At 46.3% G+C, this 56,996-nt stretch carries 57 protein-coding genes, 1 tRNA gene, 1 pseudogene and 1 riboswitch (1 of these 60 only partly in view); of the genes and pseudogenes, 15 read left to right on the forward strand and 44 right to left on the reverse strand.

Annotated elements, in window-relative coordinates:
• Positions 1–7 precede the first annotated feature (7 nt).
• From miaB to H9X84_RS02635, 18 genes are all read right to left on the reverse strand, one after another.
• A complete protein-coding gene (gene miaB, locus H9X84_RS02550; RefSeq protein WP_205132753.1) occupies positions 8–1,441 on the reverse strand; it encodes a tRNA (N6-isopentenyl adenosine(37)-C2)-methylthiotransferase MiaB in 1,434 nt (477 codons plus the stop codon).
• Positions 1,442–1,541: 100 nt separating this feature from the next.
• Positions 1,542–2,030 (reverse strand): prolyl-tRNA synthetase associated domain-containing protein, encoded by a 489-nt coding sequence (locus H9X84_RS02555; protein WP_205132754.1) that lies wholly within the window; start codon positions 2,028–2,030, stop codon positions 1,542–1,544.
• A 409-nt stretch (positions 2,031–2,439) separates the two neighbouring features.
• Positions 2,440–3,456: a PTS transporter subunit IIC gene (locus H9X84_RS02560; RefSeq protein WP_205132831.1), complete on the reverse strand. Its 1,017-nt coding sequence runs from the start codon at positions 3,454–3,456 to the stop codon at positions 2,440–2,442.
• Positions 3,457–3,616: 160 nt separating this feature from the next.
• A complete protein-coding gene (locus tag H9X84_RS02565) occupies positions 3,617–4,132 on the reverse strand; it encodes a transcription repressor NadR (RefSeq protein WP_205132755.1) in 516 nt (171 codons plus the stop codon).
• A 12-nt stretch (positions 4,133–4,144) separates the two neighbouring features.
• Positions 4,145–4,855: an SDR family NAD(P)-dependent oxidoreductase gene (locus H9X84_RS02570; protein ID WP_205132756.1), complete on the reverse strand. Its 711-nt coding sequence runs from the start codon at positions 4,853–4,855 to the stop codon at positions 4,145–4,147.
• A 57-nt stretch (positions 4,856–4,912) separates the two neighbouring features.
• On the reverse strand, positions 4,913–5,335 hold the full coding sequence (locus H9X84_RS02575; protein WP_205132757.1) for a stage V sporulation protein AB: 423 nt from the start codon (positions 5,333–5,335) through the stop codon (positions 4,913–4,915).
• On the reverse strand, positions 5,332–5,955 hold the full coding sequence (locus H9X84_RS02580) for a stage V sporulation protein AA (RefSeq protein WP_205132758.1): 624 nt from the start codon (positions 5,953–5,955) through the stop codon (positions 5,332–5,334). The genes H9X84_RS02575 and H9X84_RS02580 overlap by 4 nt, the downstream gene beginning before the upstream one ends.
• 99 nt (positions 5,956–6,054) lie before the next feature.
• Positions 6,055–6,513: a hypothetical protein gene (locus H9X84_RS02585; protein WP_205132759.1), complete on the reverse strand. Its 459-nt coding sequence runs from the start codon at positions 6,511–6,513 to the stop codon at positions 6,055–6,057.
• Entirely contained in the window at positions 6,510–7,850 is a 1,341-nt protein-coding gene (locus tag H9X84_RS02590) for a replication-associated recombination protein A (RefSeq protein WP_205132760.1), read from the reverse strand. Before H9X84_RS02590 ends, H9X84_RS02585 begins: the two co-directional genes overlap by 4 nt.
• A 16-nt stretch (positions 7,851–7,866) precedes the next feature.
• Positions 7,867–8,898 carry a tRNA preQ1(34) S-adenosylmethionine ribosyltransferase-isomerase QueA gene (gene queA / locus H9X84_RS02595; protein ID WP_205132761.1) on the reverse strand — a complete coding sequence of 344 codons (1,032 nt, stop codon included), beginning with the start codon at positions 8,896–8,898 and terminating at the stop codon, positions 7,867–7,869.
• A 9-nt stretch (positions 8,899–8,907) separates the two neighbouring features.
• The gene (locus tag H9X84_RS02600; RefSeq protein ID WP_205132762.1) at positions 8,908–9,177 is read right to left on the reverse strand and encodes a hypothetical protein; all 270 of its coding nucleotides are present in this window, start codon (positions 9,175–9,177) and stop codon (positions 8,908–8,910) included.
• An 18-nt stretch (positions 9,178–9,195) separates the two neighbouring features.
• Positions 9,196–9,498 (reverse strand): hypothetical protein, encoded by a 303-nt coding sequence (locus H9X84_RS02605; protein ID WP_205132763.1) that lies wholly within the window; start codon positions 9,496–9,498, stop codon positions 9,196–9,198.
• Complete coding sequence (locus tag H9X84_RS02610; protein WP_205132764.1) at positions 9,488–9,754, reverse strand: hypothetical protein; 267 nt, start codon at positions 9,752–9,754, stop codon at positions 9,488–9,490. Before H9X84_RS02610 ends, H9X84_RS02605 begins: the two co-directional genes overlap by 11 nt.
• A 2-nt stretch (positions 9,755–9,756) precedes the next feature.
• Positions 9,757–11,367 (reverse strand): SpoIID/LytB domain-containing protein, encoded by a 1,611-nt coding sequence (locus H9X84_RS02615; protein WP_205132765.1) that lies wholly within the window; start codon positions 11,365–11,367, stop codon positions 9,757–9,759.
• 184 nt (positions 11,368–11,551) lie between these two features.
• Positions 11,552–12,829 carry a serine dehydratase subunit alpha family protein gene (locus tag H9X84_RS02620; RefSeq protein WP_205132766.1) on the reverse strand — a complete coding sequence of 426 codons (1,278 nt, stop codon included), beginning with the start codon at positions 12,827–12,829 and terminating at the stop codon, positions 11,552–11,554.
• A gap of 293 nt (positions 12,830–13,122) precedes the next feature.
• The gene (locus tag H9X84_RS02625; protein ID WP_205132767.1) at positions 13,123–14,547 is read right to left on the reverse strand and encodes a sigma-54 interaction domain-containing protein; all 1,425 of its coding nucleotides are present in this window, start codon (positions 14,545–14,547) and stop codon (positions 13,123–13,125) included.
• A gap of 30 nt (positions 14,548–14,577) precedes the next feature.
• Positions 14,578–15,681, reverse strand: a complete 1,104-nt coding sequence (locus H9X84_RS02630) for an iron-containing alcohol dehydrogenase family protein (RefSeq protein ID WP_205132768.1) — start codon at positions 15,679–15,681, stop codon at positions 14,578–14,580.
• 19 nt (positions 15,682–15,700) lie between these two features.
• Positions 15,701–15,955: a hypothetical protein gene (locus H9X84_RS02635; protein ID WP_205132769.1), complete on the reverse strand. Its 255-nt coding sequence runs from the start codon at positions 15,953–15,955 to the stop codon at positions 15,701–15,703.
• 158 nt (positions 15,956–16,113) lie between these two features.
• Between H9X84_RS02635 and H9X84_RS02640 the strand changes: the two genes are divergently transcribed.
• Entirely contained in the window at positions 16,114–16,893 is a 780-nt protein-coding gene (locus H9X84_RS02640; RefSeq protein ID WP_205132770.1) for a 3'-5' exonuclease, read from the forward strand.
• Positions 16,894–16,943: 50 nt separating this feature from the next.
• Here the strand turns inward: H9X84_RS02640 and holA are convergent, their stop codons facing one another.
• Genes holA through H9X84_RS02670 form a run of 6 tightly spaced genes read right to left on the reverse strand, consistent with a single transcriptional unit; the run spans position 16,944 to position 23,758 of the window.
• Positions 16,944–17,948, reverse strand: a complete 1,005-nt coding sequence (gene holA / locus H9X84_RS02645) for a DNA polymerase III subunit delta (RefSeq protein WP_205132771.1) — start codon at positions 17,946–17,948, stop codon at positions 16,944–16,946.
• Positions 17,905–20,268: a DNA internalization-related competence protein ComEC/Rec2 gene (locus H9X84_RS02650; protein ID WP_205132772.1), complete on the reverse strand. Its 2,364-nt coding sequence runs from the start codon at positions 20,266–20,268 to the stop codon at positions 17,905–17,907. Before H9X84_RS02650 ends, holA begins: the two co-directional genes overlap by 44 nt.
• Positions 20,265–21,224 (reverse strand): GerMN domain-containing protein, encoded by a 960-nt coding sequence (locus H9X84_RS02655; RefSeq protein WP_205132773.1) that lies wholly within the window; start codon positions 21,222–21,224, stop codon positions 20,265–20,267. Before H9X84_RS02655 ends, H9X84_RS02650 begins: the two co-directional genes overlap by 4 nt.
• A 34-nt stretch (positions 21,225–21,258) precedes the next feature.
• A complete protein-coding gene (locus H9X84_RS02660) occupies positions 21,259–22,701 on the reverse strand; it encodes a sensor histidine kinase (RefSeq protein WP_205132774.1) in 1,443 nt (480 codons plus the stop codon).
• Positions 22,682–23,371 (reverse strand): response regulator transcription factor, encoded by a 690-nt coding sequence (locus H9X84_RS02665; protein WP_205132775.1) that lies wholly within the window; start codon positions 23,369–23,371, stop codon positions 22,682–22,684. Before H9X84_RS02665 ends, H9X84_RS02660 begins: the two co-directional genes overlap by 20 nt.
• Before the next feature lie 18 nt (positions 23,372–23,389).
• The gene (locus H9X84_RS02670) at positions 23,390–23,758 is read right to left on the reverse strand and encodes a ComEA family DNA-binding protein (protein ID WP_205132776.1); all 369 of its coding nucleotides are present in this window, start codon (positions 23,756–23,758) and stop codon (positions 23,390–23,392) included.
• Positions 23,759–23,990: 232 nt separating this feature from the next.
• On the opposite strand from H9X84_RS02670, the gene H9X84_RS02675 reads away from it, so the two are divergent.
• Positions 23,991–25,409 carry a D-alanyl-D-alanine carboxypeptidase family protein gene (locus tag H9X84_RS02675; RefSeq protein WP_205132777.1) on the forward strand — a complete coding sequence of 473 codons (1,419 nt, stop codon included), beginning with the start codon at positions 23,991–23,993 and terminating at the stop codon, positions 25,407–25,409.
• A gap of 43 nt (positions 25,410–25,452) precedes the next feature.
• Here the strand turns inward: H9X84_RS02675 and H9X84_RS02680 are convergent, their stop codons facing one another.
• The 3 genes from H9X84_RS02680 to sigG all read right to left on the reverse strand — a co-directional run bounded on the left by H9X84_RS02680 (position 25,453) and on the right by sigG (position 27,499).
• The gene (locus H9X84_RS02680) at positions 25,453–26,052 is read right to left on the reverse strand and encodes a DUF5662 family protein (protein ID WP_205132778.1); all 600 of its coding nucleotides are present in this window, start codon (positions 26,050–26,052) and stop codon (positions 25,453–25,455) included.
• Between the two features lie 61 nt (positions 26,053–26,113).
• The gene (locus H9X84_RS02685; RefSeq protein WP_205132779.1) at positions 26,114–26,656 is read right to left on the reverse strand and encodes a hydrolase; all 543 of its coding nucleotides are present in this window, start codon (positions 26,654–26,656) and stop codon (positions 26,114–26,116) included.
• Positions 26,657–26,722: 66 nt separating this feature from the next.
• Positions 26,723–27,499, reverse strand: coding sequence for an RNA polymerase sporulation sigma factor SigG (gene sigG / locus H9X84_RS02690; protein WP_243423491.1), 777 nt, complete (start codon positions 27,497–27,499; stop codon positions 26,723–26,725).
• 155 nt (positions 27,500–27,654) lie between these two features.
• Between sigG and H9X84_RS02695 the strand changes: the two genes are divergently transcribed.
• Positions 27,655–27,822, forward strand: a complete 168-nt coding sequence (locus H9X84_RS02695) for a hypothetical protein (protein ID WP_205132781.1) — start codon at positions 27,655–27,657, stop codon at positions 27,820–27,822.
• Positions 27,823–27,859: 37 nt separating this feature from the next.
• Here H9X84_RS02695 and sigE read toward each other — a convergent pair whose 3' ends face one another.
• From sigE to H9X84_RS02720, 5 genes are all read right to left on the reverse strand, one after another.
• Entirely contained in the window at positions 27,860–28,591 is a 732-nt protein-coding gene (gene sigE / locus H9X84_RS02700) for an RNA polymerase sporulation sigma factor SigE (protein ID WP_205132782.1), read from the reverse strand.
• Entirely contained in the window at positions 28,588–29,457 is an 870-nt protein-coding gene (locus tag H9X84_RS02705) for a sigma-E processing peptidase SpoIIGA (RefSeq protein ID WP_205132783.1), read from the reverse strand. The genes sigE and H9X84_RS02705 overlap by 4 nt, the downstream gene beginning before the upstream one ends.
• A gap of 111 nt (positions 29,458–29,568) precedes the next feature.
• Entirely contained in the window at positions 29,569–30,354 is a 786-nt protein-coding gene (locus H9X84_RS02710) for a nitroreductase family protein (protein ID WP_205132784.1), read from the reverse strand.
• A 12-nt stretch (positions 30,355–30,366) separates the two neighbouring features.
• Positions 30,367–30,906, reverse strand: coding sequence for a putative ABC transporter permease (locus H9X84_RS02715; protein WP_205132785.1), 540 nt, complete (start codon positions 30,904–30,906; stop codon positions 30,367–30,369).
• A 618-nt stretch (positions 30,907–31,524) separates the two neighbouring features.
• On the reverse strand, positions 31,525–31,878 hold the full coding sequence (locus H9X84_RS02720; RefSeq protein WP_205132786.1) for a hypothetical protein: 354 nt from the start codon (positions 31,876–31,878) through the stop codon (positions 31,525–31,527).
• A gap of 112 nt (positions 31,879–31,990) precedes the next feature.
• On the opposite strand from H9X84_RS02720, the gene H9X84_RS02725 reads away from it, so the two are divergent.
• Entirely contained in the window at positions 31,991–32,485 is a 495-nt protein-coding gene (locus tag H9X84_RS02725) for a hypothetical protein (RefSeq protein ID WP_205132787.1), read from the forward strand.
• Between the two features lie 148 nt (positions 32,486–32,633).
• Here the strand turns inward: H9X84_RS02725 and H9X84_RS02730 are convergent, their stop codons facing one another.
• From H9X84_RS02730 to H9X84_RS02740, 3 genes are all read right to left on the reverse strand, one after another.
• Positions 32,634–33,488 carry a GDSL-type esterase/lipase family protein gene (locus H9X84_RS02730; protein ID WP_205132788.1) on the reverse strand — a complete coding sequence of 285 codons (855 nt, stop codon included), beginning with the start codon at positions 33,486–33,488 and terminating at the stop codon, positions 32,634–32,636.
• A 23-nt stretch (positions 33,489–33,511) separates the two neighbouring features.
• On the reverse strand, positions 33,512–34,843 hold the full coding sequence (locus tag H9X84_RS02735) for an MBOAT family O-acyltransferase (RefSeq protein WP_205132789.1): 1,332 nt from the start codon (positions 34,841–34,843) through the stop codon (positions 33,512–33,514).
• A gap of 289 nt (positions 34,844–35,132) precedes the next feature.
• Positions 35,133–36,002 (reverse strand): DMT family transporter, encoded by an 870-nt coding sequence (locus H9X84_RS02740; protein ID WP_205132790.1) that lies wholly within the window; start codon positions 36,000–36,002, stop codon positions 35,133–35,135.
• Between the two features lie 152 nt (positions 36,003–36,154).
• Here H9X84_RS02740 and H9X84_RS02745 point away from each other — a divergent pair.
• The 3 genes from H9X84_RS02745 to hydF all read left to right on the forward strand — a co-directional run bounded on the left by H9X84_RS02745 (position 36,155) and on the right by hydF (position 38,080).
• A tRNA-Thr gene (locus H9X84_RS02745) sits at positions 36,155–36,227 on the forward strand.
• Between the two features lie 284 nt (positions 36,228–36,511).
• Positions 36,512–36,766 (forward strand): TM1266 family iron-only hydrogenase system putative regulator, encoded by a 255-nt coding sequence (locus H9X84_RS02750; RefSeq protein WP_205132791.1) that lies wholly within the window; start codon positions 36,512–36,514, stop codon positions 36,764–36,766.
• A 117-nt stretch (positions 36,767–36,883) separates the two neighbouring features.
• Positions 36,884–38,080 (forward strand): [FeFe] hydrogenase H-cluster maturation GTPase HydF, encoded by a 1,197-nt coding sequence (gene hydF / locus H9X84_RS02755; RefSeq protein WP_205132792.1) that lies wholly within the window; start codon positions 36,884–36,886, stop codon positions 38,078–38,080.
• Positions 38,081–38,240: 160 nt separating this feature from the next.
• Here the strand turns inward: hydF and H9X84_RS02760 are convergent, their stop codons facing one another.
• Positions 38,241–38,402 (reverse strand): hypothetical protein, encoded by a 162-nt coding sequence (locus H9X84_RS02760; RefSeq protein ID WP_205132793.1) that lies wholly within the window; start codon positions 38,400–38,402, stop codon positions 38,241–38,243.
• 483 nt (positions 38,403–38,885) lie between these two features.
• Here H9X84_RS02760 and H9X84_RS02765 point away from each other — a divergent pair, with 483 nt between their 5' ends.
• The 6 genes and pseudogenes from H9X84_RS02765 (at position 38,886) to H9X84_RS02790 (ending at position 45,375) form a co-directional block, all read left to right on the forward strand.
• On the forward strand, positions 38,886–39,431 hold the full coding sequence (locus H9X84_RS02765) for a hypothetical protein (RefSeq protein WP_205132794.1): 546 nt from the start codon (positions 38,886–38,888) through the stop codon (positions 39,429–39,431).
• A gap of 26 nt (positions 39,432–39,457) precedes the next feature.
• Positions 39,458–40,339 carry a dockerin type I domain-containing protein gene (locus H9X84_RS02770; protein ID WP_205132795.1) on the forward strand — a complete coding sequence of 294 codons (882 nt, stop codon included), beginning with the start codon at positions 39,458–39,460 and terminating at the stop codon, positions 40,337–40,339.
• Positions 40,340–40,350: 11 nt separating this feature from the next.
• Entirely contained in the window at positions 40,351–40,614 is a 264-nt protein-coding gene (locus H9X84_RS02775; protein ID WP_205132796.1) for a hypothetical protein, read from the forward strand.
• Positions 40,615–40,641: 27 nt separating this feature from the next.
• Positions 40,642–40,791, forward strand: a pseudogene (locus H9X84_RS13445) (fibronectin type III domain-containing protein); the annotation flags it as partial.
• Between the two features lie 87 nt (positions 40,792–40,878).
• Positions 40,879–43,974, forward strand: a complete 3,096-nt coding sequence (locus H9X84_RS02785; protein ID WP_205132797.1) for a M60 family metallopeptidase — start codon at positions 40,879–40,881, stop codon at positions 43,972–43,974.
• Between the two features lie 18 nt (positions 43,975–43,992).
• Complete coding sequence (locus H9X84_RS02790) at positions 43,993–45,375, forward strand: S-layer homology domain-containing protein (RefSeq protein ID WP_205132798.1); 1,383 nt, start codon at positions 43,993–43,995, stop codon at positions 45,373–45,375.
• 52 nt (positions 45,376–45,427) lie between these two features.
• On the opposite strand, the gene H9X84_RS02795 is transcribed toward H9X84_RS02790, so the two are convergent.
• On the reverse strand, positions 45,428–46,036 hold the full coding sequence (locus tag H9X84_RS02795) for a hypothetical protein (RefSeq protein WP_205132799.1): 609 nt from the start codon (positions 46,034–46,036) through the stop codon (positions 45,428–45,430).
• Between the two features lie 164 nt (positions 46,037–46,200).
• Between H9X84_RS02795 and H9X84_RS02800 the strand changes: the two genes are divergently transcribed.
• Positions 46,201–46,365 (forward strand): hypothetical protein, encoded by a 165-nt coding sequence (locus tag H9X84_RS02800; RefSeq protein WP_205132800.1) that lies wholly within the window; start codon positions 46,201–46,203, stop codon positions 46,363–46,365.
• A gap of 100 nt (positions 46,366–46,465) precedes the next feature.
• On the opposite strand, the gene H9X84_RS02805 is transcribed toward H9X84_RS02800, so the two are convergent.
• On the reverse strand, positions 46,466–47,866 hold the full coding sequence (locus tag H9X84_RS02805; RefSeq protein ID WP_205132801.1) for an MATE family efflux transporter: 1,401 nt from the start codon (positions 47,864–47,866) through the stop codon (positions 46,466–46,468).
• A 248-nt stretch (positions 47,867–48,114) separates the two neighbouring features.
• On the opposite strand from H9X84_RS02805, the gene H9X84_RS02810 reads away from it, so the two are divergent.
• On the forward strand, positions 48,115–49,461 hold the full coding sequence (locus H9X84_RS02810; protein ID WP_205132802.1) for an MATE family efflux transporter: 1,347 nt from the start codon (positions 48,115–48,117) through the stop codon (positions 49,459–49,461).
• Between the two features lie 56 nt (positions 49,462–49,517).
• Here the strand turns inward: H9X84_RS02810 and H9X84_RS02815 are convergent, their stop codons facing one another.
• The 6 genes from H9X84_RS02815 to scfB all read right to left on the reverse strand — a co-directional run.
• A complete protein-coding gene (locus tag H9X84_RS02815; protein ID WP_205132803.1) occupies positions 49,518–50,381 on the reverse strand; it encodes an undecaprenyl-diphosphate phosphatase in 864 nt (287 codons plus the stop codon).
• 94 nt (positions 50,382–50,475) lie between these two features.
• Positions 50,476–51,402, reverse strand: coding sequence for a tRNA dihydrouridine synthase (locus H9X84_RS02820; RefSeq protein ID WP_205132804.1), 927 nt, complete (start codon positions 51,400–51,402; stop codon positions 50,476–50,478).
• A 41-nt stretch (positions 51,403–51,443) separates the two neighbouring features.
• On the reverse strand, positions 51,444–52,691 hold the full coding sequence (locus tag H9X84_RS02825; RefSeq protein WP_205132805.1) for a chloride channel protein: 1,248 nt from the start codon (positions 52,689–52,691) through the stop codon (positions 51,444–51,446).
• Between the two features lie 44 nt (positions 52,692–52,735).
• Positions 52,736–52,810: riboswitch (Fluoride riboswitch) on the reverse strand.
• Between the two features lie 30 nt (positions 52,811–52,840).
• Positions 52,841–53,764 (reverse strand): carbon-nitrogen hydrolase family protein, encoded by a 924-nt coding sequence (locus H9X84_RS02830; protein ID WP_205132806.1) that lies wholly within the window; start codon positions 53,762–53,764, stop codon positions 52,841–52,843.
• Positions 53,765–53,864: 100 nt separating this feature from the next.
• A complete protein-coding gene (locus H9X84_RS02835; RefSeq protein WP_205132807.1) occupies positions 53,865–55,421 on the reverse strand; it encodes an S-layer homology domain-containing protein in 1,557 nt (518 codons plus the stop codon).
• 280 nt (positions 55,422–55,701) lie between these two features.
• Positions 55,702–56,996, reverse strand: partial view of a thioether cross-link-forming SCIFF peptide maturase gene (scfB, locus tag H9X84_RS02840; protein WP_205132808.1) — the 3' portion only. The gene runs 85 nt beyond the window's last position; the window shows 1,295 of its 1,380 coding nt (coding positions 86–1,380); the start codon falls outside the window, past its right edge — the gene reads right to left on this strand; the stop codon is at positions 55,702–55,704.

Raw genomic sequence — 56,996 nt, forward strand, 5'->3', positions numbered from 1 at the left:
TGTCACCTTAAACCCTTTCTCCAATAAAATAAAATGTTTTGTTTTCTATAATTTTTACGGGAACCATCTGCCCGATAAGGCTCTTGTCCCCGGCAAAATGCACCAGTCCGTTTTCTTCGGTACGTCCTGTCAGAATATGCTCATCCTGCTTGTTTACTTCCTCTGCCAGCACCAGTACGGTTCTGCCGACCTGTTCCTCGCTTACCTCATGCACGATGGGGTTAAGCACATGCAGCATACGATCGAAACGATCTTTTACCACATCTTCCGGTACCTGATTTTCCATAGTTGCAGCCGGTGTTCCGGTACGTTTGGAATATATAAAGGTAAAGGCTGTGCAGTAGCGCACCTTCCGGATTACATCCAGTGTTTCCTGGAAATCTTCCTCCGTCTCTCCGGGGAACCCAACGATGATATCTGTACTGAGCGTGATGCCCGGCATAGCCTCTTTCACCTTCCGCACCAGTTCCAGATAATCTTCCTTGGTGTATTTCCGGTTCATCCGGCGCAGAATTTCTGTGCTGCCGGACTGGAAGGGAAGATGGAGGTTCTTGCAGACCTTGTCACATTCCTTCATGGCCTGAATCAGTTCATCGGACATATCCTTAGGATGAGATGTCATAAAACGGATTCTTTCGATGCCGTCGATCTCATTGACCATACGAAGCAGCTGGGCAAAAGAGACAGGATGCTCCAAAGTCTTGCCATAGGAATTTACATTCTGTCCCAGCAGCATGACCTCTTTTACACCATCCGCTGCTAAAGCTCTGATTTCCTGAAGGATATCCTCCGGCTCTCTGCTTCTTTCACGTCCCCGTACATAAGGTACAATGCAGTAGGAACAGAAATTGTTGCAGCCGAACATGATGTTTACGGAAGCCTTATAAGGGAAATGACGGATGCTGGGCAGATCCTCCACGATCTCCTCCTGCTGCTGCCAGATGTCAAAAATGGTACTGCCGCTTTCCTGTCTTGCCAGAATCAGTTCCGGCAGCTTGTATAGGTTGAATGTGCCGAATACCAGATCTACGTGACGGTATTTTTTCCGGATGGTTTCCAGCACTGTATCCTGCTGCATCATGCAGCCGCACAATGCCACAATGGCGTTTGGGTTTTTGCTTTCTTTGTAATGTTTCAGCCATCCCAGTTTACCATATACTTTCAGTTCTGCGTTTTCTCTGACACAGCAGGTATTGTATATGATAAAATCGGCATCCGTTTCTTCTTCAGTGCGGATATAGCCCATCTCATCCAGCATACCTTCCAGCTTTTCGCTATCGTGGGCGTTCATCTGACATCCCATTGCCAGACTGTAAAATTTCTTTTGTTCTCCTGTTTTTTTGAAATATTCGTCGTTTTGCTGACGAATCTGTCGGATATATTCCATCTGCCTTGCCAGTTCCGCTTCTGCGGGTATAGCAACGGTTCTCTGTTTTTCCATGTGATTTCCTTTCCTATTGTTATGATTATACTGCCGTTAAGCCGTATCAACAAATTATACCATATCTTGCGATACTGCTCAATGGTTTCTTGCAGTTGTTTTACAGAGAAAGGAAACGAACCTCATTGCCGTGTTCCCGAACGATCTTTTCCAGGTCAGAAAAAGCGAGAAAAACAGAGGCAGTGTTGTCATTGGGATGTACGCCAATGGTACCGGCAGTGCGGAAATCCTCATCAAAAATCACTTCCACTGCACGATTTTCGTCATTCAGTATCCCCAGAGGTGTAACAGAGCCCTTTTTAAGACCAAGATATTTTTCCAGACGTTCCTCTGATGCAAAAGACAGTCTTCCAGCGCCGATCATTTCTCCAAGAGATTTTAGATCTGCCCGCTTGTCTTCTCGGATCACCACCAGAAAATGACGCTTTCCCTTTGCATCCCGCAGAAAAAGATTTTTCGCGATATCCTCTTCTTTTTCCAGACCCAGTGCCATCATTTCCTCAATGGTATATACAGGCGCGTGGTCGAACCAGGTATGTTCAACGCCTTTTTCTTTTAAAAACTGCTTGATTTCTTCTTTTTGATACATATGCTTCCCGCCTTTCTTGCTTCATTATATCCGCAGTACGCAAAAAAGTAAATCATTCCTTGATTTTCCGGGAAATGTTTACAAATTGTTCATACTCTCTCCATAGGATATTCACACAAGTATTATATGATATAAGTGTCCAAAGCAAGGGCAAAGCAGTTAAGACATAGTAATACATACCCTCCCCTTTAAAGAAAATCCTACTTCCAAAAGAATGTAGGATTTTCGACGTTTTTGTGAGAATATTCTTGACAGGGTTTTCGCTTACGGATACTCTAGAATCAGGAGAGGAACGCAAGCTCGTTGCGGACGTCTGCCGGGAGCGTTATGGCATCCGGCACTTGCTCACTCTGTTTTGCTTAAATTTTGTAAAAGAAAGGAAGTCCTTTTCGGACTTCCTTTCTTCGTTCTATAAAATATCCAGTTTCATATCTCCGAATTTGATATATCCTTTTTTCCGCATCCATTCGGAAAAAATCAGTGTCAGTACAGCGGGCAGTATAAAATGCAGCAGCAAAATCTGGAACAGGAGCACTCCCGCCCCCCGGTCTGCCGCCATGGTCTGCCATGTCATGATTTGTCCCACAAGACCGCTGGTGCCCATACCACCGCCGGCGGGGTTATTTTCCATATGAAATACTACCGTGGCCACAGGACCAAGAATAGCGGAAGCCAGTGTAGGCGGTATCCATATTTTGGGGTTCTTTACGATATTGGAAATCTGCAGCATGGAGGTACCGATGCCCTGAGCCAGAAGGCCGTCCCATTTGTTTTCCCGTAAGCTGGCAACAGCAAAGCCAATCATCTGAGCGGAACATCCTACGGTTGCCGCTCCGGCAGGCAGCCCTGACAGCCCCAGAATAATGGAAAGCGCCGCGGAACTGATGGGCAGAGTCAGGGCCATGCCCATGACTACGGAAATAACGATACCCATAAGAAAAGGCTGCAGCTGTGTAGCTACATTGATGGCATTACCCAGCCACTGCATCCCCGCGGACAGAGGCGGCCCTAAAATAATGCCGGCCAGACCGCCGGCGAATATGGTTACCGCCGGCGTTACGATAATATCTACTTTCGTTTTGCCGGAAACAAGATGTCCCAGCTCTGCGCCGACAAGTACAGCTAAAAAGGACCCAAGGGGATCACCGGAACCGGTCAATAAAACGGCGCCGCTTTCCTGAAGGAGCGTTCCGCTGGCCGCAGCCGCCGCGTTGGCGCCGATAAATCCGGTCACTGCGGAAGAAAAAACGACCATTCTGGGCATTTCCATAACATAGGCTATGCCGACACCAATGGCTGGCCCTGTACAGAATGTTGCTAGCGTTCCGATCAGCAGAATAAAATCTCCCGCTACGCCGCCAACCAATCCGCCGATCTGTTTCAAAATCAGCCCAACGATCAATGTACAGAACAACCCCAGAGCCATTCCGTTCAGTCCCTGGATCAGATACCGGTGTACCAGCCGTTGCAGCAATGTTTTTTCTTTCAAAAAAATACCTCCTAACGCAAACTGTATATACACATATATTTACATCAGGAAATATCGTATCATATTCTTGAATTGGAAGCAAGTTCTTTTTCCGTTTTCATTGGGAAAGAAGAAACCCTGTTTTTTTCAATGCGGTGCAGATTTCATCCAGTGTAGTTTCTTCCTCTGCGGCGATCAAATGGGTATGTACCCCTTTTGTCAGCTCTAACAGCGGCATGCAGCCGGTTTCTTCTGTTTTATGCAGAAAGTCCATGATGTCTTTTCTGCTTTTGATATTCAGAGATTCGCCGACAGTTCCATAGATGGGATGGTTGACATGGGTCTGAAGAATATTTCCACCCAGATCTACAATAATCTGCAATTCTTTTTCGATTTCTTCTTTGCTGTGACAGACCTGAATCTCCCGTTTTTTTAAATTATCTGTATTTTTTTCCAAAAGATATCCTCTGGCGGTAGGGATGATTTTCATTCCTTCTGCTTTGATGATGCCCATATCCTTTACGATGACCTGACGTGTGACGCCAAAGGTATCCGCCAGCGTTTTTCCGCTCAAGGGCTGGGTACTGTTTTCCAGCATTTCTTTTATTTTTTGCCGTCGTTCTTCGCTTTTCATACCCTGCCCCCTTTATTCCACATAAAACATCCGTTTTGTCATGCCGCCATCCACCAGAATGTTGGCTCCATTGATAAAGTCACTTTCCTTTGCCGCTAAGAACAAACAGACACGCAGAACATCCTCCGGCTTTCCGACTCTGCCGGAAGGATGCTGCCGATGATCCGCTTCTGTCAAAGCATCATAGTCTCCTGTCTCAATCCAGCCGGGGCTGATGGCATTTACTGTAATCGGCGTATCCATCAGCGAAACACAAAGGCTGTTGGTGAGAGAGACGATACCGCCTTTTGACGCACCGTAGGCTTCCCAGTGGGCCTCGTTCTGGTGCCAGCGGGTTGAGGCAAAATTGATGATTCTGCCATAACTTTCCCCTTGATTTGCCGCGATAAAATACTTAGCACATAAAAAGCTGCCCCGCAGATTGGTATGGATCACACGATCAAACTCTTCCGCGGAAATCTCCCAAACAGGCTTTTGGAATTTGCTGATAGCGGCGTTATTTATTAAAATATGGATTGGTCCATACATTTTTCGTATCTTTTCATACAGCGTGGAAATCTCTCTTTCGTTCTGCAAATCCGCTTGCAGAAAAACGATTTGTTTTGAATGAAATTCCGCCGGATTAAGGTCAGTTGCTATGACAAAATATCCGGCTCTGGCAAAGCCTTCTGCCAACGTGCGTCCAATACCACCGGATGCACCGGTTATCAATACTCGTTCCATAAAAACTCCCCCTCTTTGATGATTGTTTTTATTATATAACGAAATAAGGCGTCTGCGCTACAAAATATAAAATCCGTCTATAAAAAAATACAGCACGGTTCCGGCTACCTTTCCTAAAGCAAAGGCCAGTAGAAGCCAGCGAAGACCCTGGGTCAGACGTGTGCGCCGCATCAAAATAGGCATGACGTTTAAAACTTCCGCCAGAGCGACGGCAAGCACGCCCACAAAAATACCGCAGAGCAAACCATAAATCCCTGTCAGAAAATTGCCCAAAGGAATCCGCAGGCGTGGATAAAAGGTCAGGCAGGCAAAAATGCCGCCCAAAAACATAGCATCCTCATACCGCGGGATAAAGCGTTCCGTTTTGGTTCTCTGGGCCATTCTGGGAACAATGCCGATGGCCGCCAGAAAGGTCACTGTTCCCGCGGCAACCATTGCGCCGGAGGAAAAGCCCAATATTACAGACAAAAATGTCCTCATTTTCCGCTCTCCTTTTTCTTTTCCTTGCTCAGCTGTTCAATGAGACTGTTGACGGTTTCGTTTTCATAGGTTGTCATTTCTACTTCGATAGGAGTTGGGTCTTTGGAAATTGCGGCAATGGAAAAATGATTAAAAAAGAGAAGAATTCCGGCGAGGAGTCCGACGGAATACGGAAGAATCAAAATTAAGGGCAGGTCCTGATTTTCGCCATAAAACATGTAGTAATAATTCCGAAAAATCAGCGGTAGCTGCGTATCGGAATGAAAGCACATGATCGTTGTTGCAGCGCCGCAGAACAATACCGCGCATACAAAAAGCACTTTGCCGAAAACAAAGATCGGATGTTCCTTTTTCGGCTCCGGGAGATATTCCAGCAGAATATCTTCCGCCCCCAGGTTTGAAACAGTGGCTTCGGGACAGGCGGAAGAAATGATTTGAATGAGTTCCAGAACAGAAAGAAGATATCTTTTTTCTTCGTCTTTTTGTATCTGGAATACCGGCAGACTTTCTATTTTCTGCTGAATTTCCTTTCCGGCATATACCTCCGCCACATCCCGCAGAAGTACCAGCCGATTTCGTACAATCTGAATTTTTTGCGACGGTTTGATATAAATATCCATAGCATCTACCTCCCTTATGGTTCCAGTATGCCGCGGATGATTTCTCCTTATACAAAAAACAGACATAACATTCTGTTGTGATGTTATGTCTGTTTCTATTTACCGTTCTGTATACAGCCCAAGTTCGGCCAGATAATTAAATACTTCTCCGCAGTTCTCTACGGCATAGGTATCGTTTGTAGTTTGAAGAATTCCCTCGTTTGTAGCCTCTCCCTGATCGTATACTGTCAATTTTGCCTCAAAGGAGGTATCCGCGCCTGTGATCTTTACAGTCAGCGCAGGAAGTTCCGGCATTTCCTGGGGAGCGCCTTCTCCTTCGGTTACCGTTGAAAGAATGAGAGCTGTCAGCTGATCTTTGCTGCTGTCTTCCAATATAAATTTATTTCCGGCAGAATCAGCCGCTTCTACCGTATAAGCCTGCGATCCGCTTTCTGCCAGTGTCCGCAGCTGCTCCATATCCCTGGAGAAATTTTGTGGTTTCGAAAGCTGATATACGGCAGCAATCACAATAACGATCACAATTACGCCAATGATGGCTTTCCATCCCTTTTTTTTCATGATCGATCTCTCCTTTCCGCTTGATCTTTCAACCGTTTCATATGCTCTTTCATTCGGTGTTCTACGCCATTATCCGTCATTTGATAATATACCGTACCCACCAGCTCATCGGGAAGATACTGCTGCTTCACATAATGGTTAGGGAAATCATGCGCATACAGATAGCCTGTGGCGTTTCCCAATTCCTTGGCGCCGCTGTAATGCCCATCCCTCAAATGCGGCGGAACGCCCTGGATCTGTATGTTTCGTACATCGGACAATGCCCGGTCAATGGCGAGATAAGCCGCGTTGCTTTTCGGTGCGCAGGCCACATAGCTGACTGCCTGCGCCAGCGGAATTCTGCCCTCCGGCATACCTACAAACTGCACTGCCTGCGCCGCTGCTACGGCCACCTGCAAAGCGTGAGGATCGGCATTTCCTACATCCTCAGAAGCGCAGATCACTACTCGGCGGGCAATAAATTTCGGATCTTCTCCCGCATAGATCATTTTCGCCAGATAATAAAGCGCCGCGTCCGGGTCTGATCCGCGCATGCTTTTGATAAAAGCGGAAATGGTATCATAGTGATTATCCCCATCCTTATCATACTGCAAGGCTCTGCGCTGAATACAGTCTTCCGCCGTATGCAGATCAATAAAAATCCTTCCGTCTGTTCCAGGTTCCGTAGTCAAAACAGCCAGTTCCAACGCGTTTAAAGCCGTTCTGGCATCTCCGTTGGCCGTGTCCGCCAAAAAGTCAATAGCCTCATCTGTAATATGCGCATTGTATGTTCCCATACCCTTTTCCTTATCCTGAATAGCTCGCTCCAGAAGGATACGGATATCCGCCTGTTTTAAGGGCTCCAGAGCGAAAATGACGGAACGGGAAACCAGCGCTCGATTTACTTCAAAGTAAGGATTTTCCGTTGTAGCCCCAATAAGAATCAGAGTACCGTCTTCTACATGCGGCAGGAGGGTATCCTGCTGTGTTTTGTTGAAACGGTGGATCTCGTCGATAAATAAAATGGTGCGTTTTCCATACATCCCGAGACGGTCTTTGGCATCGGCAACTGTGTCTTTAATATCCTTAATTCCAGCTGTGGTGGCGTTGATCTGCACAAATTCGCTTTTTGTCGTATTGGCGATGATTCTGGCCAGTGTGGTCTTTCCTGTTCCCGGAGGACCATAGAAGATCAGGGAGCCAAGCCGGTCTCCCTGGATAGCACGATAAAGCAGCCGATCCTTCCCTATAATATGCTGCTGGCCGACAAATTCGTCCAGAGTGACCGGCCGCATTCTGGCAGCCAGAGGTGCGTCGGAAGCCGCTTTTTTTGCTCTGTTATATTCAAATAAGTCCATGTAGAACTCACCTCTTTTACTTTGTCAGGAAAAGGCAGGCGTCCCCAAAGGAGAAGAAACGATATCTTTCTTTTACCGCTTCCTTGTAGGCGCGCATAACAAGGTCTTTTCCCATAAGAGCGGAAACCAGCATTATCAATGTTGATTCCGGCAGATGGAAGTTTGTAATCAGACAGTCAATGGCTTTAAACTGGTAGCCGGGATAAATAAAAATCTTTGTCCAGCCGCTGCCGGCGTGAACGATTCCTTTTTCATCCGTAACGGATTCCAGCGTCCGGGTACTGGTAGTTCCCACGGCAATCAGTCTGCCGCCGTTGGCTCTGGTACGGTTCATGATCTGCGCCTGATCTTCTTCTACTACGTAATATTCAGAGTGCATTTCATGATCCAGAATATCATCTGCCTTTACGGGACGGAAGGTTCCTAATCCTACATGAAGGGTGACATGGGCGATTTCCACACCCATTTGTTTGATTTCCTCCAATAATTCCGGTGTAAAATGCAGACCGGCTGTTGGTGCCGCCGCGGAGCCGTCATGTTTGGCGTAAACTGTCTGATAACGCTCTTTATCCTCCAGCTTATGAGTAATATAGGGAGGCAAAGGCATTTCTCCCAGTTCGTCCAGAATGGATTCAAATACGCCTTCGTATTCGAAACGGATGATACGGTTTCCGCCTTCAATGGTTTCCAGGACTTCCGCCACCAGCTTTCCGTCGCCGAAGGAGATCCGGTCGCCGGGTCTGGCTTTTTTCCCGGGTCGAACCAATACTTCCCATGTATGGATATCCTTTCGTACCAGAAGAAGCACTTCAATATGCGCGCCGGTCCCTACCCGCTCCCCATACAGTCTTGCAGGCAGTACTCTGGTGTTATTGATAATCAGGCAGTCGCCGGGCCGCAGATATTCCTTGATATCACGAAAATGGCGGTGCTCCAGCATTTCCGTGTCTTTGTGCACCACCATCAAACGGGAAGAGGCTCTGTCCGCCAGGGGTTCCTGCGCGATGAGCTCTTCCGGCAAATCATAATAAAAATCACTTGTTTTCATGTTATTTCCTCATTTTCTTAATAAATAATTCAGCGCATAGTCAATGCCAAAATATTCCAGCATTTTTTTGCGATAGATATAGGTGGCATCGTCAGGCAGAAATTCAAAACCCTCGATGTCATAATCGTGCAGCACATAGTGTTCCTCCATATCCTGAGAAACCGCTGTTACCTCCGGATCTGTATATGGTCTGCGGATATCCGTTACTTCCGCATCCGGGTCGGATACCGCCTGTATGATGCCTGTGATCTGATCGTCACGCAGTCGTTTTACAAACATAGATCTTCCTCCCCCTTTTTAGTGTTCCAGCAGAAACCGGATGGCATATTCGTCACCAAAGTATTCATACATTTTCTTGCGGTAAATGTACTCGGACCCTGCTCCTGCCCGATGAAATCCTTCAATGCGATAATCGTGCAGCCGATAGGTCTCTTCTGTTTCCTGGAATCTTGCTTTGACCTCCGGGATTTTAGAAAAATTCACGCAGTCGTCAAAGCCAGAATCATAGGCACGAACCTGTATGATCTCAACTTTGCCGTCATCTGAGATCAGATCCATAATCTCACGGATCTGCTGTTCCGTCAGTCGTTCAGAATACATTCTTTTCCTCCCTTTCCCACTGTGTGCGTACTGCTTCCCAAAGCTCTTTTTTGCCGCATCCCAGAAGCGCCTGCGCAACCTCTTCCATAGAGGAAACGCAGATACTTCTGCCGCCGCAGCGCAGCCCTTCGTCCAGAAAAAGCCAGATGCCCTCTGCCGAGCGTTCTCCTGCCAAATTCTCCGGGAAGAAGCAGACGCGATTGCCGTCGCTGTCCTGCCAGCCGTGGCAGGACAGCAGATATTCTTTCCAATCCATTGTTATCCCTCGATGGTTACACCTGTATAGTAATGTTTCAAAATATCCTGATAGCTATATCCCTGCTGTGCCATGTACTGAGCACCGTTCTGGCTCAGGCCGACACCATGTCCTTTACCTATGCCTTCAAAAACAAAGGTATCTTTGCTGTTGATGGTGCTGATATCTACGGAATAAACCTGATAATCCCCATTGGATGTGGAAGCGGAAGAAGATGTGCCGCTGCCTTTTACAGAGAGATTTTTCCCATTCAGATCAGACAATGTTCCTTCTGTGACAAGTGTAATGCCGCCGGAAGCCATAGCGCCGGCAAGACCGGATTTTGATGTTGTGCCGCTGACTGTTCCCGTAGAGGATGCAGTACCATAAACGCCGATTTCTCCGCCTTTGCCGTTAATGGTAAACATTTTGCCGGGCAGACTGCCGCAGGCAGAGGAAAAATAAGTCCGGATATTTTCTTTTGTCAATGTAACGGTTCCTTTTGTACCAACGATCTGAAGTTCCTGTATGCGTCCTCCCGTTGACAATTTTGTAATCTTGATATCTCTGGCAGAACCAATATTTTCTCCTTTCGACTGAAGAAGGCTGTTCAGCTGTTCCAGTGTCAGCGTTAATGTCCATGAATTATTCCCATATTCTCCCAGTTCGGGCACAGCACGAAGATACGGTACCACGTTATACCATACATTTTCACTGTTTTCCGTATATCCGCCGGTAGAAGCAGAAAATACCGCCTCGATGGGACTGCCATTATAGCAGATGATTTCCCCCGCCGTTTCATCTACCACCGCGTTGGTCTTTGCTGTTTCTGTGCTGTAACCTTTATATACCTGGCAGGCTGTTGTATCACAAAGCTGATACCCGCTGCCTGTATGGGCACCCAATTTTGTCATGGCGTATGTTCTGGCCGCAAGAGCCTGTGCTTTCAGTGCTTCCTCCTCATAAGAAGAAGGCATTTCCGCCGGCACAACACCGTACAGATATTCCTCAAGACCAACGATATTGACTGCTGTCATTGTGGTGCCGTTGCCCACAAAGGTCAAATATCCACGATAGCGTTTTCCCTGGATAGAGAAGGTATCATCCGCGCCCAGTCCGGCAAAAGCGAAATCAGAATCCGCCGGAACCAGAAGATAATCTTCTTTGGTACTGCTCAAAAGATAGCCGGTGAAGCCGGAAATCCGCTCCGCATCCTCTCTGCTGGCAGATTCCACTTCAGACAAAGAGGCGTTTCTGACATAAACAGACCAATCCTCATCCCCCAGATAAGCGGGAACCGCATCCAGCCCCATCTTTACGAGACTGTCCGCCAGATTTTCCGCCTCGTCCTGATACTCACGCAGATCCAGAAGGATTACTTCCTCTTTTATGGGTTTTACAGTGAAGCTGCCGGTGGATGTAATAGAACCTGCTTCATAAAAACGATCATTTTTCATGGTGCCCACCAGAATTTCTCTGTCTCCAATGGTGGATGAAGCAGCGTTTTTGCATACAGATTCCAGTCCCACACGAATGACGCTGGGCACAGTGTAGGCAAAAGCCGCCTGAGGAATTGACAGGAGCATAACGCCCGCCAATGCGGCCGCGAATATTTTTTTATGTAAAAATTTCATCAGGAAACCTCCGTTTCAATCTTTCAAATTTTCTCTGTAAACATAAGTATACCATATTTCTTTCCAATACACTATGAAAATTTCCTAAGATTGTATGAAACTGCTGCTTCCAAAAAACGGCAGGCGATCCAGATGGTTCGCCTGCCGTTTCAGGAAAAATATGTAGAAAAAAATATCAATGAGCTTATTTCTTTGTCTGCATGATTTCGATTACCTTCATATCAACTTCATCCAGACCTTCATGAGACAGTTTTGTCAGGTTTTTTACTGTATCTTCCACAGCTGTGGAGTTGATGCCGTCTGTTGCCTGAATAATGCTGTTGTCCATAGCGTAAAGTGCTGCGTATACAGCCTCACCTGCACAGATAGAAAGTTTCAGAGCGCATCCGCCTTTCGCGCCATCACAGAAGATACCGGCAACGCCGCCCATCATATTCTGTACCGCGCCGCAGATCTGTTCCAGATTGCCGCCCATCATGTAAGTAATCGCGGCAGCAGAGCCGGAACCAGCCAGTGTAGCGCCGCAGATAGGAGAAAGTCTGCCTACGTGTTTCTTCATGTACATAATACAGAGCATGCCGAGCAGTTCCGCACGAAGAAGTGTTTCTTCGGAAACGCCCAGATGTTTTGCTGCTACTGCGGAAGGAAGCATCGTTTCCAGACCCTGATTGCCGCTACCCAGATATGTCATAACGGAGCCGTTGCCGCCGCTCATGCGGAAGTCGCAGGCTGCCGCTGTGGTCAGTTTTATATCTGTTACCATATCATTGGAAAGCTTGCCAGCATCCACCATTTTCTTCAGGCAAGGACCAACACCGATGGCATATTTCTTTTCCAGACCACGTGCTGCGATGGCCAGATTCATTTCGATACCTTCCTTGATGAAGTCCAGATCTTTTACATCTACTTCATTTGCCGCTTTCAGAAAATCTGCGAAGGTGTATTCTGTAATATCAAAATCTCCATGAGATTCTGCAGCTTCTACTTTTACACGTTTGTCCAGTTTTACAACGCCGTCTTTTTCTGCGAATACCATATTGTCATGAGCATCTTCTGTGATGACATGAGCTTTTTCTGTGGCGTTTGTAGCAACACATTCAATATAGAACTGGCTGCTTTTCAGTACCTTTACGGTAACAAATCCCTGCTCTACCAGTTCTTCTCCTTTGGTAACGTGTTCGGGTTTGATATCGGCAAAAATTTCCATGGTATTGCCGGGTTTGCTCAGCAAGCAGCCCAGAACGCAGGACAGTTCAATCCCATTTGTGCCTGTGTTGGGAATCTGTACGCTGTAAGCATTTTTAAAAATGTTAGAGCTGATAACCATATCCAGATGTGTCGCGGGTTTTTCCAGCAGCTCACATGCTCTGGAAACGGTCAGACCGATGGCTACGGGTTCAGTACAACCCATGCTGGGCTGCATTTCACCTTTGATTGCTTCTAACGCTTTTTTGATATCCATAAAAACATTCCTCCTCGTTTGTTCTTTCCATAGATTTGCCTATATAAAGAGCAAGAAACGTGCCAAACAAAAAACAGCCGGTTTCGGCTGTTTTTTTCTGTATTATTTTTCAAATTTGAGAAATATTTTTGTGGAAATCACTCGATTTATAAAATAAATTGAAGTGTATTCACTTTTTTTCATTCTTTGCCTCAAAAACACTTGTTTTTTGGAAAAAATCAGGTTGATGCAGCAAGCGGAAAAATGGAACATACAAAATTCTCATTTTTGAAAACGCTTCTTATTTTTGAGAACTAAAGAAGACTGTATTTTTTTAGTTTCCGGTATAATGTCGCCCGGCTGATCTGCAGCGTTTCCGCCAGAGCATTTTTTTCCTCTAGTGTTGCGGAGGGCTTGATCAGACTGGAAAGCACTCTTTTTTCGTAATCCCCCAGTATTTCGTCCAGAGACCAGTTGGAAAATCCCTTTCGAGAGCGCAGGACGATGTGGTCCGGTAAATCGGAAAGCTCGATGATATTATTCTCCACAATATTGGCCAGATATTCCACAATATTTTTCAGCTCCCGTACGTTGCCCGGCCAGTCGTAGCTCATGAGCGTTTGCAGGGCCTGTGTGGAAACACCGGTAATATTTTTTCCCAGCTTTTGGTTATAGTAAGCGATATAATGGTCGATAAGCGGAGGAAGGTCTTCTTTGCGCATCCGTAACGGAGGCAGCTCGATAGGGATAATGTTCAAGCGGTAGTAAAGATCCTCTCGGAAAGTTCCCTCTGCTACCATCTGCTCAATATTTTTATTTGTGGCGCAGATGACACGGATGTCAATGGGAATAGGCTTTCTGCCGCCGATCCGTTCCACCTGTTTTTCCTGGAGAACACGAAGCAGCTTTGTCTGCACATGCAGAGGCATATCTCCGATCTCGTCCAGAAAAATGGTGCTTTTGTCCGCCAGCTCAAATTTCCCGATGGAACCATGTTTTCTGGCGCCTGTAAATGCCCCCTCTTCATATCCGAACAGTTCGCTTTCCACCAGATTTTCCGGAATAGCGGCACAGTTAATGGAAATCATCAGCTTATCGTGCCGATCGCTAAGATTATGGATCATCTTTGCCATGATCTCCTTGCCTGTCCCGCTTTCTCCCCGCAGAAATACCGTAGAATCCGATTTGGCTACTTTTCTGCCGATCCGCAGCGCCTCCTGCATTTTAGGGCTTTTTCCTACAAAGGACCATGCTTTTTCCGCCGTATGAACCACCTTCAGTTGTTCCTCCAGACGGCTTTTGGCCTGATCTGTATAAAGCTTGCTTTCCAGCAGTACACTCATATACTTTAAAAATTCTTCCAGTTTTGCCGTATTTTTCAGCAGATTTTCCCTCTGCTCCTCCTGAAAGGCAATAATGGAGATCACACCGACAACGGTCTGCTCCTGAAAAATGGGATAAGCCAGATTCGCCAGTTCCCGGCAATAGCTTCTTTTTTCACAGCCTACACAGTTGGGGTCCTCCGCTACGTTGCGGATGATGCCATACTCGCCTGTGGACAAAACCTTCTGGAAGAAATTTCCGTGAGAAACGGTACTGCCAATCTCAGCCAGATAGTCTCCCGTACCCGCCACACGGATCAGTTCGTTATCCACTACTGTAACGTCTGATTCCAGAATGGAGGCGATGGCCTGCACATAGGCCTGTATAAAGGGCTGTATTTTCATCAAAGGCGTCATGGCCTGCCTCCTTTCCATACTTCATTCCGATTACAGCAGACTTTTTTCGTAAACGGAAAGTACATCTTTTTCATCCAGTTTGTAGCAGGGGAAAGTCAGCAGTTTCTGGGGCGTTTCCAGAGCGCGTTTGGTATAGTACGCCAGATCTTCCGCAGTAAAAGTTTCAGGACAATCTAAAACATCTTTCATCAGCTGGCCCATTTCCTCTGTGGAAGCCAGACCGAGACAATCCAGAACCGCTTTTACGTTTTCGTCCTCTTTATCAAACAGTTCCAGATATGCCTGCATCAGCATCCCATTGGCACGGCCGTGAGGAATCCCTTTTTCATAAGTCAGGAAGTAGCCCAGTCCATGGGGAATGGAGGTGCTTGTCTGCGCGATGACCATGCCGCCAATGGCAGAAGCCATCATCAGTTTTTCTCTTGTTTCCGCTGTGTAGGTTCTGGCTTTCAAAGCGGGAATACATTCTTTCCAGTAGCTCAAACCAATTTTAGCCATTTCTTTGCTCAGCTGGCTGGCCGCCGTATTCAGATAGCTTTCCACCAGATGGCTCATAGCGTCTACGGCTGTATTATTGGTAACTTTTTCAGATAATACATCCATGTATTTAGGATCAAGGAAGGAAACGGAAGCGAACAGCGGCTGCACAATACCGTTTTTTGTACGTTTTTCGTGGAGTGTAATAATAGCGTACTGTGTTACCTCAGAGCCTGTGCCGGCGGTGGTAGGGATTTCTACAACAGGCAGTGTTTTCGCCTTCGGGTCATTGAAAAGAATATCGGAAGGCGCACCAGGATTTGCCGCCAGAACAGAAATGGCTTTTGCCGCGTCCATAGGAGAACCGCCGCCGATCCCAATGACGAAATCCACCTGTTCTTCCTGAGCCAGTTTGCCGGCCGCTACAACCGTTTCCAGATCGGGATTTTCTCCTACCTGGTCAAAAAGCACCCAGCTGCAGCCTACCGCCTCCAGAGCGGATGTGATATCCGCCTGTGCGCCGTTGGCCTTTGCGGAATGACGGCCGGTAACAATCAGAGCTTTTTTCCCAAACTGTGCCAGAACATCCTGATGTGCTTTCACACAGTCTGTGCCATAAAATGTACGTACAGGCATATAATAACCAAAGTTTTTCATTTCTGTTTCCTCCTCTTTTTTATAATACAAAATCATACCAATCCCAGGCCGCGTTCAGCACTTCCTTGGGATCTTCCGCCACAGGCTCCGCTTCCAGCTGGAATTCTATCTCAAAATCATGATAACGTTCTCCCTCGATGGTTGCGATCCCCTGCAAGATATAATGACCTTTTTCGCCGCGCAGAGTATCGGCCTCCATTAGCAGATCATCCTCTTCCAGATAGATCTTATTGAGCTCCTCCGCTCTTTCTTCCGGCGTAAAAATATGCTCCACAAAAACACCTCCCCCAAAAATCATGTTCTTATTTGATTTTACCATTGGCTTTTTCGATATACAAGCAAATTTCACTTTCTGATTGGCAAGAACCATGATATAATGTCTAAGGCAAACAAGAATTCAACGCGACATCACATTCCAGAAGGAGGCTTCTGATGCAGTATATCATATTAGATTTGGAATTTAACCAGTCCTTCCCTTTTAAAACCGGGAAAAAAACAGAACCCGTGGCGGAATGTCCTTTTGAGATCATTCAGATCGGCGCTGTCAAGCTGGATGAGAGCTATACGCCTGTGGGAGAGTTTAACGTAATGATTAAACCTACCATCTATCCCCGTATTCACCCCTTTGTGGAACGGATTACCGGCATCAAAGAAAGTGATTTAAAGGATAAAGGCACCTTTGCCCAGGCGTATCAGGATTTTCTGGATTTTATCGGCAAGGAAGATGCTGTTCTGTGTACCTGGGGGCCGGACGATATTAAGTCTTTATTTCGAAATATCCTCTATTATCACCTGGACAGCGACGCACTGACAGACCAGTATCTGAATATCCAGCCCTTTGCGTCTAAATATCTGAATCATGAAGCGGGACGTTCCATTGGCTTGAAAAACGCAGTCAGTGAGCTGGGAATCGAAATGAATATCCCCTTTCATGACGCTCTTTGTGATGCCAGGTATACGGCGGAAATTTTCCGCATTGTACACCCGGAAACAGTTGTACCGGAAATTTTTCAGCCTCTGGTTATGCTGGCAAAGAAACCCAAACGCGTCCGCACAGACAAAAAGGCGCTCTTTCAACATTTTATGGCGGAATTGAACCGGGAACTGACAGAAAGCGAAAAGAAGCTGATTCGTTCGGCCTATACTCTGGGCAGAAATCATACCTATGACATGATGCCGCCGCAAAAGAAAAAAGCGGAAGGCAAAAAATAAGCTGCAAACAAAAAAACAGGACAGTGGTTCGACAACCACTGTCCTGTTTTTTATTTTTGCCGGCTGCTCCAGCGCAGAAGCAAAAGCTCCACAGCCAGTTCTTCTTCCATTCGTCCGCCTTTGATCTCCAGATCTGTTTGAAGACAATCCCGCAAAGCCTCCTGCAGCTGTTCTTTGGAGAAACTTTTAGATTGCTTTAAATAATCTCTGACCGCAAATTCGCGAATCTCCAGTTTACTGGCGATTTCAGAGTTGGGCTCTCCCTGCAAGGAAAGAAGTGCCGTTTCCAAAATCAGACGAAATTGTCTTGTAACAAGAGAAAGCACCAGAAAGGGGGATTCCTTCATACGAAGCAGATTTCTGTATAATGTTGTGGTCTGCTCTGTCCTCCCTTCCGCTACCGCGCGAACCAGGTCAAAGATACGGGCTTCCAGGGAAATAGAGCAGACAGCGTCTACGTCCTCTTTTGTAATTTCACCGCTTTCCCCCTTGTAAGCAGTCAGTTTTCCGATCTCCCGCACCAGGTTTTCCATGCTATTGTCGGTGATACGCAGCAAATAGACCGCGGTACTGTCTGCCAGAGAAAGGCCCTGATCCTTACAGCTTTTTTTCAGCCAGGAGACGATCTCCTTTTCTGTCAGCGGCTTGAAATCCACAGCAATGCCATGTTTTGCGACTGCTTTATAGAGACGGTTATTTTTTTCCGCCTTTTCTTCTACAAACAAAAGGCAGGTACTTTCCGGCAGGTCCGACAGAAAATCCAAAAGGGCCTCTCCTTCTTCCTTTCTGCTTCCTTTTTGGAAAAACTCGCTATTTCGTACCAGCACCAGTCGTTTGTCGTTTAGAAAAGGAAGTGTTTCCGCCGCGTCCATAATGGCCGCGGCAGTTGCCCTCCGTCCTTCCAGTATGTCAAAGTTCATTCCCTCCGCACCTGGCGGCAAAAGCGCCTTTGTCAAAGTCTCCTCATAATTTTTTATCAAGTAGGTTTCACTTCCATAAAAAAGATAACACCTATGAAATTCTCCCTGTTTCCATTGTTTCTTTAATTCTTTCATATACTGGTTTCCTTTCTCCCCAGATGGTCCAGGAAAGACCGCCCGAAGGGGAAATATGTAATAAGATGCTGCCCTGTTCGTCTGTACGGCATACCGATATTCCGGCCTGAGCAAAACGTGCCAGTGTTTCCTGTGCCGGATGGTGATAAGGGTTATCCTGTCCGCAGGATATAACAGCCAGCTGGGCATTTGTGGCCGCCAAAAATTCCGATGAGGACGCACCGGCGGAGCCATGATGCGACACCTTCAGCACATCACAGGAAAGCCCCTCTGGTTCTGCCAGCAAAAGCCGTTCCTGTCCTTCCTCCAGATCACCGGTAAACAGGATATCCACATCAGCATAGGAATATTTCAGTACCATAGAACCGGCGTTGCTGCCGCCCTTTGGCAGCTGTGTATTGGCAAATGGATACAGACAGAGGAAATTTCCCGCTTCTTCCAGTTCTCCCTTGTCTCCTTCCTTCACAGTATATAACGGGATCTGATTTTTTTCCAGAATTTCCTGCATTTCTTTTTCCCATTGTTCAGCCGTGATGGCATAATCCGGCAGATAAACACCGTCCACGGGCAATGCATCCATGACCTCCAAGGCACCCAGAATATGATCCGCGTCCAGATGAGAAAGAAATATCCCGCTGATATGATCGACTCCCAAATATTCTAAATAAGGCAGTATCTTTTCCGTGCCAATATTGTCTCCCAATTCCTTTGTGGCAATACCTCCGCCGTCGACCAGAAAACATTCGTCGTTATAAGTTTGGATCACAGCGCAATCCCCCTGCCCCACATCCAGGAATGTAACGGTATTTTCTTTCTGGAACAAACTGTTCCCCCAGAGCTGTAACAGAAGAACTGTGCCAAAACTGCTCAGTAAAATGGTCTGTATCCGTTCTTTTCTGCCGCAAAAGAGAAAGACAAACAAAACGCCGTAATAAAGCAGTATGGTTTCGGGAGCCGGACTGCCGGTCAGGGGATAACAGAAGGGCAGTTTTTCTGCCAGCCGACAAATGGCTTCATAGATTTGAAGGATCATATATGCGCTTCCCGCCGCAAAGGAAGAAAGCGGAGTTGAGAAAAAGCCCAAAAGTACCGTCAGAAAACCGCTGCCCAGCAGCAGCCCACTGAAAGGTAGCACCACCAGATTTGCCAGAATGGAATACGGCGTGATATGGTAGAAGTGGTAGGCTGTTATAGGGAAGGTAAACAAAAAAGCGAAAAAGGACACCAGAATCATGTCCCAAACCTTTCCCAGAAGATCGTTCCGTTTGCCATAAAACCGACTGCCTGCCCATATGCCGATTACACTGAGGAAGGAAAGCTGGAATCCCGCGTTCCAGAGGTACAAAGGCTGTATCCAAAGCAAAACCAGAGCGGCTATGGCAATATTGTTGAGCCAGTCATGCCGTCTTTGCAGAATTCGCCCAACCAGGGCCACTGTCACCATAATGACTGCCCGCACGGCGGAGGGAGAAAAACCGGTAAATATCAAAAAGCAAACTGAAAATACGATCGTTACTGCCGCAGCACTACGGCGTCCCATATGAAATACAGATTCCATCAGCCACGCAGCCATCATTGCCAGCAAGGAAATATGCAGGCCGGAAATACAGAGAATATGCGTAATTCCAGCCATACGATATAATTCTTCCGTCCCTTCCAGAATATCATCCCTGTCGCCGGTAATCAGTGCTTTGACAACACCGCTTTCTTCGGAAGGCAGAACCTGATTTAATATTTGATCCACCCGTTCCTTTCCCTTATGCAGAAAAACGGAAAGATTATTTTTTTCGCCAACCTTTTTAAAATCCGAGAGAAACATTTTGCAGTCGTAACCCTGCGTACACAAATAGAGTTCTTCGTTATAACTGCCGGGGATCGTTGGCTTTGAAAAGGACAGCGCTTCTCCCCGCAGCTGAATCTCATCTCCCACCGTCAGCGGTTTTCCTTCCATACGGATGGCGTAGATACAAAGCGAGTCCCCTTGAAAAGCGTCTTCTTCAGGGATGCCTTCCAAACGAAGTTTTTGAAAACCGCCGGAAGTCTCTCCTGTCTGCGTCACCAGAAAGGAACCGGAAACAGGCTGTGTTCCACCGGCCAGATCTGTCGACGTTGGCTGTATGTTTCTCCCTGTCAGAAGAAATCCGGCGAGAACGAAAATGAGAAACAGGATGTAAAAAGGCCGTTTTGTTTTTGCAAGAAAATAGGATACAGCCACAACGGGAAATAAAATACAGACCAGACATATCCCAAAGGATACGCCTGATCTGCAATAGATGCCGCATATGAAAAATAGTACCATCCAAAGTGCCGGTCTTCTCATGATATTTTATCCACCATAACTGTTTTTAAGCTCTCCACTGCGGTATAAGGTGTACCGAAATCGCTTCTGCCGCGGAAGTTTTCTACTTTTTCGCCTTCGATCAGGAACTGTACACGGTCGATCTGATCCAGCTCACAAAGCGAATTGACCACGGAATAAATAGTCAGAATTTCATTTACGTTGCTTGGCTTTGTTAAAAATTCCTGACTCAGGTTTACATAGCAGATTCCATCACTGGTAGTGGTAATATCCCGCAGTTTTGTATCCGCTGGAATCGTCGCAAAAGATCCATTTTCCAATGGCCCGGCGATGAGCTGTTCCATGATGGTTTTTTCTCTGGCCTGATTTGCGCTGACTTCTACCACACGATCCTCTACGACCAGATCAGTGCCGTCTCCATTGGCGAAATACAGCTTCAGGATGGCATATTCCGTGGCGTCAGAAGAAATTTCCGGATTCAGCAATACATTCTGTCGATCCATGGGCCCAACCAGGTCCCCTTCTTCATTTCGCAGAGGAACGCCTTCCACAGAAAGCTCCACATGCTCTACAAAATCCAGAGAGGTCAAGGTCCAGACAAGAGCAGAACGACATAATACCTCCTGGGAATTTTTCATTTCAAAATAACTTCCGGAAATATTCACACGGGCTGTGGTATCCTCTATCTGTACGGATAAAAACTCCAGATCGTCCGGAACCACAGTTACCATGCCGTCTTTTGGAGAAGGTTCTTTCATAGAATTCAAAAGCTGCATAGCTGCCTCCTCCCTGGAAATATCGTCAGCTATTGTGGTTTTCTGAGCCTTCAGATCATAATTGGCTGTTGTGTAGTATATTTCCGCTTTATCGCTGCTGTCTCCGTAGATACTGCTGAACAGCAGTACGGCACAGGGAATCAGAATGATGCATATAATGATCCCTAATACCAGATTCAGCAGCAGCTTTTTTTTCCTCACAATCGAAACGCCTCCTTCCGCCTTTGGCCGGTCCTCAGTTATTCTGGCTTTGACGAAGAGGAATTCGCACCAGCATGGATGTTCCCTCTTCTTCTTTACTGCTTACTTTGATGCTGCCGTTATGCATCATGACGGTAGCGTGTGTAATCGAAAGCCCCAGACCGGTGCCGCCGGTTTCTCTGTCTCGGGTTTTGTCTACACGGTAGAAGCGCTCAAATACCCGGGTCACTTCTTCCTCGGGAATTCCGATTCCGGTATCAGATACCGTGATGAAAGCATTCTGATGGTCCGCATCCAGCAAAACAACAACAGAGCCGCCTTCCGGCGTGTATTTGATGGCATTATCTATAATATTGGAGATTGCCAGTGTCAATTTCATTTCGTCGATCTCCGCGGTGACCTCCTGCTTGATCTGCAGATCCAGCGTAATATTTTTTGCTGCCGCCAAAGGAGAAAGCCGTTTGCAGATTTCTTCGATCATCTGATGCAGATCCACATCAGCGAAATTCAAAGGGATCTCTTTCTGATCCAGTTTGACCAAAGTCAGCAGATCATTGATAATGGCCGTCATACGGTCGATTTCGGAATTGATGTCGTGCAGGAATTCCACGTACATCTCTTTGGGCGCGTCCTCCTGCAGCAGAATAGATTCCGACAGTACCTTAACAGAACTGAGCGGTGTTTTCAGCTCATGAGACACATTGGATACAAACTGCTGGCGGGAGGAATCTACCTTTTCCAGCTGATCCGCCATATGGTTGCAGGCCAGTGCCAGATCCACAATCTCATTATGCAGCCGGTCTTTTACAACGATACGCTGCTCCAGATGGCCCTCTGACATCTTCTGGATCACGTTAATCATTCGTTTGATGGGAGAAGTAAACAGCTGTGACATAGCTACCATCACTACAATCACAATGACCCCCAGCATTGCCAGCAGGATATAAGCTTTTCCCGCAATATTTCCTACGGTATCAGATACATCCGACAAGGAATCTACAATCAGCACTACTCCGGCGTGCTGTGTACCGCCGACAATGGAAGCGGCGGCATATACTGTGCCGTTTTCCTGCTCATTGGCTACGTCTTTGTTTTCCAGCGCCTCCATAACTTCCGGCAGCAGATAGGTCTTGCTTGTATCCTCATAACCGGTATCATAGACGACCATGGCGGAGGAGTCCAGAATCAGAATACGAAAATCCTTATCCTGCGCCGTTTCCAGTATCATTTCTTCCAGCGCTTCTCTGCTTTCGTCGCTGGTAAAAAAATCATTCGAAGTCAACTGCCCTGCGACGACATTGGCCTGACTAAGCAGTTCCTTTTTTCGTTCTTCCACAAAATAGCCCTGTATCGAATGCAGAATGGTGTTGGCCACCAACATCAGAGGAATGATCCCTACAATAATGTAGGTAATCAGAAGAATCCACCGCAGACTGATAAACGGGGCGTTCTTTTTCTTAATTAAAATAATAACCAACTCCCCATTTTGTAAAGATATATTTTGGTTCGCTTGGATTTGTCTCTATTTTCTCACGCAAGCGGCGCACATGCACGTCCACAGTACGCACGTCTCCGGGATAATCGTACCCCCATACGGTATCCAGCAGTTTTTCCCGGCTGTATACTTTCCCGGGGTTTTCCATCAAAAGCTCCAGAAGATCAAATTCCTTTGCCGTCAGATTGACTTCTTTTCCGCTGATGAAAACACGGCGGCTGTCATAGGTCAGCTCCAGGTCTCTTGCCCTTAGCACATTTTTGGTCTGGGGCTCCGCAGCGACTTTTTTCACGCTTCGTCTGAGAATAGCCTTGATTCTCGCCTTCAGTTCCAGAATATTAAATGGTTTTGTGATATAATCATCAGCGCCGTATTCCAGCCCCATGATTTTATCCATATCCTCGCCTTTGGCTGTCACCATGATAATGGGAATCTGAGAAAATTCCCGCACCTGCTGGCAGACCTGCAAACCGTCCATTTTGGGCAGCATAACATCCAGAACCACCAGATCAAAATTCTCCTCTTTAATATGCTGCAAAGCTTCTTCCCCGTCATAAGCGGGCACAACCTCCATGCCGTCCTGTTCCAGAGAAAATTTGATGCCTTTTACAATGAGTTTCTCATCATCCACCACCAAAATACGATACGCCATCTCTTCATCCTCCTGTCTCTATTCTATGGTAATAAATTCTTTGATATTTTCATAAGTCTTTTCCCCAATGCCGGATACCTTCATGATATCTTCCTTTGAAAGAAAAGGTCCGTTTGTCTGCCGGTAATCCACAATCCGCTGGGAGATCTTCTCCCCGATTCCCTCTAGCAGCATCAGCTCTGACTGCCCGGCCTCATTGATATTGACAGTAAAACTGCCGTCTTCTGCCGCCTGCCGCACGTCCTCTTCCGTTAGAGAAAGCGCCGCAGCGGGCTCTGTTTCCGTTCCCATCCGCAGCGTGCCTTTCGCCTGCATATGTGCATAAGCAGTGCCGGAAAGCAGGAAAAACAGCAGCAGTACCACAAGTTTTTTGCGTCCTTTTTTCATATTCTATCCTTCGATCAAAAACTTAATGAAAAATAATATTCCTTTTCCTGTTTTTTCTGGTATAATTTTAAAGGTATGCTAATATTTTATTTGTTACAGCGGCACAGCCTTCAAAAAAAACACCTGCTTTAAAAAAACAGGGACTGTAAAAGCCCGGATCAAATGGAAATGACCCAAAGGCTTTCGCTGTAATTGTACCATATTTTTCAGAAATATCATATAGGAGATTCCCATGAAACATAAAATTTTTGCTTTGCTGATGACTTGCGTAATGGCCTTTTCCTTTTGCTGCACGGCTTTTGCGGAAAGTGTGACAAACGAAACAGAAACCGTTTCAACGAACGATACGGTATCAAACGACACATCTTCTGATGATGTCCAGGATACAGACTTAACTTTGACCGCCGCTTCGGCCATTCTGATAGATGCAACAACAGGCAGGATTCTTTACGAGAAGAACGCCTATGAAAAACAGTATCCCGCCAGCATTACGAAATTGATGACCATTTTGCTTGCTCTGGAAAATGGAACCTTAACGGATGAGGTTACGTTCTCCCATGAAGCGGTTTACAGCATCGAGCAGGGAAGCGCCCATATCGCCATACAGGAGGGAGAGGTTCTGACGCTGGAGCAGGTGCTTTATGGCATCATTCTTCGTTCCGCCAATGAATGTGCCAATGCCGCCGGTGAATTCGTAGACGGCTCTCTGGAGGCATTCGCTCAGCATATGACAGAACGAGCGAAGGAACTGGGCTGCCAAAATACGAATTTTGTCAATGCTAACGGTCTTTTTGACGAAAATCATTATACCACCGCCTACGATATGGCTTTGATTGCACAGGCGCTTTTAAAAAACGATACCTACCGTTCTATGATGTCCAACACATATTACGAGATTCCCCCTACCAATAAGCAGACAGAGACCAGATATCTTTACGGCCAGCATCAGATGCTTAATCCCAATTCCCTTTATTATTATGAGTACGCTGAGGGCGGAAAAACTGGCTATACGGTGGAGGCACAGAACACGCTGGTGACTTACGCGAAAAAGAATGATACCGAACTGATCGCCGTTGTTTTGAAATGCAGTGGTGCGCAGCATTATGTTGATACAAAGGCATTGTTTGATTATGGTTTTGCCAACTACAAAACGGCCAAAATCCTTTCTGCGGGGGAAATCAGCCAGAATGTGGAGATTACAGAAACCTATCATGACAAAACAGAGGTAAAGAAAACCATTTCCGCTGTTTTGTCTCAGGATGTTTACGCAACGCTCCCCATAGACGCGGATGTATCACAGGTGCAGCAGGAAATCCACTGTGACACCACGAAAGAGGTTCCTGTGACGGCGGGAGATGCCCTGGGGACCGTAACCCTTACCTTAAACGGTGAAACCATTGGAACGGCGGAGCTGACAGCCGAGACGAACGTAGCGGCAACCACAGACGAAGAGCGGGCAGAAGCCAGTGCCCAGACACGAAATAAAATCCTGAAAATCATTGGCGCTGTTGCAGGCGGTTTGATCCTGGTATTTTTGATCCTGTTAGGTATCTGCCGCTATATTGGCCATAGACGCCGTATGAAGCGCAGAGCCAGAAGAAAAGCGGAACGGAAAAAACGTCTTTCCCGTCATGATTCTTTTCCTCGGTAAATAAAAATGAGTCGGACAGTTGAAACTGTACCGGCTCATTTTTTTAGAGTATTTTAGTATATCTTTTCTTTTTGGTGTGTCTTCTGCAAAAAGCCATAAAACGCTCTTTTCTGTCCTTTCGCAGAATATACCGGGCATAGGCGAAGGTTTCATCCTCTCCCTTTTCCGCCAGCATCTGCAGGAGATGTTCCAGCAATTTCAGAGACTCCGGATGCATAACGGTATGTACACGTCTGCTTTTTTTATGATATTCCCAAGGGCTGGCGTTGGTATAAGCCCCTTTTTGATAGGTGCGGCAGGCTGCGATTCGATCCATGAACATTTCCACCACAAAATGCACGGGCATTTTCATGCCGCCTAATATTTGATCCGACTGAAGGGTATAGTCGATCCAGTATTCGAAATGGTGCTTGTTCCTGCCTTTATGATGAAGCCAGGAGGCAGAATATCCTTTCGCTTCTCTTTCAGCGTTATTGGGGCTGCGGTCTCCCTGGAAATACCGGGCACCTACCAGAAATTCCGTGGGAGAATATTTGGACAAGTCATGAAGCAGTCCCTGCCGATAAAGTCCAACCTTAAAACAATATTGTCTTACCAGACGTCTGTGATATGTTATGGTGCAAAAATGCTCCCATGCTTTCATGACGCTTCCCCCTTTCTATATTGTTGGAAAAGACATCCCCAAAGGAGATGTCTTTCGCCGTTTATTTTACCAGTTTGGACACAGCTTTAAACTGAGGGCTTTTTGCGCCGCCGGTCAGTTCAAAAAGAGCCTGTTCACAAGTGGTCATATATGCGCCCTCTTTTACCATGCGCATAATGCCGATTTCTTTATCATACAGCTTTCTGGAGCCGATACAGTCCGCAACAACAAATACATTGCAGCCCGCCTCCAGAAGGTCACATACTGTCTGAAGCACACAGATATGCGCCTCCACACCGCATACAATCACATTTTTCTTGCCTTTTTCCTTTGCCCATGCGGCAAATTCTTCACAGTCACAGCAGGAAAAAGATGTTTTTTCCATGTAGCTGAACTGCTCAAAACACTCTGTCAGTACAGGCAGTGTTTCTCCCAGCCCTTTTGTGTACTGCTGAGAAAAAGCAATGGGAATATCGAACAGCTGAAGACCTTTGGCAAGGATTGCTGTTTTTTCCATAATAGCATCGTTACCATGGATAGCGGGAACCAGACGTTCCTGAAAGTCGATAAAAAGTGCAGCCGTATCTTCTGGGCGTAATTTCATAAAATAATTCCTCCTAGTTTTATAGTCTGGATTTATTTTACTTCAAAAAAGACTTCTTGTCCATCCCTACACATATTTTCGCATCCGCTGTAAGGCTGTTTTTTCCAAGCGGGAAACCTGTGCCTGACTGATGCCGATTTCACTGCTGACTTCCGTCTGTGTTTTGCCTTCAAAAAAACGCATGGAAACGATTTTTCTTTCCCGCTCCGTCAGATGCTCCATAGCCTCCTGCAACGTCAGATTTTCCAGCCAGGAGGCATCCCCGTTTTTTTCATCGCTGACCTGGTCCATAACGAAAAGCGTATCTCCGCTGTCATGATAAATCGGCTCAAAAAGAGAAACCGGGTCCTGTATGGCGTCCAGAGCCATGACCACGCTTTCTTTCGGCAGTTCCATCTCTTTTGCGATTTCTTCTACGGAGGGTTCTCTGGAGTGTTCCGCCGTCAGCCGCTCCCGCACTTGCAGAGCCTTATAGGCGGTATCCCGCAGGGAACGGCTTACTCGGATGCTGTTGTTGTCCCGCAGATACCGGCGAACTTCTCCGCTAATCATAGGACAAAGATAACTGGAAGGCATTACATCGATTTCCGGATTGAAATTTTCAATGGCCTTCAGCAGCCCAACTACACCGACCTGAAACAGATCGTCCATATCATCACAGCGATTCTCGAACCGCTTGATTACACTCAGGACCAGCCGCAGATTGCCTTCGATCAGCTTTTCCCGGGCCGAAATATCCCCATTGCGGTACTGGCGGAACAATTCTTTTGCCTCCAGCGCGCTCAAGACCGGCAGCTGTGAAGTATTTACGCCGCTGATCTCTACCTTCTTATAATATCCCAAATCCAACACCTCGGTTTCTTTCAAAGGAAAAGATATACTGTAAATTTTCCCTGCGAAAACCAAAATATACCCCGCAAAGAGCGCCATAATATGCTACCGCTTTTCAGGTATAAGAAAAGAAAAAATGGATATGTTAGATAAAAAGGAGGGGTCTTATGCAGCAAATCCAATTATCTGAAGGCGTTTCACGTATGCAGGAAGGACGATACAGCACAAGACGAAGTACCAGGTGTATCCATGGATGTCCCAGAGAAGTGACGGACCATGGCTTTGGCAAATCCTTAAATATGGACCTGGATCGCATCCATGCCATTGACACATAAAAACAGCACCTTCCTTTTTCAAGGGGTGCTGTTTGCGCTACATCAATTTGTTAATTTCCTTTTTCAGTCTGCCCATGATCTTTTTTTCCAGTCTGGAAATATATGATTGGGAGATGCCCAAAAGGTCGGCCACTTCCTTCTGGGTCCGTTCCGTAGTTTCAGGGAGAATCCCGAAGCGCATTTCCACTATCTTCCGCTCTCTGCCGGAAAGCTTTTCCATGGCCTTTTGCAGCAGATCGTGATTCACTTCATCCTCAATGCTTTTATAAATCACATCCCCCTCCGTCCCCAAAATATCAGAAAGCAGCAGTTCATTGCCTTCCCAGTCCACATTCAGAGGTTCGTCGATGGAAACCTCTGCCTTTGTTTTGCTGTTGCGCCGTAAGTACATCAGGATTTCGTTTTCGATACACCGGGAGGCATAGGTAGCCAGCTTGATTTTGCGCTCTGTGTTAAAGGTATTGATGGCTTTAATCAGTCCAATGGTACCGATAGAGATCAGATCCTCCACATTGATGCCGGTATTCTCAAACTTTCTGGCGATATACACCACCAGCCGCAGATTCCGCTCGATGAGGATAGATTTTACCTGTACATCATCCTCGCCGCCTAATTGTTCCAGCAACAGAGCCTCTTCCTCCCCTTTGAGCGGCGGAGGAAATACGTCGCTTCCGCCGATATAATAGATCCCCTCTTTTTTCCGCCATCTCCGGTATCCATTTTCCAAACGATACTTCATCATAAACAGAAGATATTTCCATTGACTCATTTTCTTTCCTCCTCCAGAAGATCCCAGGGAATCAGCAGTCCATAGCTGCCCGCAAAAGGCGTGGGACTGATTCCGATCCACAGATCCTTCCATATAGTTTCTCTGCCGTTTTGCCAAAGCCGAAGCTCCTCCGCCGCAAACAGCAGGATATGTCCTTCCTCCAAACCAAGAGCTGAATAGGCTATTTCCTTCAATTCCTCCGTGCTTTTTTCCGATTCTGTCAGGCTTGCTTTACGAATCAGGGACAAGGCGGTTTCTCTGGAAAGCAGAGGTAGACAAACAGACAGCTCTATTACAGGGATACCCTTTCCTTCCTGCTTTAGTGCGTTGCCTGTATCAAAAAAACCTCTGACCTGCACCCGTTTGCCTCTTCTATGGATCTCCGCCTGGCAATAGAGCTGGCGTTTCGCCGTATGACTTTCCAGCCATCTGCGAATGATCCGAAGCAGTATATAAAAAACTGCCCACGCCCATAAAAAGATCTGCCATGGCATCCAAATTCCCTGCCATCTTCTGCCGCTGCGCCAAAGAGACTGTGTTCCCGCCACAGTCATTACCGCCATCATTCCCCCGCCAACCAGAAAGGTAGAAAACCATAGCGCAGCCATCGCGGAAAGAAAACGTCTCATGGTTTTAGGAGAAAAGCAGATCATAACCGCCGCTGATTGGGCGGCTGCTGCCGAGATCCAGCCATTCCATCCAAGGCAAAGGAACACACAGCAAATGGCGGAAGCGAAAAATGCTCCCCCAAAAAGCTTTCCTTTACCAGCAGAGCATCCTGTCAGGTATCCTGCCGCCGTCAGAATCAAAAGGTCCATGGCAAAGGTGCAGAAGAAGAGAATGTCTATGTATATGACACTTTCCACAATACCCCCTCCTGTTGCCTATTATACGAAAGGTGTGGGAAAAAACTTGTCGCATCGGCTGACAGGCAGAAAAAAAAGACTGTCATACTTCGACAGTCTTTTTCACGCTGTTTACAGCCAGGTAACATGCGCTTTTTTTCTGGGTACGGAACGCAGATAACGTACCGCAGGGTAACCCAGCAGCAGACAGGCGGCAATACGTTCTCCCTCAATGCTTAAGGCTTGCTGCGCGGCTTTGCTGTTTCCGATGGCGCGCTGGATGAACCCGCTGTACAGGGAACCCAGCCCCAGACTTTCCGCCATCAGTTCCATGGTTCTGGCGGTCAGTTCTCCATTCCACGGATAGGCACAGGTAAGTACCAGCAGAACAGGTGCGCCGCAGAATAAACGGTCATTTTCCGGATTGGCCTGACGGTCTTTGCAAAATTCCAGAAGCATGCGCCGATATCCGGGATCTTCCCACTGTTCCGCCATCTCACGGAACCCTTCCCAGATCATCTCCCGGATCTGCGGCATTTGCTCCTGTACAAATACAAAATGGACATCCTGCCGATTTCTGGCTGTCGGTGTGTAACGCCCAGCCTCCAGAATCTGCGCCAGTTTTTCCGATTCTACCGGACGCTTCTCGTATTGTCTCGTAGAACGGCGGAATTGAAGAAAACGTAGAAAATCCGCCGGCGCCACCATACATTCTTCTCTGCTGCCGGAAAAAACCTCTGCCTGGTCATATCCTTCCATTTCTACGGCCTCTGTAGGACAGACCGCAAGACAATGTCCGCATTCCATGCATTTTCCCAGAACCTCCGCCTTACCGGCCCGTACCTGAATGGTATGGCTGAAACAGTCCCTTTCACAGCTGCCGCAGCCAATGCATTTTTCCTTATGAACCAAAATCATCAAATCACCTTCTTATCCTTTCCAGATCTTCCAAATAAAATCCGCCATCATAACAATAAACAAAACGGTGCTGGCGGTATTCCAGCGCTGTTCCCCCATTTTGTTACGCATCTTTTCCAGCAGGGGCTGAAGCCCGTAAAGGATCACCATACCTCCTATGCCAAAACGGATACTGGGATTGAGGGCGATTCTCCCCTGAAAATGGAAGGGATAACTGCGATAGTCCCAAAGCCATCCGCCAGTGGTCCATTCCATTAGATAGCTGGTCAAAAGCTCCACCGTCGTTGTCAAAACGACGATACCGATAAATACAAGAAGCGGTGTGATGTTTATTTTTCCGACCAGAATACGTTTTTTGCGCAGCGGCCCCAAAACAAGAAGAATCAGCACTGCGCCAAATCCATAGACCGGACAATAGGGTCCAAAGAGAAATCCCCTGTTGGAAAATCCCCATTGATAGACTACCGTTTCCAAAAATACTTCGTAAATCCAGCCTAATACTGCGTACAGCCAGAAATACAGGTACAAGGTTTTTAATCTTTTTACGACCATTCATGCCTCCTTATCAACTATGCGCCCATTTCAAGCCAATTCCGGATGTTTGTCCCCTATCCGGAAAATCGCCTCCAGCAAGATCAGGCCGTGTTTCGTCCTGCATAGTGTTTTTGAGAAAAAGGACTCAACGCAGCCTGTTGAGATATTATACCATTTTACTTCCTTTTGCGCTACTCTCCTTTTCCCGAAAAAAACAGGACATCCCTCCCGCTTCTGGAAGAATGTCCTGTTCCCAGTCCGGCTCTCGCAGACTGCTTTTCACTGTTTGCGCTGCGATCTGTCCCCCATTGATGTGTTTCCACAGACAGATGATATCATGCGCTCCAGTAATCGGCAGATCACCCCACACTGCCTGAAAACGATGGTTTGCGCTGTGGCAGTCACCATGTTTTTTCGAATGAAGATAGCCCTCCTGTCTTTCTTTATCTCTTCAGATTCTAAGCTCTGTACATTGTTGTATCGCAGTGATAAAAGCATAGCACAAATTTTAACTGATGTCTTTTTTTCTTCCTGAGAAATCATTTTTCAGGTATAAAATGCAGGCCCACTCTGTCAGAGGCAGAATGGGCCGTAAAAAGTACCGGTCAATACTTCATTTTTCTGCCGGTATCTCCGTTAAATCTCTGCTGGAACTTCGGGAGTAACCACGGCACAGTTTGTGCAGACATCCTCAGAGGTAGCGCCGTTGCAGTTGATATAGGCATCCCCTACCTCTGCTACCGCGCCGAAATCAATGGGAACAGCTACACAGACATCCTGCGCGATCGTAAAAGTGCAAATACCATTTTTGACACCGGAGCATACGTTCCAGCCAGAGGTAATCTTGGGTTCTCCGCAGCATTTTGTTACTGTTGTGCCCGCCTTTGCGTAAGGTGTTACTGTTACAGGAACACAGACAGAAGCGGTCTGGTATCCAACAGCGGGACAGGTCTGATTTTCCATTACATCCTGAAATACATTGCTTTCCATAACACATTTCTCCTTTTTTGTTTGTACTACACCATATGCGGCTCGTCCCAGGATGTGCTCGATACACCTATTTTTTTGTTTTTCATAATTTAAAAGAAAAAGAGGTGATACTATGAACAGGCGAAAAAAACTCCTGATTTATCTCAGTCATATGCGCTTAACGGATAAAATTCTATTTTTTTATTTGCTGATTCTGCTGCTGCAAATGACATTAAGTATTTTTCATGTCAGTTCCTCGCAGACCTATACCTCCGTAGATACCATGATGCGGACAACCGCAGCCACAATTTTCGGCTATTTCATCAGTATATCTTTTGAAAAAGACGAAGACCCCGTCAAATTGGAAAAAGAAAATGCGGAAATCCGGACCGCTTCCGCAGAAGGGGCTCCATCTGCGGGATCTGAGATGTGTCGTCTGGGATGCCGGATTCACCAGCAGATTGTAATTGTCGCTGGGATCGGTGTCCTTTCGCTGGGCATTCTGCTGTTACTAAGAAATTTTGCTGTACCTCTGCCCCAAGGGCCTACGCCTGTCACATTGATGCAGGATTTTATTGTTGGAAGCGTCGGATTTCTGATTGGACATGCGAAATATGAAAAGACATAATAGATAATAAATAAAGGAGTCCCCCTAAAGCGGTCTTTTCTTTAGAAAACAATTTCAATCAAAATTAAATTGCCTGAATCCTCTTGACTGCAAGGATTCAGGCAATATCTTTTTTCTTTGGAAGATGCTCCTTATGGAGCTCCCTTTTTTAGGATATAGTTTCCCGTTCTATGCCATGAGACAGAAGAAAATCTGTCCATGCGCCATAGCAGGCGGCTTTTAGATGGGCATTGTCGAAGGTATATTCCTTGGATAAATTTCCATTTCCATCAGAATACAGATCATTCACATCCAGGTAAAATATATTCCAGCCATCCGCCAATGTGGAAATATCCTCATTACGTACTTTAATATTGGGATTATTGATATAAGCGTCGGAATCAGAGCGTTCCTGCGTCACATAGAGGATGCCCTGCACAAAAATGATCGCGTCCGGCTGCATGGCGCGAATCCGGTTAACGGCTTCTGTATAAGTCTGGAGGAATCGTTCTCGTGTCCCTGTTCCCAATTCATTGATACCTACCATCAGGTAAATCTTTCCAAACTGTTTTTCCTTCAGTCCCTGGTCCAATGTACCCATGGAGCCGTCCGCCAGCGGAACAATGGGATCGTCAAAAAGGGAATAAATCGTCAGCCCTACCTCCGCGTAATAGGTTGCGTTGTCCAGTCCGGAATATTCGGAAAGACCAACCATACGGGAATCCCCGATAAACAACGCGTCGTCAAAATAGGAGCGGTCAACGGAAACAAAAGGAAGCGGATCATCTGAACGGTCTACCGGCTGAGATTTACCAACGAAGATCTCCAGCTCGTCAGAAACGGGCGCCTTTCCCCTGTTCTGGATTTCTTCTTTCAAAGCCAGACAAGCATAAGTTACACTAGGCTGCGGCCCGTTTGCTCCTGCCGCCGTGTGTCCCTGAACCCGGGTCCAGATGCCAAAGCCTTCCGCTGCCACAAACGTAATCAATAAGACCACCAGCAAAGGATAGCCTATTTTTTTCATATTATCACCTCTAACAGTTCATATCAGAAACTGAAATACATAAACGGATTATTGACTCCCTGGGCCAGAAGATAAACAGAGCCCCAGAAGATCACCGTTAAAAGCAGGATTACATACCACTTATCTCTGCGCTGGCGCATCCATTTCTCCGGTGCGATGAACAGCAGACAGATGCCAATGAGCAGAAATGGCCAGTACATACTGCCGTATTTCAAATAGTCACCTGCAGAAACATTGATACCGCTATTTCCTAAAATGGGGGCAAAAAGTCTGAGGAAAAACCATTTTATGTCTGCCAGATCATCCAGCGCGAAAAATACCCAGGACATAGGAAGAAGGAGCCATACATAAATATGCCCGAAAAATCCAGTCAAAAAACGCTTCAGGAATATTTTTTCCAAAGCGATCCAGAAAAAAAGGAATAATCCCCAAAGCAAAAAAGAAGGTCCAATGCCATGCCAGAGTCCTGTCAGCAGCCAGACAGCCAGTAAATTCAGTATTGTCTGCGGCAAGCCCTTTTTACTGCCGCCCATAGGGAAATAAACATATTCCCGAAACCATCTGCCCAGTGTCATGTGCCATCTGCGGTAAAATTCTGAAACAGACCGGGAAAGATATGGCAAATCAAAGTTTTCCGGCAGATAAACACCGATCATCCGCCCGATGCCTATGGCCATCAGCGAATAGCCCTGGAAATCGAAATACAGCTGCAATGTAAAAGCCAGAATTCCCATCCATGCCAGCGGTGTGGAAATGCTTGGTATCCCGATGGTCTGCACTTCCCGCCAAAGGCCGGAAAGCTGATTGGCCAGCAATACCTTATATCCCAGACCTATGATAAAATAAATCAGACCATTTTCTATCCGACGAAGAATGGCATCCTTCCTGTTTGCCACAGTCGTCACATAATGATCGGGCATATCCCCGATCTGCGCGATGGGGCCGGAAAGCAGCTTTGGGAAAAACAATATGTACGCCGCTAAATCGGAAAAATGATATTGCACTTCCTTATTCCGGTAAATATAAATCAGCATAGACAGCATGGTAAAGACAAGAAAGCTGACGCCGGGCATAAAATTTCCGGAGATTTTGGTGTAAATTAAAATCCCAAGAAAAAGCAGAATGAAAACTGCCAAAGCTGGCTTCCCTTTTTCCTTTACAGAATAAGCACCCAGAATGGCCGCGGCAGTCATTGCCAGCAGCGCCGCCGTCCACATGCCACAGGAAATGCCATAAAAAATTACCGTTGCGGCGATGATCCAAAATTTTCTCCATTGTTCTGATGTAAATATATAGTACCCGATCAGAAAAGCCGGTAAAAACCACAAAATAAAGGGTATGCTTCCGAAATCCATCGGTTGGTTCCTCCTCGTTTGTTTCCTAAAACAGCATATTATTTATGTAAAAAAGTTACGATTTCAAAAAAATACGACGCTCCAAAATATTTTCGGAGCATCGTTTCTATATTCAGAAAAGCGTAATGTTATTATATGTCAGAATATCTCAGGAAACAAGCCTGTTTCACGTAATTTTTCTTTTTTTTCTATTTTATACAAAAGCCGGAGAAAATCCCTTCCTTTCATGGCCTATTTTCCCTTTTTCAGAAATTACAATGGAAATTCATGGTTAACGTAAATAGCTCTATTATTGTTTTCCCTTCAGATTAAATACGACAATACAGCAGATAATGATGGCGCCCCCCAGAAATGTACCCATATTGGGCATTTCTTTTAGGATAATAAATCCCAGTACTGTCGACAGCAGCGGCGTAACAAACATGAAGTTGGTTACTTCGCTGGTCTTTTCCGCATAGGACATGGCCTTGCCCCAAAGGAAATACGCAATCGCACTGGGAAATATCCCCAGATAAATCAAAGAAGCGATTTCCGCAGGTGCGGAGGTTTTTAAGAGTTCTACCGCCGGAAGAAGACTGAATAAAAACAGGATTGCGCCGCAGAGCATACTGTAGGTAACGATCTCCAGCGCGTTATAGCCTTTTTTTGCCAGATTTTTATTGATAAAATTATACGCGCAGAAGACGCAGGCCGCGCCCAGTGTCCAGACGATACCGATATTAACAGAAAAAATCCCTTCCCACAAAAGCAGTACAAGTACGCCTGCAAATGCCCCCAGAATGGAGATCCAACCGATCCAGTTGATTTTTTCCTTATAAAATGCAGAAGCCAGAACTGCCGTCAGAATAGGAGTAATGGCAATTACAATACTGCTGGTAGCGGAAGTTAACGTCTGAATCCCGGTGTTAAAACAAATCAAATACAATGTAAATCCACACAAGCCTGCCAGAAAAAACACAGGAATATCCTTTAATCTGGGTCGCTTAATATGATTCATTTTTCCAATAAGGAGTAAAAAACAGGCCGCTACGCTACATCGAACCAGCCCCAGCGCATTGGCCGTGAAATGCTGCTGCGCGATTTTCGTCAGCGGAAAAGCCGATGCCCATAAAAAAACAGTAATAAAACTATATAAAAATACCTTTTTCTTTTGATTCATTTCGCTCTCTCCTTTGCTGAAAACAATATACAGCATCGTAAAGCAGAAATCAACCGTTTTTGACAAATATATTTTACTTTTGTACGCTATTTTTTTCTTGCAATCTATGGCAAGGAGTGATATACTAATCTAGCATATTTTGTGTACTGCTTGCCGGAATAGCTCAGTTGGTAGAGCAACTGATTCGTAATCAGTAGGTCGCGTGTTCGAGTCACGTTTTCGGCTCTTTAGAATAAAACGGTTAAAACATTGTGTTTTAGCCGTTTTATTTTTTTGCGGCAAAGCACGGATCTTTTACCCGTCATTTTGGAAATTTCAGAGAAATGCTGTTGTCATTTCAAAAATGTCGTGTTACAATCATGTTGCATTCAGCCAAATCAGAAATGTTGATGCAAACAGGTGGAAAAGGAGATTTCAGATCAATCACCATAAGGCTTTATAATGGAGCCTTCCTATATGGTGTTTTGGATGTGATTTTTCTTTGATAGATAAAGATCGGAGGGATAATAATGAATACAGAAAGTAAAATTGGTGTCATTGGCATTGTTGTGGAAAAAGAGGCGTCTGTAGATGTCCTGAACGAAACACTGCATAAATACAGAGAGTATATCATCGGCCGCATGGGAATTCCCTATCGGGAAAAGAAAATCAATATCATCAGCATCGCCATGGACGCACCGGAGGATGTGATTTCCTCTTTATCTGATAAAATCGGGAATCTGCCCGGTATTCAGTCCAAAACAGTATATTCCGGTGAAAATTAAAAAACGTGTCAAAAAGCTGCCGTTTTCTCTGGTTCTTTCCTGAGAGTAAAACGGCTTCTTTTAATTCCAGCCGGAAATCATATTTTTATGTAGAACCAGAAGCAAAAGGAGGTTTTTATGGGTTTACAGGACACACCATCTGCGGAACGAGTACAAATTGGATTTTTCGGCTGCCGCAACGCCGGGAAATCCAGTCTGGTCAATGCGATAACCAATCAGGAAATGGCTTTGGTCTCCCCTGTCAAAGGAACAACGACCGATCCCGTGACAAAGGCTATGGAATTGCTACCATTAGGTCCGGTACTTATCATCGATACTCCCGGCATCGACGACGAAGGAGGGCTGGGAGAACAGCGGGTCAGAAGAACAAAACAAGTACTCAACCGTATTGACTGTGCTGTGCTGGTCGTTGACAGCCAGACCGGGAAAACTGCGGCGGATCTGGAGTTGATGGAGCTGTTTCATCAAAAACAGGTTCCTTTCCTGATCGCTTATAACAAAAGTGATCTCAGACAGCCTGTTCTGGCTGCGGAAAATGAAATTGCGGTCAGTGCCCTTCGCAAAACTGGTATTGAAGAATTGAAGGAACAACTGGCGCAGCTGGGAAAATCTAAGGAACAGGAACGGACACTGGTACGGGATCTGGTTTCAGCAGGAGATCTGGTAGTTCTGGTAACACCGATTGACAGTGCCGCACCAAAGGGACGTTTGATCCTGCCGCAGCAGCAAACCATCCGTGATTTATTGGAGGCCAATGCGGTGCCAGTGGTAACGAAAGAAAATATGCTTTCCTCCGCCCTTTCCGCATTAGGCAAAAAGCCTACGCTTGTTATAACAGACAGTCAGGTTTTTGCAAAAGCCAATGCAGATACGCCCAAGGACATCCCTTTGACTTCCTTCTCTATTTTAATGGCCCGCTATAAAGGCTTTTTGACGGACGCGGTTCTTGGAGTAGCGGCCATTGAGACTTTGGATGAGGGCGATAAGGTTTTGATTTGTGAAGGGTGTACGCATCATCGTCAATGTGAAGATATCGGGACAGTAAAAATCCCTCGCTGGCTGCGGCAGCATACAGGCAAAAATTTGGAACTTATTCACACATCCGGAAAGGATTTCCCTGAGGATCTTTCTTCCTATAAGCTGGTAATCCATTGCGGCGGCTGTATGTTAAATGAGCGCGAAATTACCTATCGTCGCAAATGCGCTGCGGATGCTGGCGTGCCATTTACGAATTACGGTATTGCCATTGCTTATATGACCGGTATTTTAAAACGCAGCATCGAGATATTCCCTTCTCTCCATAAATTGATCTAACAAAAAAACAGGCAGCTGTCTTTCGGAATAAATCCCGGAAACAGAGGCCTGTTTTTTCGCTAAATCATAAATATACCTGTATCAGCGTAAGGACCAGAGCAATCACCAAAATTCCAACAGCCATCAGCCATGTTTGTTTTTTACCGGAACCCATCTGTGTCTACGCTTTTGTCAGTGGTTTTTTCCATAGATACATGGCAAAAGATGCAATCATGAAAATAGCAAGACGGATAGGCCAAATGGCTCCTCCCGCCAGATCAGATGCTTGATTTGTAAAACTGAGCAGAAACAATACCACCATGATATGCTGCAGCCATCTCATCCACGCTCTCCCCCTTTTTCTGTTCTTTGAATATATCGGTTTATTTAGAGGGTATCATTCCGCTGGTAAGGAAACAAATACATTTTTCTTAAGATTCCTTACAAATAATATTTTGTTTGGTGTAAATGATCTTTTGCTGCTGTTTTTATTCTCTTTCTGTATGACAATCAACTTTTTAACCTTAATTTCCTTAAATTCCCTGCCAGATTATTGCCTAAATTTACATTTTCTTACATGAATGTAAATTAGTGATTCTTACCATAATGTTTTACAGCCATCAAGAAAAAGTGTATCTAAAATCAAACATAACCACATTCTTTTTTACAATTTTGGGGAAAGCCACGATTCTGCAAAAACCTAGTAAATCTATCGTAATAGTAATATTATTATGATATACTTTCACACAGTGTATCTGAAATTGTCTTACGCTTTTCGATACATGAATTTTTACACGAGAAAAATGGAAAGAGAGGTATTGATTTTATGAAGAAAAACGCACTGCCTTGTATTATTCTGGCAGCGATTATGGCAGCAGGCTCTGCGCCCGCTGTCCACGGGGAGGAACTAACCGCATCCGATGTGATCTCTTCGCAGGAGACAGAACATGTATCCGGGGATTCATGGGCCGAAGATGAATCCGAAGCAGAAGCATCTGATAAAGAAGAAGAAACTGACGAGAATGAAGCGCCTGAAGCCTTCCCGCTTCCGGAACAAGGTCATGAGGATGGCCAAGAGGAGGAAGATCAACAGAAAGAAGCCATCACGGAGGATGTGGAGGAAGATACTCCCGAGCTTCTCATAGAGGATGAAGAAATTTTAACACCACTTGCGCTGGAAAGCGTAGAGAGCACCAGCACCATTACCGTTCGTGTGCGAATGGATTATCCTATGACAAAGTCCGCTGTTCAACAGCAGAATATTTCCATGGAAATTGCGCCTGCCTCTACAGGAAAACAGATCTCTCCGGTGATCTCTCTCACCTATCTGGACGAAAACGGAGACGCCTGTGGTGATATGATGATATTGTAGCCGCTATTGATCTGGTTGCGGAGGGAATGCCCGCCGGAGAAGCGGAAAATACATATGATGTGACGGTATCCGGCGACGGCTATCGCACATTTACCTACCATGATTTATCTTTAGAACAGCACGCTAAGGTCATTACCATCGGGACAAAAGAAAGCAGCTTTACACTGGGCGATGTCAATGACGATGGCAAGATCGACCTGAAGGATCTGAAGCTGGTAGAAGCCGCTCTGAGAACAAATGATTCTGATTATGACATCAATAAAGACGGCAGAGTAAATATTGTGGATATTTCTATTGTGAACCGCGGTATGATCGTTCCGGTTGGAGGAAAGGCATTGGTACAGAATGGGGCCATGGTTGCCAGCGCCCTCATCGGCACCATTGACGCTGATGAAACAGATCTTTCCGGCATTGCCCTTTCCGGCGATACCAGCATCAGTGATCTTTTCGTGGGAGAAAGCACTGTCACCGTTTCCAAGGCGGATGGCCAAAAAGAGATTTCCGAAGATGCGCCGCTGAATATTCCCATTGTATTTACAGAAGGCGTTGCCATGAGTGAAGTACAGATCGCGACACCTGCGGCAAATGGTATTGAGGAATTTCAGGTAATCGTAGAAACCGAAGACAACGGCAGAATTGTGTATGGGAGCACATCTCGTACAAAAACAGCGGCCCTTTTATCCAGGTCCGCCCGGGAAGCAGATCAGGTGATTGTTGTAAATCTGGGCACTCGTAAAGTCGTAAAAAAAATCACGATTCAGGTAACAAAAACAGCAGATAACGAAACAGCCGTTATCAAGCAGATTGCCTTTGTAGAAAATACACTGGCAAAGGCTCCTGAAGCGGAAGCGGCAAAACCCAAGAACGTAACCGCCTCCCCTGCCAGTCCAGTGAGAGTGTATCTCTGAAATGGGATGCCATGTCCAATGTTACAGGCTGCAAAGTATATTACGGCACATCTCAGAATGCTTTGACAAAATCTGTTTCCGCCACCAAAAATCAAGTTACCGTGGAAGGTCTGGAAAATCTTCAAAAATATTATTTCATGGTAGTTGGCACCAGTGACGGATGGGAAAGTGCTTCCTCCTCTGTGGTCTCTGCAACCCCAATTCCCGAAGATAAACCGGTTGCACCGACTACATTGAGTGTAACAGCTATGGATTCCGCTCTTCGTTTTGGATGAGGAAAAACAGAAAACGCTACCGGATATATTATATACTATCGTGAAAAGGGCCAGACTGACTGGATTTCTAAAAATGTAGGCAACGTCACCACCACATCCATTGGCAGTCTGACCAATGGCACAACCTATGAATTTTGTGTAGAAGCCTATAATCAGGCGGGAACAGGCCCCCGCTCCATTATTGTAGAAGGCGTACCGAAATCTCTGGAAATTACAGGACCGGAACTGCCTACGGAAAACAGAATCGACAATGCGCTGATTACAGTGCGTGCTGACAGCGGCGGCGCGGGCAACGTTAACTGGAACGAATGCCCGAATTTTAAAGTCGATCATATTCTGGACGGAAATTACAGCACATTCTGGCAGTCTGGCTTATGGTACGGCAACCAGAGCTTTACCTTTGATTTTTCTGCGCCTCAGAGCATGAACTACATGATTTATGTTCCCAGACAGGGGGATATCACCTATACCTCCCAAATGAGGGACTATAAGATTACCGCTTATCGGAAAACAGCAGAAGGAACTTATGAAGTCATTGGAACACGGGCGGCAAATATCAACGCGAAAGTCATTCAGGATGGCACAGGTTATCTGGTACTGGAAATTCCAGAGGTAGATGATATTTCCCGCATCACGGTAAATGTTGGCCAATGGGAAGGCGGAAAGTCTGTTACACTTTCCGAGGCGGCTTTCTACCATCTGGATGATACACCGGAGCAGATTGCGGACCTCTTTGCCAACGGCAGCTTTACACAGCTGAAATACAATGCTTCAGAAACTCTGAAAAAAGTTGAGGAATTGAAAACAAAGGTGGAAAGCACTTCCGCTTTCTATCTGAAAAAAGACATGATGCTGCGCGAACTGCAGGACGCGAAAGCGCTGGCGGAAGGCCAGGTTCTTGCGGTACAAGATGGATTCCAGTCCAGAAGCATTTCCGCAGACAGCAAATATGGACAAACCGCATCCATTTTACAGCCTCTGGGCGTTACGGCGGAAGCAAACAGTGAGTTTGTCATTTACGCGGATCTGCCGGAGGACAGTCCTGTTTCCATTGTACCAACACAGTATTACGCGGACGCTGGCTCCTGGCAGGCTCCGGCAATCCGCCTGCAAAACGGCAGAAACGTCATCAGCGTATCTCAAGTAGAAACCGTAGCCACAGAGAAAGGCGGCCCTCTTTACCTGACATACGGCGGAGCGCATCCCGAGGAAATTCAGCTTCGCATCGTTACAGATGAAAGCAAAAACGGAAAAATCCCCATGCTGGAGCTTTCCAACTGGTATCAGATATCTGAAAAGGACAGAAAAGATGCCATCCAGACCTATGTGGATGAAGTTTCCGCTTACGTTCAGAAAAAAGGCAGCACATTGAACCAGACAAGTATTTGGAATCAGACAGAAATTTCTACCCCCAGCGTATTGCTTTCCATTCCTGTAAAGGAAGCAGCAAACGGGCTGACTGTAGATTCTCTTTATGACGCAATTCTGGCCTGGGAAGACGTTTCTTATGTGGTTAATACAACACAGGGAATCGTAGATACAGCAAAAGAGGACTATCAGTATCCTATGGAGAGCCGTCAGAATATCCGCTACATGCGCATGTTCGGCTCTGCCTTTATGTATGCCGCCGGCAATCATATCGGTGTTGGATACACATCCGCCGGAGAACTGACCAAGGGCCAGCCTGTCACTAAGCTGGCGCAGGAGGCGGAAAGCAATGGTCTTTACGGTTGGGGCATCGCCCATGAAATCGGCCATAACATGGATAAACTGGGCAAAACCGAAATCACAAACAACCTTTACTCTTTGATGGTACAAAGCTATGATGGGAAGGATATGACTTCCCTCCCCACTCGACTGGAAACAGAAGGCAAGTATGACGACATTTTCCAGAAAACGGCGGAAGCTCGTCCTGGTTCAGCGAATAATGTTTTTGTACAGCTGGGGATGTACTGGCAGCTGCATCTGGCTTATGATGATGCCAGCGAGCCCATGGCCTTCTATCAGGAATTCTTCCAGCTTTGGAAATCCGGGGAATACGCTTCCGGCAATGACTACGACAATCGTTTTGCTCTTATTGCTTCCAAAGTGGCTGATCGTGACTTAACAGAATTCTTCACCCGTTGGGGGATGGAATTAAGTGAATCCACAAAACGTACCTTGAAGACATACGAAGAGGAGACCAGAGCGATCTGGTATCTCAATGACGATTCCCGCAGAAACCGTCTTGACGACAAAGGGAAAGCAAATGGTACATTGACGCTGGAACCCGTTTCTATAACAGATTCTGCTGATGGAAGCGGTCAGGATGTAACGCTTCGTTTCAGCCATACAGACAGTGAAAACATTCTGGGCTATGAAATTTTAAGAGATGGCAAATCTATTGCCTTCACCCAGAAAACAACTTATACCGATCAGATTGGTACAGCAAACAATACGGTACTGACCTACTCTGTTCGTGCTATTGATAAGCAGGGGAATCCTTCCGCGGACGCTGAGGAACAACAGGTGCGGATTTCCTATGACAATGTTTTAGAAGCAGATTTGTACGAGCTGTCCCGGGAAGGCACCACAATTACCATTACCATGAAGGACGGCAAGGCACAGTCTGTTGCCGGAATTAAGCTGGATCAGACAACATCTTCTGTTACGGCACACATTTCCACAAATGCAGACGATAATCAGAAAGAAACTACATTAATCCTGAGCCAGAATATGAGCGACGAAGGCAAATTCAAGGCCTACTTCACCAAGCCCGGCGCGAATGAAACAGACAGCCGTATTTGGACCTACGACGCCACTAAAATTGTACTGGAGCATGTACCTGAGGGTGCCGCTGTACAGCTGATCGGTGCCGTTAATGATGATGTGGCATTTCATATGGACGGCGCGTCCATCGGCAGACTTTCTCACAATTTCCAGTGGGGAGATACATCCGACGAAGTGATTCCGGCTGGATCTTTGGTCATTGTAGGTACTTATGTAGGTGATCCCAGATACAACTACGTGGAAATCCAGGGTGAATTTACTGTAAGAGATCTGGAAACAGGCACTGAGTCCAAAGAGATTCGCCCTATCAACGGCGAAACCTATTTGCTGGCCGAGATTCCGGAAGATGGACAGGTCAGTCTGATTAGCAACGGTATGTTCCTGTATGTCATCGACGAGGATATGGAAGACAGTCTGAAAGGAGATCATGTGGACTGCGATCAGCCCAGTTCCCTTCCCGACCGTATCCAGGCTTTGCTGTACAGAACAGACAGTATTTCCAGCACAAACGGACGTGTTACCGCAAAAACGGTATGGATCACCTCTCCCGACGCAGACAGCCTGCCTTCCATCGTTTTGGAGCAAAATTAAAAAAGGAGGAACTAATTTATGAAAAAAATAGCTACCCTTCTGACCGGTATCCTGTCGGCATCTTTGATGATGCCGACTGCCGCCCTGGCCGCAGGCCCCGGCGTAGCCCTTTACTGGGACAGAACGGCAGATACAGCAAGTGTATATGTTTCCGGTCTTTCTGAACGTATCACCGGCTTAGAATTGACTTTAGACGCGAAACAGGATGTTTCCGGCGTTACATTTCAGGCACAAAAAGATATGGCCTATGGCCATTTCAAAACAAACGGTACTTCTTTCACTATTTATGTTGACGCTGTAAGTGTCATAGACAGCGAAAATGGAAAAATCTATCTGGGAGATCTCAGCGTATCCGATCAGATTTCCTTTTTGCGGGCATCTGATCTGGTTACCATAAATGAAGACGACAATTCTGCTGTTTATGATTCTGTTACCCTGGAAAACAACGATTCCGGAGAAAGTACAGATCCCCCTGAGGACAGCGGCAACGATGAGGACAACAAACCCGGGGACAACGATTCTACTGGCGACGGCAGTACAGGAGGCGGCAGCCAAAACAATGGAGGCTCTGGAAATAACAATGGAAGCGGCGGTTCCGGCGGCAGTTCCAGCAGTTCTGGTTCCTCATCCTCTTCCCGCCCTTCCATTGTCGGTGGACTTACCAACGGCACTATCTCCTACAACAGCAACGGCAGCATCACCATCCGCCCGAACAGCGGCTATGAAATCAAAGATGTCCTGCTTAATGGCGTCTCTATGGGCGCAGTCACAACCCTGTATCAACTTACCTCGGAAGACAAGGTTGAGGTGATTTTTGTGGAAACCGCAAAAGAACCTGTACAGAATGAATCCTCTTCTGCCGGTTTTACGGATGTACCCGCCGGACAGTGGTATGCATCCTCTGTTTCCTATGTAACACAGAGAGGTCTGTTTTCCGGCGTCAGTGAAACAGAATTTGCCCCGATGCAGAGCATGACAAGAGGAATGTTAGTATCTGTTCTGTATCGTATGCAGGGAGCGAATTATACAGGGAATGTCCCCTTCCAGGATGTGCCCTCCGGTGCATGGTATGAAAAGGCCGTAGGCTGGGCTTATGCCAACCAGGTAGTATCCGGTGTGACAGCTACCTCCTTCTCTCCGAATACACCCATTAAAAGAGAGGATGCCGCCGTTATGCTGAAACGATATCTGGTATCCGCCGGCGTTTCCTTAGAAAGCGGCGCCCCTTCCTTCAGCGATAACGGGTCCATCAGCGCTTATGCCAAGGACAGCGTTGCGGCCATGCAGAAAGCCGGACTTCTCTCCGGTGACGATGCCGGAAACTTCCGCCCGAAAGCGGAAATTACCCGCGCAGAGATTGCATCCATTTTCCAGCGCATGTGTCAAAAATACGGTTTATAAGCAGACGAAACGCAAAAGAGCACCCCATAAAATAAAATGGGGTGCTCTCCTTTTATTCTTTTGTCAGGACAGGGGTACTTCCCTGATTTGAGATCTGATAGCCAAGTGCTTCCGCCAGATCCCGTATTTTGATAAAGTTTGTACCATCCTTTAATATCCGATCCACGGGATATTCTTTTCCGTTAACGATAATCTTCCCTTTTTCCACCACTTCCAAATCCTCCCTTTCTTCGTAAACAATATCCCTTAATTTCAGCCAGTGCGTGAAATCCGCTTTTTGCAGGCTGTTTTTCCTGCATCCGTAGGCACTGCCGTCTTCCGCGATGTATTCCCCACCGCCAATATAAATACCGATATGCCCTTGTTTCCACACGGCTGCTCCGATGGGCGCTTTGGAAATCTCTGAAATGGGATGAATCTCTACCGCAGTATCGTGATATCCCTGGGAACTGCGGATGATCCCGGTAGCCCAAGAGATCAAGCCGGAACAGTCACAGCAGACTTTTCCGATTTTGCTTTTATCGCTGTCCCATACGAGAGCTCCATAGAGTTTTTTTAATTGCAGAAATTTTTCCGGGGTCATTACGGCCCCTTTCATTCCATATACATAGGGAACTCCCAGCTTAGATACGGCAAATCGCGCCAATTCTTTGCCTGTCATATAATCACCTCCTTTTTCCATACTATGTACAAGACTGTTTTCAGAGACCATTCTTGTCTTTTATTTTAAAAAAGAAAACGTCTCAAAACATCTCAATAGAGTTTCCAGCAGAAAAAAACATAAAGCAAAAGGAATTTTGTCATACTAATCTCGAGGTGAGAATCATGAAAAAAACGAAAAAAAAGAAAGTGCCTAAAGATACTATCCCGGCAGGAGATCTGTACAGTATCCGTCAAAATTCCGAATACAGCGACAGCGGCAAGGCCGCCCCGGACAATAATATTTTCTGGGAAGAACGAAGCAACCCGCTCAGTTCCAAGGGGAACTAAGCCCCGCAAAACAAAACACTGCAAAACAAAATCGCTGGAGTCCTTTTACAAGGCTTCCAGCGATTTTGTTATCTGCTATTTCCGTTTTTTATTTATTTCACTACACGGCTTCCGCCATTTCGTTTTTTCCCATCTCCGCACAGAACTGATTCTGGCGCCGTTTCAGCAAAGTCCCCATGACTTTAAAATAAACAACAGACGAAATGCAGGCGCTGATAATATCTGTTGCGGATTCCGCAAAAAATACGTTTTCCACACCAAATAAAACGGGAAAGGCAAGCATGAGACAGAAATAAATGGTTTTTCTTGTGGTGGAAAGTGTAATGGCGTATTTTACCGCCGACAGGCCCGTAAAGCCATCCACAATGGTATACTGCACCGCCAAAGGAATAATCATCCAGCACATAGCCTTGATTGCCTTAACGGAAAGCTCTCTGTAAAATACATCATCTGTAAACAGCCGAACGAAGTACGGTGATAATAAATGTGCCGCCAGCATCATAACAGCCGTAAAGATCACACAAAGGAACAATGTATATTTCTGACCGGAGCGGATTCTGTCGATCTGACAGGCGCCGTAATTGAATCCCAGAATGGGTTGGGAAGAAGATGTGATTCCGCCCAGAGGCAACGTCACCAACAGGAAAAAGCTCTGTGCGATGGTATTGCAGGTCACCAGCTGATCGCCATAGCCTGGGCCGCCATAGTGCTGAAGCACCATATTCATGGCGATAATCAAAACACTGTCAAAGGCCACAATAACAAAGGGCGAGAGTCCTGTCAAAAGAATCCGTGCCATCAAAACCTTTTGATATCCGCCAAAAGTAATCCGAACCGGCGGTCTTCTGCCAAACAGAAACAGAAGTACAAAAATACAGGAAATCATCTGCGCGATCACTGTTGCCACCGCCGCACCGGCAACCCCAAGGTCCAGCAGAAAAATAAATACAGGGTCCAACACGATATTGGTCACAGCGCCGATCAGTACAGAAGTCATGGCAATTTTGGAATAGCCCTGACAGGTGATAAAAGTATTCATCCCCATGGCGAGAATAGCAAACAAACTCCCTGCCGCGTAAATAGTCATATAGGTATTGGCATAGGGAAATGTAGTTTCACTGGCACCAAATACCATCAGCAGACGATCTTTAAATAAAAAGATAATGATAGTCATCAGCAGTGCCATCAAGATCATCAGCAGAAAACAGTTGGCCAGTATTGTTTCCGCGTCCTTGCGTTTTCCTTCTCCCATTTTAATGCTCATTAAAGGAGATCCGCCAACGCCGATCCACAGGGAAAAAGACGTAATCAGCGTCACAACAGGGCCACAGACGCCTACACCCGCCAGTGCAGTTTCTCCAATCTGTGGAATATTGCCGATAAAAATACGGTCTACGATACTGTACAGCACATTGATAAACTGGGCAAACATAGCCGGGATGGCCAGCCGAAGCACCAGTCCTTTCATTTCATCTGTCCCGAGATTATTTTCTCCCCGCAAAAGCGCTTCCTCCTCTCTTCTCTGGCATGAAATGGAACTGCGACAAACATAGCATAAGGAAACAAATTTCGTCAAGAGTTTTTTAAAAGTACAACCAGAATTTTTTTATCTGGTATTCTTCTGTTGACAGATGGTACAGCTTCTCTTATAATAGTACTGTATCTCGGATGCTTCGTTTGATACATTAGCGCCAACAAGTGTATAACTTGCTGGCGCTTTTTCACTCTTTTAGAACAGGAGGTCACAACATGGAGGAAAACAGCTTTTTGGAGGGAAAAATCCTGCCGTCTCTGATTAAATTTGCCATCCCTCTGATGCTTTCTTTGGTATTGCAGGCCCTTTACAGCGGCGTAGATCTGATGGTAGTAGGAAAATTCGGTTCTACCGCCAGCATTTCCGCTGTCTCTACTGGTGGGCAGGTGATGCAGTCTGCCACCGTCATCATTACAGGATTGACTATGGGCGTTACCGTTTTGCTGGGGCAGGCCATCGGTGCGGGGAAACAAGAAGAAACTGCCGCTATCGTTGCCGGACAGATCCGGCTTCTTATTGTTGTATCATTGTTTTTGACGGGTCTTTTGGTCTATTTTGCGGAAGACGCCGCCAGACTGGTCCATGTACCGGAAAAAGCCCTTCCCGAGGCTGTTTCCTATATCCGCATTTGCGCCTCCGGCATGATCTTTATTACGGCATATAACGCTGTCAGCGGCATTTTCCGCGGCATGGGAGATTCCCGATCCCCTTTTCTGTTTGTATTGATCGCCTGCATAATCAATATCATTCTGGATCTCATATTTGTGGGGATTTTTCATCTGTCTGCCGCTGGTGCCGCTATGGCTACCGTATCCGCTCAGGGATGCAGTTTTTTGTTCGCACTGCTCTATATGACTGCCATAAAGGATCGGCTCCCTTTTCGGATGACAAAAGACAGTTTTCGGCAAAAAGGAAGTATCCGTCGTATCCTTGCCATGGGGGTTCCCATTGCGGCACAGGATTTTCAGGTAAATATTTCTTTTCTGATTATAACCGCTATCATCAATACACTGGGACTTGTGGAATCCGCCAGCGTAGGCATCGCGGAAAAGCTCTTTATCTTTTTGGCTCTGGTCCCTATGAGTTTTATGTCAGCCCTTTCCGCCTTTGTGGCCCAAAATGTGGGCGCGGGCAAAACGGAGCGTGCCACAAAAGCCTTCTTCGCCGCTGTAAGGATATCCTTTAGCTGTGGCTTTCTGGTATTCCTGCTGACATTCCTTCAAGGAGATCTACTGGCGTCCATATTTACCTCAGACCCTCAGGTCATTGCTTCGACACAGCTTTATCTGAAAAGCTGCTCCTTTGAATATCTTTTTACAGCGGTGAATTTCTGTTTGCTGGGATATTTCAATGGCCGTGGGAAAACCAGATTTGTGCTGATTCAGGGCATATTGACCGTGTTTGCTGTCCGCATCCCTCTTTCCTACTGCCTGCGTATGATGCCCGGAACCAGTTTAATGCTGATTGGCGTGGCAGTCCCCCTCTCCGCCCTGTTTGAACTTCTGGTCTGCGCTTGGTATTTCCGCCGGCTTCAAAAAAACACTTCCTCCTGTGAAATATAAAAACATCCCCGAGAAATCTTATAATCAAAAGATCTCTCAGGGATGTTTTTTATACTTTATGCCGGTGCCAATAAGCCGAAGTAGGCCAGCACCACTATACCCAAAACGATTCGATACCAGCCAAAAACCTTAAAATCATGCCGCTTGATGTAGCCCATCAGAAATTTGATAACCAGAATAGACACCACAAAGGCGACTACCATGCCGGTAATCAAAATCGCCGCTTCCATTGCCGTAAAATGGAATCCGAACTGTACAATCTTCAAAAGGCTCGCGCCAAACATGACGGGAATCGCCAAAAAGAAGGTAAATTCTGCCGCAACTGTTCTGGAGACACCCAGCATCAGTGCGCCTACAATGGTTGCCCCGGAACGGGATGTGCCCGGGAAAATGGCTGCAATCAACTGGAAAAAACCAATATACAGCGCCAGACGGAAGGTGATTTCCGATAGTGCGTTGACCTTAGCGCCTTTGCCTTTATGTCGTTCCTCTACAATAAGGAAAGCGATACCAAATACAATCAGTGCCAGCGCAACCGTCGTGTAGTTATAAAACATTTCTTCGAATTTCTCGCTGAACAACAAGCCAATGACCGCCGCAGGCACACAGGCCACCAATATTTTCATCCACAGCCAGAAAATATCCAGATTGATATATGAAATCAAACCCGGCTTTTTCATTCTTCTGGTATAGACCGGTTTCTGGAAAGGAAAGATCTGGTTCCAGAAGATCACTACTACCGCCAAAATCGCCCCCAGCTGGATAACGACTTCAAACATTCTGTAAAATTCCTCTGAAACATCCAGGGGCATAAATTCATTAAATAGAATCATATGTCCTGTACTGCTGATGGGCAGCCATTCGGTGATCCCTTCAATGATACCAAACAGTGCCGCCTTAAATAACTCTATGAAATCCATAATTTACCTCTCATGCCTTTTTTATTGTCTTTGTATCTGTTCCATTATACTTTGTTTTTCCTGATTTATCCATGGAAGATGCCGTAAAATTTTCTTAATTTTCTTCCAGCAGCTGCTCCACTTCCTGCCGGTATACCTTGAGACTATTGGCTTTTCTGATTTTCTTCAAAGCTTTGCTGGAGTCTGGGAACATATACGCCCAATAGGCCCAAAGCTCTTTCATTTTAAACAGCGTATTTCTATCCCCAGACATATATTCCTCGTAACGGGCACACAGTTCTTCATGGAAGGCAGCAAATTCTCGCTTTTCCATAGCACAGCCGCCCCGGATTCTCCGGAAAAGAGACGGGTCCAAAAGCGCACCTCTGCCGATCATCATACCGGAAAGCTGCGGGAACATCTCTTTCATCTCCTTAAAATCCTCCACGGTGCAGATATCTCCATTATAACAAAGCGGCAGTTTGCATTCCTTCGCCACTTCTTTAAATATATCTCTTCTGGGCTGATTTTTATAATAGTCCTCCCGCACTCTGGCATGGAGAATCCATTCTTTCAGAGGATAATCCTGCAAAACCTCCATTAAGTCAAAGACCTCTTCCGGCTCTCGCATACCCAGACGTGTTTTAATGGAGATCTCCATTGGTGCATGTGCGCAGGCTTCTTCCAGAAAGCGGCGCAGTCCATCCAGATCCCGCAGCATTCCCGCGCCCTTTCCTTTTGCTACTACTGTCCCAGACGGACAGCCGCAGTTAAAATTGACTTCCTGATACCCCATTTCTGCCAGAACCCTGGCTGTACCTAGGAATACAGAGGCCCGGTTCGCCATGATCTGCGGCACCAGCCTAATACCTTCGTTATGCTCCGGCAAAACATCCCCTCGTTCCCGGTTTGTCATCCATTGATCCTGCACCGGTGCCAGAAAAGGCGAATAATACTGGTCCGCTCCACCAAAATGCTTTGCAAAAACAGTGCGGAAAATATATCCCGTGATCCCCTCCATAGGGGCAAAATACAGCTTCATAAAACTCTCCTTATCTCTTGTGACACATATGCTCTATCATATCACAGATCCTCTCCGGAAAAAAGCCCCTTCCACTGCTCCTTCCATTTCAGCCGCTTCTGTCTGCCGTAAATAGACGCAAAAGGAGAAAACAAATGGGCCATAAGACAAACCACCAGAAAGAACGGTGCCATGGAAAAACCGAATACCTCACAGCCAATCAGTATCGGCGCAAAAATAGTATTGGTTGCGCTGCCAAAAACAGTAGCGTATCCCAGCGCAGCTGTAAAAGCCACAGGCATCCCAAAGAAGCCGGAAAGCGCCACGCCCAAAGAGGCACCCATAGAAAACAGAGGCGTTACCTCCCCGCCCTGAAATCCAATGGCCAGCGTAAAAACAGTTAACAGCAGCTTGATTATCCAATCATAAGACAGAATTTCTTCTCCCGAAAAAGAGGCCGAGATTAAATTGGTTCCCAAACCGCAATATCTGCCCTTCCCCAGTACCATAAGACAAACCGTCAGAACAATGCCAAAGAAAAAAATCCGCTTTACCGGATGCGGAATCCACTGAACTGCTCTTTTTTTGGCCAGAGAAAGCAGCCAGGCGAAAAACGTCCCCGTCATTCCGAACAAAATGCCAAGAAGCAGAAGTTTTCCCCACATCGCCGGAGAAATGTCCGGCAATTCCAAAATCTCAACCGTAAATTTTTCCAGCCGCAGAAAAGAAGAGACACCATAGGCAGCGAAAGATGCCGTAAGAGCCGGCAGAAGGGCTCCCACAGCCAAACGGCCTACCAGCAATACTTCCACCGCAAAGGCGGCCGCTGCCAGAGGTGTCTGGAAAAGCCCGGCAAAGCCTGCCGCCATACCGACCATCAAATAAATACGGGCGGCTCCCGCTTCACTATTATTTCGGCTCATCCTGTTGGAGACAGCGGCGCCGATCTGCACAGCCACCCCTTCTCTTCCGGCACTTCCCCCAAAGAGATGGGTCAGCCAGGTACTAACCATTATCAGAGGAATCAATCTCGTGGGAATCCGCTGCTTTTCTCCATGGCCAACAGAAAAAACCAGCCCCATGCCTTCCTTGCTTTCGCCGCCCCATGTTTCATAGGCCCAAACCATGGCGGCCCCGGCCAATGCCAGAAAAGGCAAAAAATGCATTGGCGCGCTGTCCCGTATTTTTGTAATAAACAACAGCATATGCCCAAAAACAGCTGTAATAGCCCCTGCTGCCGCCCCAATGGGGATACTCCAGGCTATGATCTTCCACATATCCTTTCCCAGTCCAAATCGATATGGATGCATTTTCTCTGCCCCTTTCCCAATAAAAAAGCTGATGACACTGTAATAAAATCACAGAAGTCATCAGCCTTATTTCATGCGCTTTCGGTTTCCCGCGGGAGAACTTCATTCCCTTAAATTCTTATGTAGTTTATCATTGTTTTTTTCCGCTGTCAACCCTCATGGACACGCAATTCCAATACATCCGGTCTGGAGTAATGGCCGCTGCCGTCAAATTCCATACGGCTGGCCGGTACCTTATCCATATCCAAATCTGCGTAAATGATCTCTTCCTTATCCCATACAGGTTCTGTTTCGTAATGGCCGTAAGGGTCTACAACACAGCTGCCGCCGCGGCATACAATCTCCGGCAGTTTGGCGATTTCTTCCGGACAATGAAGATCCTTGGGATACATATCTCTGGTAAAGTACATATCGCAGTTGATAAAATAGCAATGACCTTCGATGGCAATATGGCGGATGGTGGCCTGCCATTCTTCGTTGTCGTTGGTATTGGGGGAAATGTACAGTGTCAGCCCCTTATCATAAAGAGCGACTCTTGCCAAAGGCATATAGCTTTCCCAGCAGATCAGGCTGCCCATAACGCCCCAGGGTGTTTCCGCCACAGGGAAGTAATCCTTGTTGGCATCGCCCCATACCACACGCTCTGCGCCGGTGGGTTTCAATTTTCTATGTACGGTAATCAGATTTCCTTCCGGATCAAAGAACAGGTTTGTGTTATACAGTGTTGCGGTTTGTGTATCACGTTCGGAAACGCCTACACTTACATAAGCGCCGGCTGCCTTTGCCGCAGCGCCAATGGCTTCTGTTTCCGGTCCGGGCACAACAACGGAATTGTCATAATACATTTTCCAGTCCAGTCTGCCTTCGGCATTTCTGCTTCCTACCGTAAAGCCAAAGGTCATGCCATAAGGATAGCCGGGAATAAACAGCTCCGGAAATACAATCAGTTCCGCTTTTTCTTTCGCGGCCTTCTGGATGTATTCTACTGTTTTCTTTGTGGACGCTTCCTTATCGAACATCACAGGAGCGGCCTGTACCACAGCAATACGACAGTTCTTTCTCAAGTCTTTCATGTGAATCCCTCTTTTCCGCAAAATATATTCGTAAGTTATTTAGTACATATATTATAACATATTTTACAGATAAAAGTACATCTTTTTTTCTGATTTCATCTTAAAACCCACACATATCCATAGTCAAATACAATGTCTTTGTGTTGGACGCAACGCCAACACCGGCATGGGTCATGGTTTCATCCGTAATAATGTTGAATCTGCCTGTATTTTTAAGCAGCTCAGTAAACAGCTCCGGCACATCTCCTCTGACATTGGCAATTACTTCGGAAGCCGTATGGAAATCTACAGCTTTTTTCTGCATCCTGGCAAAAGGCGTAGTACCATCGGGATTGTTATAATCGAAATAGTTCTGTTTTACCATGTCGGCGCTATGGTCCACGGAAGTTGCGGCCAAATTTTCTTCCCAAACCAAAGGTTCCTCATTTTCCAATACACGCAGTGTATTGATGAGTGCAAAAATTTCTTCGGCAATATCCTCACGAAGAGAAAGATTTGTACCGCTGGTCAGATGGTCGCCTTTGGCAAATGTCAAATCCGTTACAAGAACTCCACGAATCTGCCCGATATAATCCATGGGAAACATGACCTGAACAGTGTCATCCTCGTAAATCCCGCTGTGGCTGTACGCACTGATACGGATATCCGCGTCCATTTGAGAAGGCAGTTCAGGTACAGTTTTGCCATTCCAGACCATTTCGTCTGCCAAAATGTAAAACGTAATGACCTGATTCTTCTGGATTGATGCCAGCAGACAGATGTTATCATCCGCATCATATACATACCGTGTCAGACCATATACCGTATCATCCACGGAGGAAGGTTCTCCCCAAATGGATTTCAGCTCGGATACTGTCATACCCACGGAAATTTTCTTTCCATGAACAGATACTGAAGCGGCAGCAGTATACGTTTCCCCAGCTCCGGCTTCTTCCTGCGTGGGAGAATCTGGTTCCGGGCTTACTTCCTCAGAAGCAGCAGACTCCTCCTGCCCTTCCTCTTCCGCAATAGAACTCTCCGGCGTCGTAACCTGGCCGCCGCCTGTATATTCCTGCGCATATTCCATTACATTGACCAGTACCACAAGAGCCTCCTGTACCCTTAGGGAATTGTGAGGCAAAAATGTTCCATCAGTGTACCCAGACATAAATCCCGCCGCACTGATCTGGTGAATATAATTCTGACTGGTTTCTTTCAGACCGGAAATATCCGTAAAAGTACGGCTGTCTCCCTGCTCTTCCAGCGGAATGCCGCAGGCATTGAGAAGTCTGGACAGGATAATGCAGAGCTGCTCCCGGGTCAAGGGAGAATCAGGACGGAAGGTACCATCTCCCATACCGGAGATGATTTTCAGTTCACTGGCCGCAAGCACATCCGGGTCCGAACAATCCGTAAATGTACTTGTCCCGGAAGGAACCGCTGCTTTTCCGGTAATTTGTTCATATAATGCCATTGCCGACTGGCAAAACTCCGCGCGGGTGATAGGAGAAGTTGCTTTTTGCAGTAATGTCTCTGTGGCAATCCCATTTTCATAGGCCTTTTCCACCATTGGCCGGGCCCAGGACTGCGCATTTGTGGACACCGCCGCGAAAACAGGCTGTAATCCCATACAAACCGCAAGAATGGCTGCCAGCAGACAAGCCGTCAGCTTTTTCATACGATCACTCCTTTATGTTTCTGAATTTCTATGATTCTTTAATGGTCCATGGATCTAAAGATCCGAAAACATATTTTGTTCCGCCTTGATTTGAAATTATTATACCATACTTCCTGAAAATGGCAAGAAAAAGGCATGTATCCGCCATTTCTGCGACAAAATAAGTCAAAATAAAGTTGTAATTCTCCACTGAAGTGTATTTTTTACCATAAAAAGATCAAAACATTTTTTCCTCTCTCCAAAAAAAGAAGAGGCCCCGAAAGACCTCTTATGATTTGATTTATAACTGCTGCATCTGTTTTGCTACCTGAATCATAATAGCGCACTCCATCCGCTTACGGAAGAGCTGACAGCCGTATTCGTATACACCGGTAATATCCCCGGTCGCATGGTACGCATTGGCCGCGCAGCCGCCGGAACAGTAGAGTTTCGCCCAGCAATCCTTACATTCTTTTCTGGCATAAGCGCTGCAATGACGGAATTTATCCTGTACCGCTGTATTGGTCACGCCCTTCCATACATCCCCCAACAGATATGCCGGATCGCCTACAAACTGATGGCAGGGATACAGGTCTCCCCATGGAGTTACCGCCAGGTATTCCGTACCGCTGCCGCATCCTGTCACACGTTTATAGACACAGGGGCCGCCCGTCAGATCAATCATATAATGATAGAAGGTAATGGGTTTTCCCTCCGCTTCTCTGCGGAGCATATCCTTTGCCAGGATCTCATACTGCTCAAAAAGTACAGGCAGATCTTCCTCGGTCAAAGCATAGGGCTCATTAGGTGCGCAGACAACCGGTTCCATGGACAGTTCCGTAAAACCCAGATCCGCCATATGGAAAATATCTTTTGTAAAATCCACATTGCCATGGGTATATGTGCCGCGGACATAATAGCCCTGATTGTTTCTGCTTTTTACCAGCTTCTGGAACTTGGGCACAATTACATCGTAGCTTCCCTGTCCGCCCACAGTGCGGCGCAGTCTGTCATGGATTTCTTTTCTGCCATCCAGACTCAGAACGACATTATGCATTTCCTTATTGGTAAATTCGATCACATCATCATCAATGAGCAGGCCGTTCGTTGTCAATGTAAAACGGAAATACTTTCCTTTTTCTTTTTCAATGCTTCTTGCATAGGCTACCAGCTGTTTGACCACATCCCAGTCCATCAAAGGTTCTCCACCAAAGAAGTCCACTTCCAGATTTCTTCTGGAACCGGAATTTTCCACCAGGAAATCCAGTGCCGCCTTGCCCACCTCAAAACTCATGAGAGCGCGCTCGCCCTGATATTTCCCCTGGCTGGCAAAACAGTAGTCGCAGGTCAGATTGCAGGTATGTGCCACATGTAGACAAAGCGCCTTAACCACATGACTGTTTTCTTTAAAATGCAGAGCGATATCTTCATAAAGATCTTCTGCGAACAGTTTGCCATTTTTCTTCAATTCTTCGATGCCATCCAGAATTTCCTGAAGCTCTTCCTCATTGACCTCCGGCAGATGGCCATATTTTTCCAGTATTGCCGCTTTGATTTCTTCCGGCTGATGCTCCTCATACATCCCGATCATATCGT

The sequence above is a fragment of the Anaerotignum lactatifermentans genome, assembly GCF_016902535.1.
Classification (GTDB): Bacteria; Bacillota; Clostridia; order Lachnospirales; family Anaerotignaceae; genus Anaerotignum; species Anaerotignum lactatifermentans_A.

Excerpts from the sequence above, each read along its gene's own strand:
- H9X84_RS02685 (WP_205132779.1), bottom strand. The coding sequence starts at position 26,656 with ATGAAATTACGCCCAGAAGATACGGCTGCACTTTTTATCGACTTTCAG.
- H9X84_RS02765 (WP_205132794.1), top strand. The coding sequence starts at position 38,886 with ATGAAGAAAAACGCACTGCCTTGTATTATTCTGGCAGCGATTATGGCA.
- H9X84_RS02650 (WP_205132772.1), bottom strand. The coding sequence starts at position 20,268 with ATGAGAAGACCGGCACTTTGGATGGTACTATTTTTCATATGCGGCATC.
- H9X84_RS02580 (WP_205132758.1), bottom strand. The coding sequence starts at position 5,955 with ATGGATATTTATATCAAACCGTCGCAAAAAATTCAGATTGTACGAAAT.
- H9X84_RS02810 (WP_205132802.1), top strand. The coding sequence starts at position 48,115 with ATGGAGGAAAACAGCTTTTTGGAGGGAAAAATCCTGCCGTCTCTGATT.
- H9X84_RS02800 (WP_205132800.1), top strand. The coding sequence starts at position 46,201 with ATGAAAAAAACGAAAAAAAAGAAAGTGCCTAAAGATACTATCCCGGCA.
- H9X84_RS02730 (WP_205132788.1), bottom strand. The coding sequence starts at position 33,488 with ATGAAAAAAATAGGCTATCCTTTGCTGGTGGTCTTATTGATTACGTTT.
- sigE (WP_205132782.1), bottom strand. The coding sequence starts at position 28,591 with ATGAGTCAATGGAAATATCTTCTGTTTATGATGAAGTATCGTTTGGAA.
- H9X84_RS02585 (WP_205132759.1), bottom strand. The coding sequence starts at position 6,513 with ATGAAAAAAAAGGGATGGAAAGCCATCATTGGCGTAATTGTGATCGTT.
- H9X84_RS02740 (WP_205132790.1), bottom strand. The coding sequence starts at position 36,002 with ATGAATCAAAAGAAAAAGGTATTTTTATATAGTTTTATTACTGTTTTT.
- hydF (WP_205132792.1), top strand. The coding sequence starts at position 36,884 with ATGGGTTTACAGGACACACCATCTGCGGAACGAGTACAAATTGGATTT.
- H9X84_RS02560 (WP_205132831.1), bottom strand. The coding sequence starts at position 3,456 with ATGGCTCTGGGGTTGTTCTGTACATTGATCGTTGGGCTGATTTTGAAA.
- H9X84_RS02775 (WP_205132796.1), top strand. The coding sequence starts at position 40,351 with ATGTCCAATGTTACAGGCTGCAAAGTATATTACGGCACATCTCAGAAT.
- H9X84_RS02725 (WP_205132787.1), top strand. The coding sequence starts at position 31,991 with ATGAACAGGCGAAAAAAACTCCTGATTTATCTCAGTCATATGCGCTTA.
- queA (WP_205132761.1), bottom strand. The coding sequence starts at position 8,898 with ATGAAAACAAGTGATTTTTATTATGATTTGCCGGAAGAGCTCATCGCG.
- H9X84_RS02665 (WP_205132775.1), bottom strand. The coding sequence starts at position 23,371 with ATGGCGTATCGTATTTTGGTGGTGGATGATGAGAAACTCATTGTAAAA.
- H9X84_RS02750 (WP_205132791.1), top strand. The coding sequence starts at position 36,512 with ATGAATACAGAAAGTAAAATTGGTGTCATTGGCATTGTTGTGGAAAAA.
- H9X84_RS02735 (WP_205132789.1), bottom strand. The coding sequence starts at position 34,843 with ATGGATTTCGGAAGCATACCCTTTATTTTGTGGTTTTTACCGGCTTTT.
- H9X84_RS02720 (WP_205132786.1), bottom strand. The coding sequence starts at position 31,878 with ATGGAAAGCAATGTATTTCAGGATGTAATGGAAAATCAGACCTGTCCC.
- H9X84_RS02835 (WP_205132807.1), bottom strand. The coding sequence starts at position 55,421 with ATGAAAAAGCTGACGGCTTGTCTGCTGGCAGCCATTCTTGCGGTTTGT.
- H9X84_RS02760 (WP_205132793.1), bottom strand. The coding sequence starts at position 38,402 with ATGAGATGGCTGCAGCATATCATGGTGGTATTGTTTCTGCTCAGTTTT.
- H9X84_RS02790 (WP_205132798.1), top strand. The coding sequence starts at position 43,993 with ATGAAAAAAATAGCTACCCTTCTGACCGGTATCCTGTCGGCATCTTTG.
- H9X84_RS02820 (WP_205132804.1), bottom strand. The coding sequence starts at position 51,402 with ATGAAGCTGTATTTTGCCCCTATGGAGGGGATCACGGGATATATTTTC.
- H9X84_RS02795 (WP_205132799.1), bottom strand. The coding sequence starts at position 46,036 with ATGACAGGCAAAGAATTGGCGCGATTTGCCGTATCTAAGCTGGGAGTT.
- H9X84_RS02630 (WP_205132768.1), bottom strand. The coding sequence starts at position 15,681 with ATGAAAAACTTTGGTTATTATATGCCTGTACGTACATTTTATGGCACA.
- H9X84_RS02615 (WP_205132765.1), bottom strand. The coding sequence starts at position 11,367 with ATGAAATTTTTACATAAAAAAATATTCGCGGCCGCATTGGCGGGCGTT.
- H9X84_RS02575 (WP_205132757.1), bottom strand. The coding sequence starts at position 5,335 with ATGAGGACATTTTTGTCTGTAATATTGGGCTTTTCCTCCGGCGCAATG.
- H9X84_RS02600 (WP_205132762.1), bottom strand. The coding sequence starts at position 9,177 with ATGTTTGTAAAACGACTGCGTGACGATCAGATCACAGGCATCATACAG.
- H9X84_RS02815 (WP_205132803.1), bottom strand. The coding sequence starts at position 50,381 with ATGGATTTCATAGAGTTATTTAAGGCGGCACTGTTTGGTATCATTGAA.
- H9X84_RS02710 (WP_205132784.1), bottom strand. The coding sequence starts at position 30,354 with ATGATTTTGGTTCATAAGGAAAAATGCATTGGCTGCGGCAGCTGTGAA.
- holA (WP_205132771.1), bottom strand. The coding sequence starts at position 17,948 with ATGAAAGAATTAAAGAAACAATGGAAACAGGGAGAATTTCATAGGTGT.
- H9X84_RS02680 (WP_205132778.1), bottom strand. The coding sequence starts at position 26,052 with ATGAAAGCATGGGAGCATTTTTGCACCATAACATATCACAGACGTCTG.
- H9X84_RS02715 (WP_205132785.1), bottom strand. The coding sequence starts at position 30,906 with ATGGTCGTAAAAAGATTAAAAACCTTGTACCTGTATTTCTGGCTGTAC.
- H9X84_RS02565 (WP_205132755.1), bottom strand. The coding sequence starts at position 4,132 with ATGAAAAGCGAAGAACGACGGCAAAAAATAAAAGAAATGCTGGAAAAC.
- H9X84_RS02675 (WP_205132777.1), top strand. The coding sequence starts at position 23,991 with ATGAAACATAAAATTTTTGCTTTGCTGATGACTTGCGTAATGGCCTTT.
- H9X84_RS02825 (WP_205132805.1), bottom strand. The coding sequence starts at position 52,691 with ATGCATCCATATCGATTTGGACTGGGAAAGGATATGTGGAAGATCATA.
- H9X84_RS02555 (WP_205132754.1), bottom strand. The coding sequence starts at position 2,030 with ATGTATCAAAAAGAAGAAATCAAGCAGTTTTTAAAAGAAAAAGGCGTT.
- H9X84_RS02770 (WP_205132795.1), top strand. The coding sequence starts at position 39,458 with ATGCCCGCCGGAGAAGCGGAAAATACATATGATGTGACGGTATCCGGC.
- H9X84_RS02610 (WP_205132764.1), bottom strand. The coding sequence starts at position 9,754 with ATGGATTGGAAAGAATATCTGCTGTCCTGCCACGGCTGGCAGGACAGC.
- H9X84_RS02570 (WP_205132756.1), bottom strand. The coding sequence starts at position 4,855 with ATGGAACGAGTATTGATAACCGGTGCATCCGGTGGTATTGGACGCACG.
- H9X84_RS02830 (WP_205132806.1), bottom strand. The coding sequence starts at position 53,764 with ATGAAAGACTTGAGAAAGAACTGTCGTATTGCTGTGGTACAGGCCGCT.
- H9X84_RS02620 (WP_205132766.1), bottom strand. The coding sequence starts at position 12,829 with ATGGATATCAAAAAAGCGTTAGAAGCAATCAAAGGTGAAATGCAGCCC.
- H9X84_RS02625 (WP_205132767.1), bottom strand. The coding sequence starts at position 14,547 with ATGACGCCTTTGATGAAAATACAGCCCTTTATACAGGCCTATGTGCAG.
- H9X84_RS02670 (WP_205132776.1), bottom strand. The coding sequence starts at position 23,758 with ATGAAAAAAGGACGCAAAAAACTTGTGGTACTGCTGCTGTTTTTCCTG.
- miaB (WP_205132753.1), bottom strand. The coding sequence starts at position 1,441 with ATGGAAAAACAGAGAACCGTTGCTATACCCGCAGAAGCGGAACTGGCA.
- H9X84_RS02695 (WP_205132781.1), top strand. The coding sequence starts at position 27,655 with ATGCAGCAAATCCAATTATCTGAAGGCGTTTCACGTATGCAGGAAGGA.
- H9X84_RS02590 (WP_205132760.1), bottom strand. The coding sequence starts at position 7,850 with ATGGACTTATTTGAATATAACAGAGCAAAAAAAGCGGCTTCCGACGCA.
- H9X84_RS02605 (WP_205132763.1), bottom strand. The coding sequence starts at position 9,498 with ATGTATTCTGAACGACTGACGGAACAGCAGATCCGTGAGATTATGGAT.
- H9X84_RS02640 (WP_205132770.1), top strand. The coding sequence starts at position 16,114 with ATGCAGTATATCATATTAGATTTGGAATTTAACCAGTCCTTCCCTTTT.